This is a genomic window from Nonomuraea sp. B10E15, assembly GCF_039871615.1.
Taxonomy (GTDB): Bacteria; Actinomycetota; Actinomycetes; order Streptosporangiales; family Streptosporangiaceae; genus Nonomuraea.
Map to the genome: position 1 here is coordinate 57,672 of NZ_JBDPMB010000012.1, position 55,856 is coordinate 113,527.

The window sequence follows — 55,856 nt, forward strand, 5'->3', positions numbered from 1 at the left end:
ATGCGCTCCTGGATGCCCCGGTCGCACTGCCGCAGCGCGGAGACGAAATTGTGCACGAGGTCGTCGCGCTCCCACTGCTCCATGAGCAGGTAGCGCTGCCCCGGCTGGACGTAGTCGTTGGCGCGCGGGATGCGCTTGCGGGTGAGCCTCCCGCTGACCTCGGGGCCGACCTCGTCCGGATGCGGGTACTCGGCCTCGCGCAGGCCGCCGCGCAGCGACGGCTCGTAGTTGATGTGCGGGTCCTCGCCCCCGGTGTCGACGAAGTACGTCATCAGCCCGTCGCGCTGGTTGGTGCGGATGGCGGCGTTCCTGGCCTGGTTGACCGGCAACTGGAGGTAGTTGGGCCCGACGCGGTAGCGCTGGGTGTCACTGTAGGAGAACGTCCGGCCGATGAGCATCTTGTCGTCGGAGAAGTCGAGCCCGTCCACGAGCACGCCGGTGCCGAACGCGGCCTGCTCGTTCTCGGCGAACTGGTTGTCCACGTTCCTGTCGAGCACCAGCCGGCCGACCGGCAGGGCGGGGAACTCGTTCTCCGGCCACACCTTGGTGTCGTCCAGCGGGTCGAAGTCGAGCTCGGGATGCTCGTCGTCGCTCATCAGCTGGACCAGCAGCTCCCACTCCGGGTAGTCGCCGCGCTCGATGGCGTCGTGCAGGTCCTTGGTGGCATGCCCGAGGTCGTTCCCCTGGATGACCGAGGCGTCGGCCTCGGTCATGCTGCGCACGCCCTGCTTGGGCATCCAGTGGTACTTCACCAGGAACGACTCGCCCTGCCGGTTGACCCACTTGTAGGTGTTCACGCCGAACCCCTGCATGTGCCGGTAGCCGGCGGGGATGCCGCGCGGGCTGAACAGGTTGACCAGCATGTGCAGGCTCTCGGGCGTCTGCGACATGAAGTCGAAGATGCGGTTGGGATCCTGCCGGAACGTGACCGGGTCCGGCTTGAGCGAGTGGATCACGTCAGGGAACTTGATGGCGTCCCTGATGAAGAAGACCGCCAGGTTGTTGCCGACAAGATCCCAGTTGCCGTCCTCGGTGTAGAACTTGACCGCGAAACCGCGCGGGTCACGGGCGGTCTCCGCGGAGTCCCGGCCGCCGATCACGGTGGAGAAGCGCAGGGCGACGTCGGTGCGCTTGCCCGCCTCCTGGAAGAGCTTGGCCCTGGTGAACCGGCTGATCGGCTCGTCGCCGAGCTTGCCGTACGCCTCGAAGAAGCCATAGCTGGTCGTGCCCCTGGCGTGCACCACGCGCTCGGGAATGCGCTCCCGGTCGAAGTGGCTGATCTTCTCCAGGAACTGGTAGTTCTCCAGCGTCGCGGGGCCGCGCGGGCCGATCGTCCGCTGGTTCTGGTTGTCGTAGACCGGGTGTCCCTGCCGGTTGGTGAGCACCTCGCGCTCGTCGTTCGGCCCGGAACCCATGCCGGAAACATCAGTCATCATCGTTCCTTCCCCCGGACGAGTCCTCCCCGCCTGCCCCCAAGCCCGTAGCGGAAACAGGGAAAGGAATGGCCCCGATGACGCGGACGCCGGATCCGGCCCGGGGCTGCTCGCTAGGCCCGGTGGCCCTTGGGGGGACAGACCCGCAGCGCGGCCTCCAGCGCGGTGGCCTCCTCGGGCGTGAGCCGCTCCAGGAAGTGGACCAGAGTGGCGGCCTGGTTGCCGCTGGCGGCCAGCGCGTGCCGCATCAGCTCCGCGGTGTAGGCCTCCTTGGTGAAGATCGGCTCGTAGACGTAGGCCCGGCCGACCGGCTCGCGCTTGAGCAGGCCCTTGGTGTGCAGCTTGTCCATCACGGTCATGACCGTGGTGTAGGCGATCTCGCGCTCCCGGCGGAGGTCTTCGAGAACGTCACGAACGGAGGCGGGCCGGCGGTAGGACCACATCCTGTCCATGATCGTGGACTCGAGCTCTCCCAGCGGGCGCTTCATGGAGGCCATGCTACGGGCCGGCGTACGAGTCAACCGTTCGACAACCGGCGGCGAGGTGGCGTGATCACCTGCTCACACCGTCGGCGGGCCGCCGCAGCAGGTTCAGGTCGGCCCGCCGCGGCAGGCTCTCCCAGTCGCCCTGCGAGGTCACGGCGAACGCCCCCGCCGCGCACGCCGTGCTGAGCCGCTGCGCGGGCTCCGCCCCCGCCAGCCAGTCCGCCAGCCAGCCGGCCGCGAACGCGTCGCCGGCCCCCACGGAGTCGACCTCGGTCACGGCGTAGGGCTCCGCCCGCCGCTCGACGCCGTCGGACAGCTCCATCGCGCCCTCGGCCCCGAACTTGATCAGCACGTGCCGCGGGCCGAGCTTCGCCAGCGCCCCGGCCAGCTCGGTGGCGCCTTCGACGTCGGCGATCAGCCGGCCCTCGGCCTCGGTCGCGAACAGCACGTCCACGTCGCCGACCGTCTCGCGCAGCCACGCCCCCGCCTCGGCAGGCGTCCACAGCGCCCTGCGGTAGTTGACGTCGAGCGAGACGAGCACCCCCGCGGCCCGGGCTTCGGCGATCGCGTGGTGTACGGCCTCGCGGGCCGAGCCGGAGAGCGCGGGCGTGATCGCGGAGACGTGCAGCACGCGGGCCGACCGGATGAGCTCCGGGTCGAGGTCGGCGGCGCGCAGCCGCGAGCCCGCGCTGTCCTTGCGGTAGTAGCGCACGTCGATGAGGTCGGCCGTGCGCCTGCCCTTGATCATCAGTCCGGTCGGCGCGTCGGGGTCGGCGATGGCCCGCGCGTCCACGCCCTCGCCCTGCAGGGTCGAGCGGATCAGGTCGCCGAACTCGTCGGCCCCGACCCTGCCGATCCAGGTCGCGCGGTGGCCGAGCCGGGCGACGCCGATCGCGACGTTCGACTCGGCACCGCCCAGACCGAGGTCGAAGTCGCGGGCGAAGCGCATCGGCCCCGTGCGGCGGGCGGCGAACAGCGCCATCGTCTCGCCGAAGGTCACCAGCTCGGTCGTCGGCCCAGTCGTCGGCCCAGTTCTGCGTTCTGGCACGTGGGCCAACATACCGACAGAACCACCTTTGCAGCACATCGTCCTCACATGCGGGGCGGCCCGCCGGCCGTCAGGACGACGTCACGATCGGGAGGGGCCGTCCGCGACCGCGATCGCGTGCTTGTCGTCAGGGGCCAGGAACTCCAGCAGCCGCCGGCCCTCCTCCTCGGCCTCCTCGATGACGGAGATCGGCTCCCACTGGTGGAGGGTGAGCGTGGAGGTGCCCCTGGCGCGGTGCTGCCGTACCGTGTCACCATCGTGCTGACCTTCCGCGTGCTCGGCCCGCTCGCCGCACACCTCGACGGCGAGCCGGTCGCGCTGGGCAGGCCCCGCCAGCGTTCCGTGCTCGCCCGCCTGCTGGCCGCCGGTGGCCAGGTGGTGCCGGTCGACCGCCTCATCGACGACCTCTACGCCCACGAGGTGCCGCCCAAGGCGCTCGCGGCCGTGCAGTCGTACGTGTCGAATCTGCGCCGGGCCCTGGAGCCGGGCAGGTCGCCCCGGGCGCCCGCCGGCGTGCTCGTCACCCAGCCGCCCGGCTACGCGCTGCGCCTGGAGGCGGGGGCGGTGGACGCGTGGAGGTTCGAGAGCATCGTGAGCGACCCGGCGGCCGGCCACGAGCGGCTGGCCGAGGCGCTGGCGCTCTGGCACGGCCCCGCCTACCAGGAGTTCGCCGGCGCCCACTGGGCCGACGCCGAGGCGGGACGGCTGGAAGAGCTGCGGCTGTCCACGATCGAACGCCACGCCGACGCGGTCATCCGGCTGGGCCGGGCGGCGGGGGCCGTACCCGATCTCGAACGGCTGGCGGGGGAGCACCCGCTGCGCGAGGCGGTGTGGGCGCTGCTGGCCAGGGCGCTCTACCGGTGCGGCCGGCAAGGTGAGGCGCTCGGCGCGTTGCGCAGGGCCCGCGCCCACCTGGCCGAGGAGCTCGGCGTCGACCCGGGTCCCGAGCTGCGGCGGCTGGAGGAGGACATCCTCGCCCAGGCCGCGCACCTCAGCGAGGCCGCGCCGCCGCCCGCCCCCGCGGCGCGGCCCGCCGCGGTCGCGCAGCCGTACGTCGGCAGGCGCGCCGAACTCGCCGGCGTGACCGCGCTGGACGGCGGCGTCGTCCTGGTCAGCGGGGAGCCGGGCGCCGGAAAGACGGCGTTCATGGAGCAGGTGCGCGACGCGCTGGAGGGCAGGGGCTGGACCGTCGGGTGGGGCCGCTGCCCCGAGCACGAGGGCGCCCCCGCGGGCTGGGCCTGGGCCGAGCTCCTGCGCGAGCTCGCCGCCCGCTTCCCGCCCGGAGATCCTGAGGCGCTCGCGCCGCTGCTGTCCGACGCCCCGGTGCGCGGTGACGTCCCGGGGGCCAGGTTCCGGCTGCACCGGGCGGTCGGCGCGTTCGTCACGTCGATCGGGCGCCCACTGCTGCTCGTGCTCGACGACCTGCACCGGGCCGACGCCGAGACGCTGGCCATGCTCACCCACGTGATCGGCGCCGCCGCCGGGCTGCCGGTCCTGGTCGCGGGCGGCTACCGGCACACCGAGCCGAACGACCACCTCGCCGACGCGCTGGCCGCCATCGCCGCCCGCGAGCCGCACAGGGTGGAGCTCGACGGCCTGGCGGCGCCCGAGGTGGGCGAGCTGATCAGCCTGACCTGCGGCCGTCCGGCGGACGCCGCCACGGTCGCGCAGGTCGCCGAGCGCACCGGCGGCAACCCGTTCTTCGTCAGGGAGACCGCGCGCCTGCTCGACGCGGAGGGCGTGGCCGCGGTGCCCGCGGGCGTGCGTGACGTGCTGCGCCGCCGCGTGGCCAGGCTGCCCGCGCAGGCCCAGACGATCCTGCGGCAGAGCGCGGTCATCGGCCGCGAGAGCGACATCGACGTGCTGACCGCCGTCAGCGGCGCCGACGAGGAGTCCGTGCTGGCGGCCATCGAGTCGGGGCTGGTCACCGGGCTGCTGACCGAGCCGGAGGCGGGGCGGCTGAGGTTCGCGCACGTGCTCATCCGCGACACCCTCTACGACGACCTGTCCCGCATCCGCAGGGCCCGCCTGCACCTGCGCGTGGCCCGGGCCATCGAGGAGCACGACCCGGGCGACGTGGCCGCGCTCGCCCACCACTACGCCGCCTCGGCCGCCGACCCGGCCAGGGCCGCGCGCTACGCCGGGCTCGCCGCCGAGCAGGCCGAGCGCCGCTTCGCCCATCACGAGGCCGCCGCGCTCTGGCAGCAGGCGCTCGACGCGACCGGAGACCCGCGCCGGCGCCTGGAGCTCACCCTGTCCCTGGTGTCCGCCCTGGCCAACACCGGCCGGCTCGTCACGGCCCGCACCCACAGGGAACGCGCGCTCCGCGACGCGCTGCCGCTGGACGACCCCGACCTGCTGGCCCGGGTGATCGTCTCGTTCGAGGTGCCGACGTTCTGGAGCAGCCGCGAGTACGGCACCCTCGACACCACCCTGATCGAGGCGGTCGAGCGGGCGCTGACCCGGCTGCCGCCCGGCGACGGCACGACCCGCTGCCGGCTGCTCACCACGCTGGCGTTCGAGCTGGAGGGCGAGCCGACCGAACGCGGTTACCTCGCCTCCCAGGAGGCCGTCGCGATGGCCCGCCGCCTCGGCGACCCCGCCCTGCTCGTGCTCGCCCTCAACGGCCGCCTGCACCAGACCTTCCGGTACGGCGGCCACGCGGAACGCGCCCTGATCGGCGCCGAACTGCTGCGCCTGTCGGGCTCCGACGTGACCGTCGAGGTGCTCGGCCACCTCATCCTCATGCAGGCCGCCATCAACCGCGCCGAGCTCTCCGTCGCCGACCGGCACGCCGCGAGGGCCAGGCAGCTGGCCGACCTTCACGACATGCCGCTGCCCCTCGCCGTGACCGGCTTCTACGACGGCCTGCGCGCCGCGCTCGCCGGTGACTTCGACACCGCCGAATCCCGTTACCGTGCCGCCGCCGAGCTCGCGGGCCGGCTCGGCATGTGGCAGCACGAGACGGGGCTGCTGCTGCTCAGCAGGTACGCCATGTGCCTGATGCGCGGCGACCTCACGCCGATCCTGCCCGACCTGGAGCCGTTCGCGACGGTGGGGCCGTGGCGCGAACAGTGGCTGGAGCTGTACGCGCTCGCGCTCTGCCGCGCGGGCCGGGCCGGCGAGGCTCGCGCTCTGGTGCCCGCCGAGCCGCCTCCCGTGCGGCGCGACTACTTCTGGCACCTGCTGACCGCGGTCCGGGGGCTGCTCGGCGTCGCCCTCGGTGACCGGGGGCGGGCGCAGCGGGCGTACGACGCGTTGCTGCCGCTCTCGGCCGAGCCGGTGGGGAGCACCGGCTATCTGGCTGTCTGGCCCACCGCCCAGGTGCTCGGCGACCTGGCCGCCTTCCTGGGGCGCCCGGCGGAACCCCACTACAGGGAAGCGCTGGAGGTGGGTGAACGGGCGAACGTCAGGCTCTGGATCGACGCCGCCCGCGCACGGTTGACCTCGCCACCCTCCTGAGCAGTATGGGAGCTCTTGTGGTGAAACGCTAAGATCGGATCACCATCGGGGGGAGCGTCATGACTGAGGTGCGGCCGAAAACCCTGCTCGCCATGGGGCGGCAGGTGGCGGGAAGGCTCTTCACCGGGCAGGCGCGCGACCGGCTGACCGCCGTCGCCGACACCGACCCCGGCCTGGTCGCCGACGACTTCGCCGACCCGGCCGTGGCCGGCGCGCTGGCCGAGGCCGAGGTGCTCTGCACGAGCTGGTGGTGCCCGCCGATCACCGGCGACGTGCTGGCCAGGGCGCCGAGGCTGCGGGCGATCGTCCACGCGGCGGGCAGCGTGAAACACCACGTCACCGAGGCGTGCTGGGAGCGCGGCATCCTCGTCTCCTCCGCGGCGGCGGCCAACGCCGAACCCGTCGCCGAATACACGCTGGCCTCGATCCTGTTCGCCAACAAGCGCGTGCTGGACATCGCCAGGCTCTACCGCGAGCAGCGGACCTCCCTCGACCTGGAAGGCCTCTTCCCCGGGTTCGGCAACTACCGGCGCACGATCGGCATCGTCGGCGCCTCCTGGATCGGCCGGCGGGTCATCGAGCTGCTGCGGCCGTTCGACCTCGACGTGCTCGTCGCTGACCCGTACCTGACGGAGGACCTCGGCGTGCCCCACGTCGAGCTGGACGAGCTGTTCGAGCGGTGCGACGTGATCAGCCTGCACGCGCCCGCGATCCCCGAGACCAGGCACCTCGTCGACGCCGCCCGCCTCGCGCGGATGCGCGACGGCGCGACCCTGATCAACACCGCCCGCGGCGCGCTCGTCGACCACGACGCGCTCGTCGCCGAGCTGTCCAGCGGCCGGCTGTACGCGGTGATCGACGTGACCGAGCCCGAGGTGCCGCCCGCCGGCTCACCCCTCTACGACCTGCCCAACGTGCTGCTCACCCCGCACATCGCCGGCTCGCTCGGCGGCGAGCTGGGACGCATCGCCGACCTGGCGCTCGACGAGATCGCCAGGTACGCCCAGGGCCTGCCCTTCCGGTACGGGATCGAGGCGGACGCGCTGGCCACGAGTGCCTGACCGCGGGAAGGATAATCTGCTCCTCATGCACAGACGGGTGATCGACGGCCGTTTCGAGCTCGTCGAGCGGCTCGGCGGCGGGGGCATGGGCCTGGTGTGGCGGGCCTGGGACGTGGCCCTGCACCGCGAGGTCGCGCTCAAGGAGGTACGACCGCCCGACCCCGTCATGGACGAGCACGATCCCGCCGGCGCCCGCGAGCTGCGCGCCAGGGTGCTGCGCGAGGCCAGGGCGCTGGCCCGGCTCAACCACCCGCACGTGGCCGTCATCCACCACATCGTCGACCCGGGAGAGCACGACTACCCGTGGATCGTCATGGAGCTGGTCCCCGGCGGTTCCCTGCAGGACCGCATCCGGCACGGCCCCATGCCTCCCGACGCGGTGACCCGCCTCGGCCGCGAGGTGTTGTCCGCCTTACGCGCCGCGCACGCCGTCGGCATCCAGCACCGCGACGTCAAACCCGCCAACGTGCTGCTGCGCGAGGACGGCCGGTCGGTGCTCACCGACTTCGGCATCGCGGCGGTACGCGAGTCCACGACCCTGACGGCCACGGGCGCGTTCATCGGCTCGCCCGAGTACATGGCGCCCGAGCGCATCAACGGCGTCGAGGGCGAGCCGGCCGCCGACCTGTGGTCGCTCGGCATGATGATGTACGTGGCGGTGGAGGGGCGGCATCCGCTGCGCAGGAGCACGGCGCTGGCCACGCTGGCGGCCGTGCTCAACCAGGAGGTGCCGCCGCCCGAGCGCGCCGGGCCGCTCGCGCCGGTGCTCGCCGCCCTGCTCGTACGCGACCTGGAGGCCAGGCCGGACGCCGCGACCCTGGACCGCATGCTGGAGTCGGCCGGCGGAGCGCCACCCGGCTCCTACCCGCCGGCGTTCTCGGACCCGCCCGGCCCCGGCGCCGCCTCCGGCCCGCCGGCACCGCACGCCCCGATGCCCTCAGGACCGCAGCTGTCCGGGTCGCACTCGTCGGGGTCCTGGGCTGCACGTCCGATGGCGGGTGGTGCCGGCACCGCGCCGCCCGGACACCGCGGGGCGCCGCACCCGCCCCCGCGGGGTGGGACGCCGGTCGCGAAGGCCGGCGCCCGTCCGCGCAAGGGCGCCCGCACCGTGGCGATCACGGCGTCCACCGCTGTGGTCGTGGCGGCCGGGGTGCTGGTGTGGCAGTGGTTCCCGTCGCTGGGGACGGCCGGCCCCGGTGCTTCGCGCTCGCTCGCGAACGCTCCCGTGACCGAGCCCTCGGACCGGGGGCCGGCCGGCGGCGAGACGTCCGGTCCAGGACCGTCCGCCGGCGAGCCTTCCGGACGGGGGCCCAGCCGGGAGCCCTCCGGCGGCGACTCCTCCGGCCGCCGGCCCACAGCTTCCGGGTCCCCGAGCGCCGGCACGCCGGCCGCGAAGGAGAACCTGCTCACAACCGCCGGTGTCCGCGCCATGATCGCCAAGGTCAAGCCCGTCATCGGCGGGACCAAGGTGGTCAAGATGGTCGTATATCCGGAATATGCCTCCGTCGACGTGCCGGTGAAGGGCGACCCGGAGATCTACAGCAGCTTCTCCTACCGCGACGGCGAGGTCAGCCAGTCGCCCATGGGCGGCAAGGTGCGCGGCCCCACGGTGGACCTGTCCACGTACAACTGGGACGCCCTGCCCGCGCTGGTCAGGAAGGCGACCAAGGACCTGGGCGTGCCCAAGCCCACCTCGCGCTACGTGATCGTGGACCCCGACTACGGGTTCGACGGCATCCGGCAGGCGCTGCTCGTCTACGCGTCCGACGGGATCCGGTCCGGCTATCTGGTCGCCAACCGGAAGGGCAAGGTGCTCAGGATGTTCCCTGACGACTAGCCGAAGGCCGCGCGCTCGCGCCTGGCGTACCGGCCTCTGGTCAGGGCGACCAGCACCCGCAACGGCGCGCCGGCGCCCGCCAGCAGCCGCTCCGCCTCGTCCTCTGTGGCGTGGCGCAGCAGCCACGGAGCCGTGAACGTCAGCTGCCCGAACGACGCCCGCTTGGCGACCTGCCTCTCCGTCCAGGCGTAGGCCTCGTAGGGCACGAACCTGGAGATGATCGGGAAAAGGTCGGACTCCTCCTCCGCGATGTGCTCGTCCAGGAAGCCGAGCAGCTCGGCCAGGGCGCGCTTCAGCACGTGGCGCTCGCCGTGCAGCGCGGCCCGGCAGCGGTCGAGCACGGGGCCGAGCGCCTGGTGGTCGTCGGTGTACGGGCTGAGGTCCACGGCGTGGCCGGCCGTGCGCTCCACGATCGGCCACAACAGGTCGTCCTCGTTGGCATGGTGGTGGTGCACCTCGGCCAGGACCGAGGCCGCGTACGCGCGGGCGGCCCGGTTCCTGCCGCCGGTGAGCGGGGCGGTCCCGCCCAGCACGCCGATGAGCCGCCGCAGGTCCGCGAGCATGGCGCGGTGGATGACGTACATCGATGTGAGGTCGGGTTCGCGCTCCCCGTCCTCGCGGGGGGAGACGGCTGGGATTCGCACGGTTTCCATGCGGCCAGCATGGGCGGGAGCACTTTGCGTTCTCTGGTCGCCGGCTTGTCGCCCGAGTCAGCAGATGTCTCTGTAGCCGCTCTCCGGGATCAGGCGGCTCCACTCCTCCTCGCTCAGCGGGCCGTCGGCCCTGGCGCACACCTCCTGCGCCGTGAGCGCGGGATCGACCGGGGTCTCGCGAACGGTGCCGTCGAGCGCCACCCCGCGCAGCCGCCTGCCGTCCTGGCTGAACGCCGGCCCGGCGGCCCAGGATCCCAGCTCGCCGACCTCGCGCAGCGTGCGCACGTCCCAGAGCGACGTGCGGGCGGCGTCGATCGCGAGCAGGTCGCCCTGCGGCGAGAAGCGCAGCTCGTCCACCGGTGTCGTGCCGGTGCCGATGGTGCCGCGCGGCTCGCGCTCGTGCACGTCCCAGAGGAGCACCCGGCCGCCGTCCAGCCCGAACGCCAGGGTGCGGCCGTCGGGGGAGAAGGCGAGGGCGGTCGGCGTGGTCCGGGCGTTCCGCGCCGCCGCGAGGTCGAGCGGGGTGATCCCGCCGGTACGGAGATCGAGCAGATTGGCGCCCGCGGCCAGCGTCGAGCCGTCGGGGGAGAAGGCCAGCGCCGGGTCTCCCGCGCCCTCGTACACCTTGATCCGCCGCCCCTCGCGCACGTCCCACGTCTCCAGGGTGCTGCCGCGGGCGGTGGCCAGCGTGCCGCCGTCGGGGGAGAGCGCCACGGCGACAACGTCGCCGCCCGCGTCGATGGAGGTGACCTGCCTGGCGCCGGCCACCTCCCACACGGTCACGGGGTCGCCCGTGACGGCGAGCAGGCGCCCGCCCGCGTCGAAGGCCAGGTCGCCGGCGGCGGCGATCCGGCCGAGCGTCCTGCCCGCGACGGTGTCGGTGAGCTCGATCGCGTCGCCGACCTCCTTGGCGGCGAACCGGCCGTTGCCGCTGAAGGTGGCGGTGCGGCCCGCGTCGGAGGGGGCGGGGAGACCTGCGACGTCCAGCGAGACGACCGAGCCGGTGCCGCTCAGGTAGCGCAGGCTGCGCCCGTCCGGGGAGAACGCCAGGCCCTGCCCGGGAGCCTTGAGCGGGTAGGAGCCGGAGACCCGGCGCTCGGCCACGTTCCAGACCCGCACCTCGCCGGCGCCCGGCAAGGCCAGCAGGCGGCCGTCCGGGCTGAAGACGGGCGGGCCGTCCAGCGGGCCGTCCACCGTGCCCAGGGCCAGGGTGCCGGTCTCGGTCGGTGCCCGCTGCTCCTCCGCACGGAACATCTCCGCGCCGTTCTCAGGGCTGGGACTCCTGACCCCGTCCACACCGCCAGGCGTCGTGCCCTCATCGCCGGGCACCTTCACCTGCGAGAACCGCGCACTGTCCGCACCCGGCCGCCCGCCGCCGGGAAGGGCGCCGGTGGAGGGACGTCCGTCGCCCGCCGCCGGTGGTTTCTCGACCGAGGAGGGCCGGGCGGAGGGCCGGGTGGAGGGCGGGGAGGAAGGCAGGGCGGAGGGGTGCGAGGACGGCGGGATGGAGGGCGGAGTGGAGGACAGGGTGGAAGGCGGGGCGGAAGGCGGGGTGGAAGGCGCAGGGGACGCCGGGGCCGTGGCGGTGGTCAGCGGCCCGGAGGGCTGGGAGCGCGGTGTACGGGCGGCGGCGCGGCCGGCGGCGACGAGCGTGACCCCCTCGCGCCCCGCCACGGCCAGCGTGGTCCCGTCGGGGCTGAACGCGAGGGCGGGCGCCGCGGCGTCCGGGCCGGTGAGCGGCTGGACCTCGATCGTCCCCGTCCGGGCCTTCGGCGCCAGCTCCCAGATCTCGACCCGCCCGTCCAGCCGGGAGAACGCCGCCCTTGACCCGTCGCGGGCGAGCGCCACCGTGCGGTCGGCGACGTCGAACAACACCTGCGACCCCCGGTAGACCCGCGTCCTGCCGGCCCTGGCGATCGCGAACGTGGCGGCCGGGGACGGCGGCCGGCCGGTCGCCACGTCGAGCGGCCTCCCACCCGCCCCCTCGGCGTGGCGCCCGTCGTCGCTCAGCGCCACGATCCCCGCCGGCAGCCGGTACGAGGCGAGCCGCCGCCCCCGGGCCACGTCCCAGACGGTGACCGTGCCGGTGTCCCACCGGACCAGCTCGTCCCCGCGCAGCAGGTAGCGGGCGCGCAGGTCGGCGGCCGGGTCGGTGAACACGCCCAGCTCCGGCTGGACGAGCGAGGCCTGCAGCGCGGCCCGCGCCTCGAAGACGGGTGACAACCGCCAGGCGGCCACGCTGAGCCGCATCGCCGTGCGCGGGTCGCTCGACCGCATCGCCTCGGCCCTGGCGGCCACGGACCGCGCGTCGGCGTCGAGGAGCCGGTCGCGCAGGTCGTACTGGCCGTACACGGACACCACGGACATCGTCACCGCCGCGGCCAGCAGCGCGCCGAGCGTCACCACGGAGGGGGCGAGGAGCTTCCTGCGCTGCTTGGACAGGGCCACGCTGTCGTTGATGAAGTCGCGTTCGAGCTGGTTGAGCCGCAGGTGGCGGCGCTTGGTCGCGGCCCAGCCGAGCGCCGAGTCGAGGGCCTCGCCGCGCAGGAGCCGGCTTCGGCCCCGCTGGTGCTCCGACCACTGCCGGGCGGCCACCCGGATCCGGCGGTGCACGTGCATGCTCTCGCGCTCGTCCGCGGCCCAGCCGCGCAGCCTGGGCCAGGCGCGGTAGAGGGCGGCGCTGGCCGGGGCCACCCGGTCGTCGCTGAGGGCCACGAGCTTGCCCATGGACGTCTCGACCGGCGCCACGCGCACGCTCCGGCGTACCAGCAGGCCGGCGTCCATGAGCGGGCCGAGCACCTCGCCCTCGTCGTGCGGGTTGTCGCCGTCGAGCAGGCGCAGCAGCAGCCCGGGCACCTCCTCCTGCTGCCGGGGCGTGAGCGACTGGTAGACCTCCTCGGCCACCTCGCCGAGCGAGCGCGGGCGCGCGTGGCCTTCCGGGGGGCGAAGCACCTCTCCTGCCCCGATCAGCAGCTCGGCCGCCGCGGGCCGGTCGGCGGGATCCTTGGCCAGGGCCCGTCCGACCAGGCCGCGCAGGGGTTCGGGCAGGTCGCTCAGGTCGGGGTCGAAGGTGAGCAGCCGGTGCATGATGCCGCCCAGGCTCTCGCCGCGGAACGGATCGCGCCCGGTGGCCGCGTACACCACCACCGCCCCCCAGGCGAACACGTCGGCCGGCGCGCCCGCCTCCTCCCCGGTCAGGACCTCGGGAGCGAGGTAGGTGCACGTCTCGCCCACCGGCCGGCAGGAGGGCAGGCCGAGCTCGATCACCTTGAGACCTCCGGCGGCCAGGAGCACGCATTCCGGGTTGATCCCCTGGTGCGTCAGCTTCTCCTCGTGCAGCGCGTCGATCGCGGCCCCCAGCGAGCCGGCCAGCGCCAGCAGCTCGTCGCGTTCGTACGGCCCGTGCAGGGCGATCGCCTGCCGCAGGTCGGGCCCGTCGACGAACTCGCTCACCACGTAGGGGACTCCGCCGTCGACCCCCGCGTCGACCACCTCGGCCAGGTGGCGGCAGGTCACCCGCTCGAACCGGCGCCCCGCCTCGCCCCGCGACTCGGGCGCCGCCTCGCCGCGCGGCACCGTGACGGCGAACCTGCGCCCGTCGTCATCGTAGGCGTCGTAGACGACGCCGCGCCCGCCCGCGCCGAGCCTGGCGGCCAGCCAGTAGCCGCCAAGCCTCTCGGGGTCACCAGGCACCAGGCGCATCGTCACTGAGGCTTAGATGCACGACACCGTCCAATGGTTGTCCGAAATGACGCGACAGGTCCCCCGCGCGCCTCGGGGGACCCATGCGTCATGATCATTATGCCAGGGTTCCGGATCTTGCCTGCCACCCGGGGCGGAGCATCGCCATGATCACGCAGTCGTGCCATGCGCCGCCCCACAACAAGGAGTCACGTTTCACGCCCTCCTCCACGAAGCCGATCTTCTTGTAGACGTGTCGTGCGCGGTCGTTGAAAGCGTAGACCTCCAGCGCGATCCGGTGCAGTGGGGTCGTGCCGAAGGCGTGTCCGAGGACCAGCTCGATGGCCTCCGTGCCGTAGCCCCTGCCGAACGCCCGAGGGCCGATCAGCGCGATGCGCAGGTTGCACGACAGGTTGGCGCGGTCGAGGGCGTTGAGGACCACCTCGCCCGCGTAACCGTCGCCGGTCATGATCGCCAGGTCGAGCCGGTCGGCGTGCTGCGCCCGGCTCGCGCACCACCGGCGGGCGCCCTCGAAGTCGAACTCGCCGTGCGAGCCGGTCAGCCGCCGCACCTCCGGGTCGCGAACCAGCTCGTACAGGCCTTCCGCGTGCTCGGGACCGACCGGGCGCAGCGTCACGCGCGCGCCCTCCAGCACGGGTTTCTCGGCGAACATCTCCCTTGCCTATCGGTCGCGATCACCGGCGGGCAAACCCATTTCCCGCACCACCTTGTCGCGCACCTGCTCGGGGCTGAGCTCGCTGACGTCGCACACCGTGTCCGCCACCTCACGGAAATAGCCCTCGCGGCGGGCCCGCATGGCCGCCGGGTCGAAGTCGGGACGGTGGTCGCTCGAACGCATCCGCTCGGCCAGCACCTTGTCGGGGGCGTCGACCCAGGCCACGAACGCGGCCCGCAATGCCGCCCGGACCTCGGGGTCCTCGACCGTGCTCGCCGCCGCCGCGATCACCTTGGGCGGGCCGGCCAGTTCGCGCAGCACGTGTTCGGCCTCGTAGAGGTGCAGCGCGGCCGCGCCCTCGCGGGCGGCGATCTGCGCGGCGGTGCCGCCGTACCTCGACTTCAGAAACGGATCGCTGTCGCTGAACTCCCGCCCCAGCGCCTCGGCGATCAGCACGCCCGCCGTCGTCTTGCCCGATCCCATGAGCCCGATCACCACGACTGGTTTGTTTTTCGACATGTGGATAGAGGTCCTTCGTGTTAAGGAGGTAAATCAGATGACCATCGCCGGAAGCATCATCCTCATCATGCTCGGTGCGATCCTCACCTGGGCCGTCGAGTTCGACCTCGCCGGTCTCGACATCAACGTAGTGGGTCTGGTCCTCATGCTCGGAGGCCTGGTCGGACTCGGGTTCGGCATCTACCGGATCAGCGTCACCCGCCGGGCGGTCGGCCCCATCGACGAGCCGGTCCACCGTCACGAGATCTACGAGGAGCCCGAGGCCAGGAGGACGACCGTCTACGAGGAACGGCGTCACTACGACGAACCACCGCTGTAGGAGGTGAAGCGACATGCCAGCAGTCGAAGAACTGCCGTCGACCATCAGGCGCTCGCCGAAGAAGGCACAGAACACGTGGATCAAGGCGCACGACTCGGCAGTGCAGGAGTACGGCGAGGGGCGGCGCGCCCACATGACGGCGTTCGCGGCGCTGAAGCACTCCTTCGAGAAGGTCGGCGACCACTGGGAGCCGAAGTCGAAGAAGGGTCCTTCCGACAAGGGCGCCACGGACCGGTCCGGCAGGACGGCCGAGGGCGTCGACGCCAACGCCAGCAAGGAACACCTGCAGGGCGTGGCCGCCAAGCTGGGCGTGCGCGGCCGGTCGAAGATGACCAAGCAGGAGCTGGTGTCGGCGATCAAGAAGGCCAACAGGAAGGCCACGGCGAAGGCTCGCTGACCGGCGCGCAGTCCGGAGGCGGCCGGCTCGTCACGAGGCCGGCGGGAGAGGGAGGCGGCACCGCGCCACCCCCTCGACCGCCGGCCTTTCCATGCCCCGCCTAACACCCGGCCGCCCGGCCGCGCGAGCACCCGGCCGCGCGAGCAGCTCGGCCTGAGCGGGTCACAGCACCCGCTTGACGGCCTCCACGATCGCGCGGCGGTCGATGCCGGCGTCGGCGAGCTGCTCCTCCGGTTTGGCGGACCCCGGCAGCCCGGTCACGGCCAGCTTCACCACTCGCGGCCCGAGCTCGCTGACGGCGTCCAGCACCGCGTCGCCCAGCCCGCCTTCGAGCCGGTGGTCCTCCACCGTGATCAGGTTGCCCGTGGTGGTGGCCGCCTCCACCAGCACCGCCGAGTCGACCGGCTTGACCGAGTACAGATCGATCACTCCCACGGGGACTCCCGCCGTCTCCAGCTCGCCGGCCGCCGCCAGCGCCTCGTGCACGGTCACCCCGGCGGCCACGATCGTGGCCCGGTCGCCGCTCGACTGCCGCAGCACCCGTGACCCGCCGACGGGGAACCGCTCGCCCGGCGGATAGATCACGGGCGTGCTGCCGCGCGTGGTCCTCAGGTAGGACACGCCCTCGACGCCGGCCATCTCGGCGATCAGCGAGGCGGTCTGGTTGGCGTCGCACGGGTAGAGCACGGTGCTGCCGTACAGGGCCCGCATCATGGCCAGGTCCTCCAGCCCCATCTGCGAGGGGCCGTCCTCGCCGATCGACACCCCGGCGTGCGACCCGATCAGCCGGATCGACGCCCGGCTGACCCCGGCCATCCTGATGAAGTCGTGCGCCCTGGTCAGGAACGCGGCGAACGTGGCGGCGTACGGGATCCATCCGCGGATCTGCATCCCGACGGCGGCGGCGACGAGCTGCTGCTCGGCGATGTACATCTCGAAGAACCGCTCGGGGAAGCGCTGCGCGAAGGCCTCGGTCCTGGTGGAGTCGGCCACCTCGCCGTCCAGCGCCACGACGTCGCCGCGGGCCGCGCCGAGCGCCGCCAGCGCCTCCCCGTACGCCGTCCGCGTCGCGACCTGCTCGCCCACCTCGTACGCGGGCGGCTCCAGCGGGCCGGAGCCGAACCGGTACGGCTCGGCGGCCGCGTCCGGCCTGCGCACGGTGACGCGTACGTCCCGCGGCCCGCCCAGCTCGTCGACGGCCTTGTCGGCGTCCTTGAGCGGCTTGCCGTGGGCGCCCTCGCGGTTCTCGACCTCCAGCACGCCCTCGCCCTTGCGGGTCTTGGCCAGGATGGCGGTGGGGCGCCTGCGCGTCTTGCAGGCGTCCTGCAGAGCGAAGTCGATCTCCCCGGGGTCGTGCCCGTCGATCTCGATCGTGTGCCAGCCGAACGCCGAGAAGCGCCGCGCGTACGCGCCCGTGTCCCACCCGTGCCGGGTGGGTCCCCTCTGCCCGAGCCTGTTGACGTCGACGATCGCGGTCAGATTGGCCAGGCCCTCGCCGCCCGCGTGCTCGGCGGCCTCCCAGATGGACCCCTCGGCGAGCTCGCTGTCGCCGCAGAGCACCCACACCCGGTACGGCATGCGTTCCAGCCGCCCGGCCATCGCCACCCCGACGCCCACCGGCAGCCCCTGCCCGAGCGAGCCGGTGGCCACGTCCACCCAGGGCAGCCGAGGTGTCGGGTGCCCTTCCAGCCGGCTGCCGCGCCGCCTGAACGTCAGGAGCTCCTCGTCCCCGATGACACCGGCCGCCTTGTACAGCGAGTACAGCAGGGGAGAGGCGTGCCCCTTGGACAGGATCACGTGGTCGTTGGCCGGGTTGTCCGGCTGGTCGAAGTCGTAGCGGAGGTGTCTCGCGAACAGCACGGCCATCAGGTCGGCCGCGGACATGGATGACGTGGGATGTCCCGAGCCGGCCGCGGCGGCGGCGCGGACGGAGTCGACGCGCAGCTGTGCCGCCAGCTCCGCCAGGAACTGCAGATCGTGTTCGGCCATCATGACCTCCTGGAGAGTTTCGGCCCGCCCTACCCCCGCCGCCTCGCTCGACGCGGGCGGCCCCCGTCGTCTGTGGTGCTGTCGTGGACGGTCAGCGCCGCAGGCGCCGGCCGAGGGTGGCGAGGGCGCCGGCGGCCGTGCCCGCGGCCAGCGTGATCAGGACCGGCCGGCGGTGCCGGGAGAGCCAGACCTGGGGACTGCGCGCATGGGAGCGCTGGTCGAAGATGCCGTGGGCGCCGTAGTCCGTCGTCTCGTCGGCCGGGTCCCAGAGGTTGGACACGCCGCTGGGGGGTTTCTCGTCGGTCTGCTGCGAGCTCACTCCCGTCCGTGCCAGATAGCGGTCCACCAGGGCCGGGGCCACGCGCTGGGCCAGGAGGGTGGCCGCGGTGCTCATTCCCACCCAGTACTCCTTACGCTCCGGGTGCTCGGCGGCGTACACGATCGCCCGCGCCGCGACCTCGGGCTGGTAGATCGGGGGGACCGGCTGGGGGTGGCGGCGGAGTTTGGACAGCACCCACTCGAACTGGGGGGTGTTGACGGCGGGCAGCTGGACGAGCGTGACCTGGATGTCGCTCCCGTCCGCCAGCAGCTCCGTGCGGACCGATTCCGAGAAGCCCTTGATCGCGTGTTTGGCGCCGCAGTAGGCCGACTGCAGCGGGATGCCGCGCTGGGACAGCGCCGAGCCGGTCTGGACGACGGCGCCGGTGCCGCGCGGCCGCATCAGGTCGAGGGCCACCTTGGTGCCCCAGACGTAGCCGAGGTAGGTGACGGCCGTCGTACGGCTGAACTCCTCAGGGGAGATGTCCTGAAATTTCGCGAAGACGGAGGAGAAAGCGGTGTTGATCCACACCGAGATGGGGCCCATCTCCGCCTCGATCTTCTCAGCGGCCTTGCGTACCTCGTCATAGTCCGCCACGTCCGCCTCGTAGACCTGCCCGCTGCCTCCCTCGACCCCCACGTCCACCGCTGCCGCGCCCAGCCCGGCCGTGCCTCTGGCGATCAGGGCCACCCTGGCCCTCCGCCGCCCGAGCTCGCGGACGACCGCACGCCCGACCCCGCCACTCGCGCCCGTCACCACCACTACGCGCCCGCTCAACTGCGCCATGTCGGGATCAGCCCGCCTCTCCGTCGCTCCGCTGCTTCTGGCGGCGTACGGCCAGCGTGATGTCGATCACCGTGAGCACCGCCAGCACGGCTGCGATGCCCGTCATGACCGGGGCGCCCGCGATGAGCCCGAGCACCGCGACCGCGAACAGGAACACCAGCAGGAACGAGCCCACCCTGATGTGCACCACGTCGCGAGGGGTGGCGGGCACCATGGCGTGACCTCTGCTGGACTTCTCCTCGTGCCACTCTCCGTGTTCAGACATGCCGCTCACCTGCCCGTCCCGTTTGCGAGGTAACGTCCTGGGTAGCCGTGCCCGGTGCCCGAGCCTGACCAGAACGTGGACCCGCGACCCCGCGCCGGCGGTCCCGACCTGCGGCCCAGCGACCAGAACGAGCCGGGGATCGTACGACGGCGATGCGGCCGGGGATTCTCCTACGTGGCCCCGGACGGCGGGCCGGTGCGCGACCGCGCCACGGTGGAGCGGATCAAGGCGCTGGCGATCCCGCCGGCCTGGAAAGACGTGTGGATCTGCGCCTCGCCCGACGGGCACCTGCAGGCGGTCGGCACGGACGCGGCAGGGCGCAGGCAGTACCGCTACCACGACGTCTGGCGGGAGCAGCAGGACCGGGAGAAGTTCGACCGGGTGCTGGAGGTGGCCGAGCGGCTGCCCGCGTTCAGGAAGGCCGTGGACGACCAGCTCCAGGGCCGCGGCCTGACCCGGCGGCGGGTGCTGGCCGCCGCCGCCCGCCTGCTCGACATCGGCTTCTTCCGCATCGGCGGCGAGAGCTACGACACCTACGGGCTGGCCACGCTGAGGATGGAGCACGTCACCTGCGCCCGCGGCGTGGTCGTCTGCTCCTACCAGGCCAAGGGCGACGTCGCCCGCGAGGTCGAGCTGGCCGATCCCGGGGCGTGCCGGGTGCTCAGGTCGCTCAAGGCGCTCGGGGAGGACGGTGAGTTGCTGCGCTACCGGCACGCGGGCGGCTGGAGCGACATCAGGAGCGAGGACATCAACGACTACCTGCGCCAGATCATCGGGTACGAGGTCACGGCCAAGGACTTCCGCACCTGGCACGCCACGGTGCTGGCCGCCGTGGGGCTGGCGGTGTCCGGGCCGGCCGGCGCGGAGGGGCGGACGAAGAAGCAGAAGGCGATCGTGCGCGTCATGCGCGAGGTCGCCGAGTACCTGGGCAACACCCCCGCCGTGGCGCGCGCCTCGTACGTGGATCCGCGCGTGGTCGAGGCGTACGAGCGGGACAGGACCATCGCGGCGGTGCTGACCGAGCTCGGGGCGGACGCCGACTTCGGGCAGCTGGCCACGGCGGGCACGGTGGAACGGGCGGTCATAGACCTAATTCGTGCTGTTTGACCGGTTTATACCCGGGAATGCGGCGACAGGGAAGGAGACAGCGATGGAGGCTCCGCAGTACGTCGCGGCCCGCGTTCAGCAGGCGCTGGCCGAGGACGGGCGCACCAACGAGCTGGGCATCCGCGTGGACATCAGAGGCGACCAGCTGTTCCTGCGCGGTCAGGTGAGCGAGGCCGAGCAGCGCACGCGGCTCGGCCAGGTGGCGCACGAGACCGCGCCCGAGCTCCGCGTGCACAACGAGATCAACATCGTGGACGCCACCGAGCCAGGAGAGGATGAGCATCTTGACTGACCTGCGCATCGCCGCAGTGGGCGACATTCACCTGGGCGAGGACGGCAGGGGCCACTACCGGCGCAGGCTGGAGGGCATCGAGGAGCGCGCCGACGTGTTCATGCTCGCGGGCGACCTCACCAGGCACGGCACGCTGCAGGAGGGAAAGGTGGTGGCCGACGAGCTGCGCGACCTGCCGATTCCGGCCGTAGCCGTGCTCGGCAACCACGACTACCACTCCGACCTGCAGGACGAGATCGCAGATGAGCTCCGCGACGCCGGGGTGATCGTGCTCGACGACGACGGCGTCGTGCTCCAGTGCGGTGACACGAAGCTGGGGGTCGTCGGCGGGAAGGGCTTCGGCGGCGGGTTCGCCGGCAAGTGCGCCAGCGAGTTCGGCGAGCGCGAGATCAAGAACTTCGTCGCCCACACCCGCTCCATCGCCGAGGCGTGGAAGGTCGCGCTGAAGGAGATCGTGGCCGACGAGCGCGTGGTGCTGTCGCACTACTCGCCCGTCAAGGAGACGCTGGAGGGCGAGCCTCCGGAGATCTACCCCTTCCTCGGCAGCTATCTCCTGGCGGAGGCCGTCGACACGGCCGGCGCGGACCTGGTCCTCCACGGGCACGCGCACAAGGGCAGCCCGAAGGGCATGACGCCGGGCGGCATCCGGGTGCGCAACGTGGCCCTGCCGGTGCTCGGCCGGGCGTACGGCGTTTACTGCCTCGAATGCGAGAACGGGTTCTGACGCGCAGGGTGGACAGATGCGATGGAGCCATCGCGCTCGACAGGCCGAGTCCTCCGGTGGCCGAAATCCGGTGTCGCGGCGATGCCCCCACCTGTTAGAACGCTGGAATGACAGATCGCAGCATCGTCGTGGTCGGCGCCGGCATCGTCGGGGCGTCACTGGCGTACCACCTGGCCGGGCACGGACGACCCGTCACGTTGATCGATGCGGGCCTGCCTGGTTCGGGCGCCACCCGCGCTTCGTTCGCCTGGATCGGACGACCGGCCGTCAGCGACCTGCCCTCGGCGCCGCTGCGCTATCTCGCACTGGACGAGTACCGGCGGCTGGAGACGGAGCTTCCCGGACTGTCGATCCGCTGGTCGGGCTCGATCAGCTGGGACGGCTTCGACGAGAGCCCGGGGGCGCGCACCGACGACGTCGGAGCGCTGGAACCGCACCTGCTCCATCCGCCGGCCGAGGCCGTCCATAGTCCGGAAGATGCGGCGTTCGACCCGGTCGCGGCGACCGAACTCCTGGTCGCCGCCGCACGAAACCGAGGCGCGCGGTTGCTGACGGGCGTGCTGGCGACTGCCCTCGACCACCAGGCGGGCACGGTGAGCGGCGTCCGGACGACCGCCGGAACCGTTCCCGCTGAGACCGTCGTCCTGGCCGCCGGTACCGGCACGGTGGCCCTGTGCTCGGGGATCGGCATCGACCTGCCCGTCGAGCCGTCGCCCGCTGTCCTTGTCCGGTTGCGCGCGACGCCGGGCCTGGTCCGGACGATCGTCGCGACGCCGTCACTGGAGGTCCGGCAGCTCGACGACGGCACGGTCCTCGCCCCCGTGGCGTACGGCGGGGAGACGGACCAGGCCGCGCTGCTCGGGACCGCCCGGCGTGCCCGCGACCGGTTCGCTGCTTCCTTCACCGGCGCCGCCGACACGAAGATCGTCTCCGGCGAGATCGGCTGGCGCCCCATGCCTGCCGATGGCGAACCGGTCATCGGCCGCCCCGCCGGCACCCGGGGTCTGTACATCACCGTGATGCACTCGGCGATCACCCTGGCCGCCGCAGCCGGCCGCCTTGCCGCTTCCGAGATCCTCGCCGGCTTGCCGGCCCCCGAGCTCGCCGGTTGCCGGCCGGACCGGTTCCGCTGAGTTCCCCAGCGACGACCTGACCGTGCGATGCGTTCCTGCCCGAGGGCGCCGCGGCTTGGCGCAACGCTCTATTGACGGCCCTGTTCAACTTCTCTAGGCTGTCGGAAATCGATTTCCCCGTCCGCTCCCGAAGGGACTCCCTCCATGGAGGAAACCACCGGCGGGCCGGCCGTCGGACCGCCCGGCGGCCGGGGAGGCGACCCGACCAGGCGCGGCGTGCTCAAGGCCGCGGCAGCCGCGGCGGCGCTCCCCATACTGACCACCGCGTGCGGCGGGACCGGCGAGGGCACGCTGACCTTCGTCTACATGGGGGACGCCAACCAGCAGGCGCAGTTCCGTGCGCTGTTCACCGAGTTCAACAAGGTCAACCCGAACATCCGACTGGTCGCGCAGGCCATCCCCGCCGGCAACTGGGCCGTGTTCGCCAACACCGTGGCGACGCGGATCGCGGGCGGATACGTTCCCGACATCATCCAGGTCGCCACCGAGGGGCAGCGCATCTTCGCCTCGAAGGGACTGCTCGAACCGCTCGACCCCTACATCAAGGCGGACCAGAAGATCGTCGACGACTACTTCGCCGACATCGATCCCAACCTGATCGACTGGAACACCCGCTATGCCTCCCACGACGGCCGTACGTACTACATGCCCGGCGGGTACAACACCGTGGTCCTCTACGCCAACACCGAGGTGTTCGCCCGTGCCGGCGTCGAACTGCCCGAGGACGGCAAGTGGACCTGGGACGAGTTCCGGGCCGCCGGCGAGCGCGTCAAGGCCGCGACGGGCGCCTTCCTCGTCCCCACCGACCTGAGCTATTTCGGCGGCATCATGCCGTGGCTGGCCACGAACGGCGCCAGCACATTCGACGCCACCTGGCGGCGGCCGACGTTCGACAGCCCCGAGGCGATCGAGGCGGTGACCTTCGTCAAGGGCCTCATCGACGCGGGTCTCGCGCCCAAGCCGGGAGGTCAGTTCGACGCGGCGACCGCGCTGGCCCAGGGCAAGCTGGCGACGCTCAACGGCGGCCGGTGGCCCGTCATCGACCTGCGCCGGCTCGGCATCGTCGGCAAGACACTGGTGGTCTCGTTTCCGACCAGGCGGACCGACGGCTCCCCGGTGGGCTGGGACGGCTGGCCCATCACTCGAGATTCGAAGAACAAGCAGGAGGCGTGGACCTTCATCAAGTTCCTGATCTCCAAGCAGGCGGCCACGTTCTTCGCGTCGATCGGCGGCACCATCGTCCCCGCACGCAGGTCCGTCGCCGAGGGCCCCGCGTTCACCGGCAACGCCTCCGAGCGCAGCGAGCGTCTGGCGGAGGCGATCTCGTACGCGACGCCGATCCCCTCCCCCGACCGCGGCCCGGAGGCGCAGAAGATCATCGAGGAGGCGTGGCTGAAGGTGTTGAGCGGCAACGGAGAGCCGGCTGCGACGCTCGCCGAGGCCAACCGGCAGTTGGGCGGGCTGCTGTGACCGCGCCGACTCTCGCCTCCGGCCGGATCTCCTCCGGCGGAGCGCGGCGGGCCGCCCGGCCACGACGGTCACTCGCCGGATACGTCTTCATCAGCCCGGCCCTGCTGCTCTTCCTGATCTTCGTGGCCGGCCCGCTGGTCTTCGCGTTCGCCCTCAGCCTGTACTCCTGGGACCTGCTGACCCCCGCACGGTTCGTGGGATTCGCGAACTTCGCCAACCTGTTCGCGGACCCGCTGCTGATCAAGGCGCTCGGCACGACCTTCGCCTTCGCCTTCGCGTCCGTGGTCACGCACATTGTCGGCGGCCTGCTGCTGGCCGTGGCGGTGAACCGGATGAAGAACCGGGTGCTGTCCTACTTCGTGCGAACCGCGATCTTCTTTCCGTTCGTCATCTCCTGGGCGGCGGTTTCGCTGCTCTGGAAGTACGTCCTGGACCCGAACTTCGGGCTGGTGACCCACTATCTCGGGGTGCTCGGCATCACCGCGCCGTCGTGGTTCGCCGACCCCGCCTGGTCACTGCCGGCGATCATCGGCATCGACTTCTGGCACACCATCGGGTTCACCTTCATCATCATGCTGGCCGGACTCCAGGCCGTGCCGGAGCGGCTGGTGGAGGCGGCCCGGGTGGACGGGGCGAGCAGCTGGCACGTGTTCTGGCACATCACCGTGCCGATGATGTCGCCGACGCTGTTCTTCGCCACGGTGATCACGTTCATCGGCGCATTCCAGATCTTCGACCCGATGCAGATCATCACGCAGGGCGGACCGGACAACTCGACGATGAGCATCGTCATGTACCTCTACCAGACCGGGTTCGAGAGCTTCAGCGTCGGTTATGCCTCGACGGTCGCCGTGGTGGTCTTCATCGTGATCATGAGCGTCACGGCTTTCCAGTTCTGGATGTCGAAACGATGGGTGCACGAGCAGTGACAGCGACGACATCGACGACGGTGGGCACGCCACGGCGGAGGCGGTGGCGGACCGGCTCCGTGGTGATCGACGCGGCGCTGCTGGTCGTGGGGATCGTCATGGTGGCACCGCTGGTCTGGCTGGTCAGCAGCAGCCTGACCGCGGCCGGCCAGGCGTTCACCCTGCCGCCCAAGTGGATTCCGAGCCCTTTCACGCTCGACAACTTCGCCGAGGTGCCGGAGCTGCTGCCGTTCGGCCGGATGGCGATGAACTCGCTGGTGGTCGCCGTGACGGCCACCGCCGGGTCACTGTTCACCAGCGTGCTCGCGGCCTACGCGTTCTCCCGGCTGGAGTTCCGCGGCAGCCGCGTGATGTTCATCGCCATGCTCAGCGCGCTGATGGTCCCGCCGCAGCTCACGATCATCCCGGTGTTCCTGATGATGCGGAACCTGGGGCTGGTGGACACCCTGCCCGCGCTCTGGCTGCCCGCCCTGATCAACGTGTTCGCGATCTTCTTCCTGCGGCAGTACTTCAACACGATCCCGAGGGAACTGGACGACGCGGCGAAGATCGACGGAGCCGGTCACCTGTGGATCCTGTTCCGCATGCTGGTGCCGCTGTCGGGCCCGGCCCTGTCGGCGCTGGCCATCCTCGCGTTCGAGGCGTCGTGGAACAACTACTTCGCCCCGCTCATCCTGGTCTACAGCCCGGACAACATGACGCTCCCGCTGGGCCTGGTCACGCTGCAGAGCAGCTTCGGCACCAGCCCCACCGTGGTGGTCTTCGCGGCCATCACCATGGTGGTGCTGCCGGTGCTGATCCTCTTCCTGGCGTTCCAGCGCAGCTTCGCGGCCAGCATCGCGATCTCCGGGATCCGCGGATGAGCGGTGCGTCCCTGCCCCGGCTGTTCCGGGCCGCCTGGCCGTCCTTACCGGCGCTGCTCGCGGGCAGCGTCGCGGTCTGCGCCGGAGCGGCGGCCACCGCGCTGACCGGCCCCGGCCTGACACCGATCTCCGTGGCCGCCGCCGCCGTACTCATCGGCGCGCCCCTGGCCGCCCTCGTCCACCTCGCCGTGCGGATGTGGCACGGCGAGGAGCCCACCGTACGCGACTGGCTCGGCTGCCTGCGCTCCGCGCCCGCGCGCGGCGTCGCGGTGACGGCCGTTCCGGCGGGGATCGCCGCGCTGACGCTGGTCAGCCTGGAGGTCTGGGCGCAGTCCCGGCAGGCGTGGGTGCTGGTGCCGCTCGCGCTCGGCGGCGCCCTGACCGTGGTGACCGGGCTGGGCGCCTGCGTCGCACTCCCGCTGGCGCTGCACCGGCCGGAGCTGCGCGGCGCGCCTCTGTGGGCGGGTGCACTGCACCTGGTGGCCCGCAACCCGGTGAGGGTGCTGGCCGTACCGGCGGTGGCGGTGCTGGCGGCGCAGGCGGCCACCGGCCTGACCGCCTCGCTGCTGCTGCTCTTCCCTGCCCCCCTCGCCCTGGTGATGGTCGCGGCCGCCTTCACCTCGACCACGTCCGCACAACCGACCATGGGGAGGACCACCCGATGACCCCGCGCAACGCCGCCCGGCCGGATGCCGCCGCACCGCGACGCATCGAGCACGCCGACGGTCGCCACATCGCCATGCCGCTGGGCGGCATCGGGACGGGCAACGTCGCGCTCTGCGCCGACGGGGCGCTGCGCCAGTGGCAGCTCCACAACATCGGCAACCACAAAGGCGACCTGCCAGGGTCGTTCTTCGCGCTGCGCGCCACGCGGATCGAGCCGCCGCTGGACGAGGTGCGCGTACTCGCCGCTCCGCCAGTGGACGGGCCGGGCACGCCATTGGTCACGGACGACCACGTGCCCGGCTGGCAGCGGGACCTGCTGGCCCGCGAGCGCGGCGTGGAGGGGACGACCTTTGAGTCGACCTACCCGTTCGCGCGGATCGACTACCGCGACGCCTCGCTGCCGGTGCGGGTCTCCTTGGAGGCGTTCACCCCGCTGGTGCCGCTGGATGTGGCGCGTAGCTCGCTGCCCGCGGCCCTGTTCACCTTCACCCTGACCAACATCGACGACCTGCCGATCCACGGCCAGCTCGGCGCGACCCTGCAGAACGCCGTCGGCCACGACGGGGTCAGCCCCATCACCGGCACGGCCGGCCCCGGCTACGGCGGCAACACCAACCGGGTGCGCCGACACGGCGGGTGGACCGCCGTGGTGATGGAGAACGCCGGGCTGCCCGCCGCCCACCCGGGGGCCGGGCAGATGGTGCTCTGCGCCGACTCCGCCGCCGCGGGCGCGCTGCCGCAGTGGAGCGAGCCGGAGGAGTTCTTCGCGTACCTGCGGGGACGCGCGCCCGCGGTGGACGCCGCCCGGAGCCGGCACGTGCCATACCTGGCGGACACCATGGTCAGCGGACCCAACCCGGCGGAGGGTCCGAGCCCGGCCGGGCGCACCTGGAACGCGGGCCTGGCGGTGCCGTTCCGGCTGGCTCCGGGCGAGCGCGTCCAGATCCGGTACGTCATGACCTGGTGGTTCCCCAACCGCTACGTCAACTTCACCCAGTTCGGGCCGCAGCACACCGAATGGGGACCGACCCGGTTCTGGCTGGGCAACGCCTACGCCACCGCGTTCCCCGACGCGGTGGCGGTGGCGGAGCACCTCGGCGCGAACTGGGCGGACCTGGAGGCCGACTCGCGGGCCTGGACCGACACGCTGACCAGCGGCTCGCTGACCGCGGACACCGCCGAGCGGATGGCCGCGCAGGCCGCGATCATCCGCAGCCCGAGCTGCTTCCAGACCGCCGACGGCGCGTTCTTCGGGTTCGAGGGCGTGCAGGGGGCGTCGACCGTGATGTGGGCGGGCGACGCCGGCGGATCGTGCCCGCTCAACTGCACCCACGTGTGGAACTACGAGCAGGCGCTGGCCCGGCTGTTCCCCTCGCTGGAGCGGAGCATGCGGGAGACCGAGTTCGACGTGATGCAGGCCCCGGAAGGCTACATCCCGCACCGGGTGATCTCCCCGACGTACCTGCCCCAGCTCTGGGACGTCATCATCGGCGGCCCGGAGGAGCCCGCGCTGGACGGCATGCTCGGCACGGTCCTGAAGACCTACCGCGAGGTACGGCAGGGCGCGGGCGAGGACTGGCTCCGGCGGTACTGGCCGAACGTGCGCAGGCTGCTCGACCACATCCGCGCGAAGTGGGACCCGGACGGCACCGGTGTGCTGCGCGGCATCCAGCCGAGCACCCACGACATCGACCTGTGCGGCGTGAACAGCTTCATGGGCACCCTGTGGCTGGCGGCGCTGCGGGCGGCCGAGGAGATGGCGCGGCTGACCGGCGAGCCGGACTTCGCGACCGAGCTGCGAGGGCTGTTCGAGCGGGGCAGCGCCGCGTACGACGAGTTGCTGTGGAACGGCGAGTACTACACGCAGGTCCTGGAGCCGGGCGAGTCGCGGGAGTTCCAGTGGGAGTCGGGCTGCCTGGCCGACCAGGTGATAGGCCAGTGGTGGGCGCACCAGCTCGACCTGGGCTACCTGCTGCCGCGCGAGCACGTGCTCTCCGCGCTGCGCGCGGTGGTCCGGCACAATCTCCGCACCGGGTTCAAGGACTTCGACCACGTCTTCCGGGTGTTCGCCGACGAGGACGACACCGGCCTGCTGATGTGCACCTGGCCGGAGGGGGGACGGCCCGCGGTGCCGACCCGCTACGCCGACGAGGTGTGGACCGGGATCGAGTACCAGGTCGCCGCGCACTGCCTGTACGAAGGGCTGCAGGAGGAGGGCGACGCGATCCTCTCCGGCCTGTGGGCGCGCTACGACGGCAGCCGCCGCAACCCGTACAACAAGATCGAGTGCGGCGACCACTACGTGCGCGCGCTGGCCGGCTGGAGCGTCCTCGACGTGATCACCGGGCAGAGCTGGGACGCCACCACCGGCACGCTGCGCGTGGCGCTGCCGCCGGACGGGGGGTCGTGGCCGGTGGTGACCGGCACGGGCTGGGGCACGCTCCGCCGCAGCGGCGTGGCGGTGACGTTGGAGTGCGCGTCGGGCCGGTTCGACCTGAACCGCCTCGCCCTGGTCGGCCCGGACGGTGAAAGCGCCGGCGGGCACGCGCAGCCCGTCGTCGTGGCGCGTGGTGAGGAGCTGACCGTAGAAGTCTGAAAGCGGGACTGCTGTGGTTCCTGGCGATCGCGTACGGCGATGCCCAGCTGGCCCACATCCCCGAGCAGACCATCGGGGACGGCGTCATCCCCGACCCGCGACGGGACGCCGAGCACCGCCTGACCTGGTCCATCTGGCGGCGACGACACCAACACCGCGCTTCTCCGCAGAACGCACAGGGAAACGTATGCGTACTCCGGTTGTTTGTTGCGTTATTCCGGCAAGAAGGAGAACCGCTGGACCGTTCTCGGGGAATCGGCCCAGCGGTCGGGTCGGGCGAGGAGCCATTCGGGTGGCGCCCCTAGACATTGAAGATGCTGACCCCGCCGGGCCCGACCAGGAAGCCGAGCACGATGAGCACGATCCCCCAGAGGAGGTCGCGGCGGGCGAGGATCACGTAGATCCCGGAGATGACGAGAATTACCGCGATGATCCAGAGCAAAGTAGCCATGACTCCGCCTCTGCCCTGAGGGGTGGCCGCTTAACATGTTTTTCCGCTCGGAGGCGAGAACGAGAAACATCGGGCCGCGCCTTTATCGCCGCATCATTCAAGAGGCCGACTTCATCAATTTCGCGTAGGCGAGCTGCAGCCAGTCGGAGATCGCCACCGCGGTCATCGTCGCCCCCACGAGCCGGGTGACCTTGGGCGCCAGCACCAGCCCGGCGGCGTACGCGGTGGCCACCCACTGCGACAGGCAGAACGGGCAGGCGAGCAGCTCGCCCACCGGGCCGCGGGGCTTCTCCTGCACCTCGGCGGGCCCGCCGCCGCCCTTGTAGCGGGTGAACGGCGCCCGGAGCGGGCTGGTGACGGGGTCCTTCGCCAGCCGCCGTGACACCTTGTGCGTGCAGGCCGCCATCAGCCAGGATTTCGGTCATACGCTCCTCGTTCTGCCCCCAGGCCCAGGGCGTACTCGCGCGAGAGCCCTTATAACACAACGCCTAGTGGGGGATCGTGTGGGTAGCCCGAAACCATGAGCAGCCACGGTCACGCGGTCACGGACGCGATCCTCGACACCCTCAAGCGCGCCAGCTCCGGGTTGAAGGACGCCGGAGTGAAATTCGCGCTGGCCGGAGGCTGCGCCGCCTACGCCAGAGGGGCCGCGCCGTCGCTGCACGACGTGGACTTCGTGGTCACCGAGCACGACGTGCCCGCCGCCCTGGAGGCGCTGCGCGGGCTGGGCTTCCAGACGGCCAAGCCGCCGGAGGACTGGCTGGTCAAGGCGTACGACGAGGGCCGCCTGGTGGATCTGATCTTCCGGGTGTCGGACCTGGCGATCACCGACGAGCTGCTCGACAGGGCCGAGCCGCTGAAGGCGTCGGCCGTGATCGTTCCCGTGCTGGAGGCCACCGACCTGGTGATCTCGTGGCTGCTGCCGCTGTCGGAGCACGCCTGCGACTACGGTGCGCTGCTGTCGCAGGTGCGCGCGCTGCGCGAGCAGGTCGACTGGCCGCGGGTCGCGGCCGTGATAGAGGACTCGCCGTACGCGATGACGTTCCTCACCTTGCTGGAGCGGCTGGGCGTGCTGGAAGGGCCGGTCGTGCCGTCGGGCGACCCCAAGTGGCCCTGACGGTCTCCTGTGACGCGCTCAGCCGCGCCGGGTGGCGGCGGTGACGCGCTTGAGGATGCGGTCCCACTCCGTGCCGAAGGGGTTGTCCTGCACGAGGTAGGTCCACGTCGCCGTGGGCCGCCGCAGATCCGGCTCGGGCGCCTCGAACGACTCCAGCGAGCGCCGCTCCACCTCGGCCAGCAGCGATTTGTACTCGGCCACGGCCTCCCTATGGAACTCGTCGACCGGGCTCATCCGGCCGAGCGCCCGCAGGTGGATGCCCTCGCGCAGGTCGGTCAGGAACGCCAGGTGCTCGGTCCAGCAGCGGTCGATCGCGTGCAGGACGATCTGGCGGGCCGTCTCGTCGCGGGCGTCCTCGGGCAGCGACTCCCAGCGCTCGGAGTCGGCCTTCGCCAGCGCCGTGGAGGCGGCGTCGCCGTGCAGGACCTTGTCGCGCCACTCCAGGATGAGCTCGCGCTGGTGCTCGAGCAGGCGGGTGTAGCGCCACGTGTTGCGGTGGATCTCCAGGTTGACGCCCTCGGCGACGCGCTGGGCGTGGCCGACGAGGTAGGCCCCGCGCCGGTGGCGGACGATGCCGTCGGGGTCGGCCGCGGGCGGCCGCTCGTCGGGGACGAACTGGGTGATCAGATCGTCCTGCATGCTGACGAAGAAGACCGAGCCGCCCGGGTCGCCCTGGCGGCCCGCCCGGCCGCGCAGCTGGTCGTCGAGCCGGCTGCTGGCGTGGCGGCCTGACCCGATCACGTAGAGGCCGCCCAGCTCGGCCACACCGTCGCCGAGGCGGATGTCGGTGCCGCGGCCGGCCATCTGGGTGGAGACCGTGACGGCGTCGCGCTCGCCGGCCTTGGCGATGATCGCGGCCTCTTCCGCGTCGTTCTTGGCGTTGAGCACCACCGGCTCCAGGCCACGCCGCTGGAGGAGCTTGGCCAGGTTTTCCGACTCGGCCACGTCGAGCGTGCCGATGAGGATGGGCCGGCCGGTGGCGTGCACCTCCTGGATCTCCTCGACCAGGGCGGCGTCCTTGTCGGGCACGGTCGGGTAGATGCGGTCGGGCTCGTCGGTCCTGACACACGGCCGGTTGGGCGGGATCACCGCGACCTTGAGGCCGTAGAACTCGCCGAGCTGCTCGCTGACGGCCACGGCCGTGCCCGTCATGCCGCAGATCTGTGGATAGCGGCGGATGAGGCCCTGCACGGTGATCGAGTCGAGGATCTCGCCCTTCTCGCTCGGCGGCAGCGCCTCCTTGGCCTCCACGGCCGCCTGCAGGCCGTCGGGCCAGCGCTGGAGCAACGCCACCCGGCCGCGCGAGGGGTTGATGAGCTGCACCTTGCCGTCGCGCACGATGTAGTCGACGTCGCGCGCGAGCAGGGCGTGGGCGTGCAGGGCCAGGTTGAGCTCGATGAGGGTGCCGGGCTCGTGCTCGTCGTAGAGCTCGACGCCCAGCAGGTTTTCCACGCTGTCGGCGCCCTTGGGCGTCAGGTAGACGTTGCGCGCCTGCTCGTCGATCTCGTAGTGGTAGCCGCGGACGAGCTGCCTGACCAGCGCCGCCATCTCCGGCACCGCGTTGCCGGGGTCGGCCGCGCCGGCCATGACCAGCGGCACGCGGGCCTCGTCGACGAGCACGGAGTCGGCCTCGTCGACCAGCGCCACCTCGGGCGCGGGCACGATCAGCTCGGCGGCGTCGGTGCGCAGCCGGTCGCGCAGGACGTCGAACCCGATCTCGCTGACCGGGCCATAGGTGACGTCCTTCGCGTACGCCTCGCGCCGCTCCTCAGGCGTGGAGTTCTGGCCGATCCAGCCCACGCTGACGCCGAGCGCGGCGTAGAACGGCCCCATCCACTCGGCGTCGCGCCGGGCGAGATAGTCGTTGACGGAGATCACGTGGACGCGCTTGCCCTGCAACGCGTAGCCGGCCGCGGCCATGGCGCCGGAAAGCGTCTTGCCCTCACCGGTCGCCATCTCCGCGACCTTGCCGTCGAGCAGGGCCAGCGTGCCCAGCAGTTGCACGTCGTAAGGGCGCAGCCCCAGCTCGCGGTCCGCGGCCTCGCGCACGATGGCACAGAACCCGGCCAGATCGTCCATCTCCGGCTTGGGCAGCTCGTCGAGCTCACCGATCTTGGCGGCTCGCGCTCCGGCGGCCCTGACGGTCTTCTGGTAGGGGGCCAGAGGCACTCCGCCCGGGCGATCCAGCAGGTTCCTCAGCATTCCCGAGATTGACGCCACAGTTCCTCCAACGCACGCTTCGCCGAGACCGTTCCCTCGGCCAAGGGGTGGGAGCGGAGCGACGATACGGCAAGCGCCGCCGTACCGGACCTTAACTCATCCGGCGGCCTGTACCGTCACAACGCACCCGCCCGAGTCACCCCTCTTCGGCCCGGAGCGCGAGCACTGTCACCGCGGCCAGCAGCAGAGCGCAGCCGGTCCAGGCGAGTGGCGTGAGCCGCTCCCCGAACAGCGCCACGCCGAGCAGCGCCGCGCCCACGGCCTCGCCGAGCGAGATGACGGCGACCGTGGTGGCCCGCAGCGCGGTCAGCGCCACGAAGTACAGCCCGTACGCGAGCGCCGTCGGCACCGCGCCGAGATAGATCAGCAGTGCCATGGACGGCCAGCTGATGTCCGGCACCACGCCTTCCGCCAGCGCGAACGGAGCCAGGCACACCGCGGCCACGGCGAACCCGCCGATGGCCGTGCTCCGCGGGTCGCGGTCGTTGTGCCGCCGTGACAACAACGTCACCCCGGCGTACCCGGTGGCCGAGGCCAGCGCGAAGGCGACCCCGGCGACGGGGGAGCCCGCCGAGGGAGCCGCGGCGTGGTACGCGGGCTCCACCGTGAGCAGGACGAGGCCGGCCAGCGCGGCGGCCAGCGCGAGGAGCGCTCCGCGGCCGAGCCGCTCGCGCAGGAAGATCCGGCTGCCCACGGCCGTGAGGACGGGCGTCGCGCCCATCGTCACCACGGTCGCGACGGCCACGCCGGAGTGGGCGATCGCGGCGAAGTAGGCGGTCTGGTAGACGGCCATGCCGGCCCCGACCGGCAGGACCCGCCAGTCGAGGTGGTCGGCCAGGACGAAGCGGCGGACGATCACGAGGAGGAAGGCGGCGCCGAGAAGGTGACGCCACAGGGACACGCCGACGGGGCCGAGCTGGCCGGCCTGGAAGAGCAGGGAGCCGGCGGCGCCGCCGGTGCCCCAGGCGGTCGCGGCCATGGTCACGTAGAAGGCGCCCCGCCGCGCGGAGACATGGGTCATGACAGATTGCTCCGGATGGAGTGGTTGGGATGGGCCCGGCGTGCGGGCAGCAACCACTCACGGATCTGTCAGACCCGTGAAATGCAGGAAAGCCGCCCGCTAGCGGGCGGGCGGGGGAGAGCAGATGAGCATGCGTCGCGGCATGGGGCTCACCTTACCGTCAGCGACGGTCACCCGGATCGCGGGGACTCACGGCTTGCGGGCGACGCCGCCCAGGAGCAGTTCCTCCCACGGCGCGAGCGGGCCGGGGACGCGCTCGTCGGGGTGCCACTCGGGGAAGTGCACGACTCCCGGCTCCACCAGCACGAGGCCGTCGAAGAACGCGGTGATGGCGGCGCGGTCGCGGAAGAAGCCGGCGCCCATGGTGGCCTGCAACATCACCTCGAGCGCCTTGGCCTTGGGGCTGGGGAAGGCGAGCATGTTGGCGGCGGCGAGGTAGCTGCCCGGCGGCAGCGCCGACATGTATCTCCTGACCAGGGCGTGGGGGTCCTCCTGGTCGGGGAGGAGGTGCAGCAGCCCGATCGCCATGATCGCCGTCGGCTGGGACAGGTCGATGAGGCCGCGCAGCACCGGGTGGCCGAGCACGGCGTCGAGGTCGCGGGCGTCCGCGGTGATGGCGCCCGCGTGGGGGTTGGCGCCCAGCAGGGCCCGCGCGTGCGGCTCCACCGTGGGGTCGACGTCGACGTAGACGACCTTGCACGCGCGGTCGGCGAACTGGGCGACCTCGTGGGTGTTCTCGATCGTGGGCAGCCCGGCGCCCAGGTCGACGATCTGCCTGATGCCGGCCTCGCGGACCAGGAAGTCGACCACCCTGCCGACGAAGGCGCGGTGGCACCAGAGGAGGTCGACCACCTCGGGCACCGTGTCCTTCAGCTTGCGTGCCACCGAGCGGTCGGCGGCGAAGTTCTCCGTGCCGCCGAGCAGCGCGTCGTGCACGCGCGCCACGTTCGGCCGCTGGGGATCCACACCGGGCGGAGCCCACGCCGGCTCGTCCGTCTCACTCATCCGGCCCCCTTCACTCTCCGTGACGCGGATCGTATCCGCACCTGGAGCCCGGATGCCCGGCGTGCCGGCCGGTTGTCAGAAGAGTCAGCCCACCCTGTCCGACGTCGGGCGGGGCGTCTCGCGCTGGGCGTGCCTGGGGACGTGGGCGGACGCGCCACCTGCCAACATGGCCTTCAGCCTGGGCGCGAGCGGCCGCTCGACGAACCTGTACACCAGGTACGCGGCGCCGAGCATGACCACGATCAGCCCGCACAGCAGCACGTACTTGTTGACCGAGTCGCCCAGCCTGGTGAAGAGCACGAAGCCGACGTGCGCGTGCAGCAGGTAGAGCGGGTACGTCAGCGCGCCGGCCGTCACCAGCCACGGCCTGCCCAGTCCTCGGGTGGCGCGCAGCGCGATGAGCGTCATGACGAGGAAGAGCAGCACGACCACGGTGATGATCGCGGCGTGCGAGTACGTCACGGAGTAGCGTTCACCGACGGCGTCGGCGTACCCGATGGCCCGGTAGACGGCGTTGCCCAGGCAGATCGGCAGCAGCAGGGCGATCTGCACGTTCAGCCCGAACTTGTAGAGCATGAACAGCGCCATGCCGGCGATGAAGTAGTGGGAGAACTCCGACTGCACGACCAGGTCGGCGATCCCCGGCAGCAGCCCCGCCTGCACGAGGAACGTCAGCCCCAGCCAGGCCCAGAGCCCCACCATGACGCGGGTCCGCGTCATGCCGATGAAGGTGAAGGCCAGGATGAGGAAGTAGAACCGCATCTCGGCCCAGAGCGTCCAGTAGACGACGTCCACGTTCGCGATGTTCGGCACCGACTGGAACATCGTCAGGTTCGCCAGAACCTGAGGCAGGCTCACCTCGAACACGCCCTGTCCCAGCGTCACGGTCACCACGCTGGTGACGGCGATGCCCACCCAGTACGCGGGATAGAGCCGCACGAAGCGCGAGACCACGAACGCGCGCGGGCTCCTGCCCCATGCGCTCATCAACACGACGAAGCCGCTGACCAGGAAGAACAGGTCCACGCCCAGGTAGCCGTACTTGGACCAGGCGCTCTCCGCGGCGAAGACGACCGGGCTGTGGTCGCCGGCCCAGCCGGAGAACGTGTAGTGGAACAGCACGACGCAGAGCGCCGCCAGTAGCCGGAGGCCGTCGATCTCGTATAGACGGTCTGAGCTAGTTGGCATTCTTATCACCCTTCTTGTCCAAGAAGAGGGTGGCGTAGACCGCTTGCTGACCGATGAATGATCGCTTGCTGTTAACCGCTTTGTTACCGGTTTACGGAGCTCTGTTCGGGTAGCGGATGGGGGCCCGAGAAGGACGGAAGAGGAGAGGACGAGTTCCTATGGAGCTCTGGGACTACCGACCTGACGTCTACGACCGTGGCAGGAGCCTGGATCTGGCGGGCTTCCGCGTCCAGGCGACCGACGGGAAGATCGGGACCGTCGACGAGGCGACGTACGAGGTCGGCGAGAGCTACATCATCGTCGACACCGGCCCCTGGATCTTCGGCAAGAAGGTCATGCTCCCGGCGCAGGTCGTCACGAGTATCGACCCGCAGGAGCGCGACGTGCACGTCGCGCGCACCAAGGCCGAGATCAAGGACGCGCCCGAGTTCGACGAGGCCACGTTCAAGGAGCCCGAATACCGGACCCGGCTGGGTGACTACTACGGCCGCTTCCCCCGGTGACTCCGTGTCGTGACGGGAGGGCCGCGTCCGAACCCGGGGCGCGGCCCTTCGCCGTACCTGACACAAGATGGCAGGTACGGCTGGAACGCTCGACCCCATGACGACGAAAGCGAAACTCCTGGCGGTCACCATCGACTGCGCGGAGCCCAGGAAGCTGGCCGCGTTCTACCACGAGGTCACGGGGCTGGACATCCAGTACTCCGAGGACGAGTACGCGGCCGTGGGCGACGGCACCACGAACATCTACTTCGGCAGGAACCCCGATCGCGAGCCGGCCGCGTGGCCTGGCCCGGCCAAGCAGTTCCACCTGGACTTCCGGGTGCCGGACGTGGAGAAGGCGGTCGGCGAGTACATCGCGCTGGGCGCGACCAGGCCAGAGTTCCAGCCCGGTGTCACCGAGGAGGGCACGGGCTGGGTCGTCCTGCAGGACCCGGAGGGCCACCTTTTCTGCGTCTGCCCCGAGCGCTCCTAGCGCGGGCCGGTGCGGCCTGACCGGCCCCAAGAATGAGCCACAAGTTCGTGCTGTTCAGGATGGGTCCAGGTGGATTTATCAGCCTAAAGGTGGATTCTAGAAGCTCGCTGGGCTCATAAGCTGGAGCAATGCCTCTGAAAGGACGCCTGCCCCTGCGCGGGCCGCGATGACCTGGGTCGGCCTGCTGATCGCTCTGGCCGGCGCGCTGGGCTACGCGCTCGGCGCCGCGCTGCAGCAGTACGAAGCCGTCGCCGAGGGCGCCTCGCTCCGGCTGGTGCGGCGCCCCCGCTGGTGGATCGGCGGCATCATCGGCTTCACCGGCGCGTGCCTGCACGCGGTGGCGCTCAGCTTCGCCCCGCTGGTCGCCGTCCAGCCGATCAGCGTCGCGACCCTGGTGTTCGCGGTGCCGCTGGCGGCGTTCCTGTACGGCCGCCGTCCGTACCGCGCGGAGATCTTCGGATCGATCGCCGTGGCCGTGGGCCTGCTCTGGCTCATGATGCTGGTGCCCGAGCACAACGTGCCGCCGCACCTGGGCGACGGCGCGGCCATCGGGTTCATCGCCGTGATCGGGGTGGTCACCCTGGTCACGCAGCTGATGGCGCGCCGGGTGCACGGCGCGGCCAGGGCCGCGCTGCTCTCGGTGGGCGCGGGGGCCGTCACCGCGAGCGTGTCCACGTTCGTCCGCGTGGTCGGCGGCGGCCTCCAGGGCGACCTGGGGCGGCTGGTCCACTGGTTCACCCTCGCCGTGCCCCTGCTGCTGGTTTGCGCGGTCGTGCTGCTCCAGCGCTCGTACGCGGTCGGCTACTTCGGCATCGCCTACGCGGGCGTGCAGGTCGTCGACCCCATCACCTCCGTGCTCGCGGGCGCCATCCTGCTCGGCGAGCCGCTGCCCACGTCCCCCGCCACGGCGATCCCCGCCCTGCTGGCCGGCGCGCTGACCATCGGCGGCACGATCACGCTCGGACGCCTGGCCCCCGACCACCGCCCGGCACCGGCGGGCACCCCGGCGGGCACCCCGGCGGGCACCTTGGCGGGCAGCGCTGAGGACGGCGCAGGGGCGTCCCTCCCCGTGTCGGCGACGTCGGACGTGAACTGAGGCGCGGCCCTCTCGCGGCCGTCCCTGCGGGCGGCCACCCGCATTGGTCAAACGGTTGAATTGACATGGCCTGCAGGGTTACGGTGCATCGGCGATGACCTTTGTGGTCTGTCACATTGCATTGCCCCGGAACGAGCGGAGTGCACGAGCATGCCGAGAAGAGCGATGGGTGTCCTGATCGCGTCCGTCCTGGTGGTCACGGCGGCCGGAGCGCCGGCGTCGGCGGAGCCCGGCTTACCCGCCGGCAAGACCGTTGTCCACGTGGCCAAGGACGGCGAAGAAGGCGCCACCGGTACGAAGTCCGATCCGTTCGCGACGGTCGAGCAGGCCCGCGACGCGCTGGCGGGACGGACGAGCGCGCGGCGGCCCGGCGTCGTCTACATCAGGGAGGGCGTCTACCAGACGTCCAAGACCGTCCAGCTCAGCGGCGCTGAGCACTCCTACGTCACCTATGCCGCATATCCGGGCGAGCAGGTCGAGTTCGCCGGAGTCACCACCCTCGCCCCCGGCGACTTCCGCAAGCTGAGCGACGTGCCGGACGAGGCCAGGTGGTCGTCGAAGGCGCGCGTCCCCGACACGGCGGCCGGCCACGTCTACGTCTACGACCTGGGCGCGAAGGGCATCCCCGCCGGGGTGATCATGAAGAACGGGTTCAACTGGAAACCCCAGCCGTTCGCCCCCGAGCTGATCACCGACGACGCGACCCAGACCCTGGCCCAATATCCGAACGGCGACGAGAAGCTCGACAGCGCCGCCATCACCGTCAAGGAGGCGCCGAAGGGCGCCAGGGACTACTTCTCGGACAAGACCGAGGACGGCACCACCATGCCGTACGAGGACATGCTCAAGCTGCCGGGCCCCGTCTACACCCCCGTCGACGCCACGCTCAAGGAGCGCTCCGCCACGTGGGCGCCGCCGCAGGGCCAGGAGGCCGACAACACCGTTCACGAGACCGACGGCTGGCTCTCCGGCTATTTCGGCAACAACTACGCCAACGACCGCGTCCGCATCGCCTCCGTGGACCCCGGTGCGGCGGAACTGCGCACGACATATCCCACGATGTACGCCGCCACCGACAAGTGGACGTCGTTCGTCGCCCAGAACGTGCTCAGCGAGCTCGACACCGAGGGTGAGTACTACATCGACCGCTGGAACGACGCCGGCACCCTCTACTACTACCCGCCGGGCGGGACCGTCGAGGGCAAGGAGATCAGCCTGACCTCCTTCGACGCGCCCTTCTTCCAGCTGGAGAACGTGCGCGGGGTGACGCTCAAGGGCCTGAAGCTGAACGGCACCACCGGCACCGCCGTACGGCTGCTCGACGCGGAGTCGTGCACCGTCGACGGCCTGGAGATCCTCAACGCCAGCATGGACGCGGTCGCGATCGGAGAGGCCAACGACGCCATCACGGCCATCGCCGAATACCGCACCAGCCGAGGCGGCCACCGCAACAAGGTGATCAACAGCCGGCTGCACGACCTCGGCGGCGGCGGGGTGTTCACGGCCGGCGGCGACCGCGACTCGCTGGAGCGCGGCGACCACGTCGTGGAGCACAACGAGATCTACGACTTCTCCAAGCTCGCCACCTACACCCCCGCCGGCTACATGTACGGCGTCGGCAACACCTTCCGCTACAACCACGTCCACGACGCGCCCCACATGGCGATCCAGATCATGGGCAACGACATGGAGATCAGCCACAACAGGTTCGAGCGGCTGGTGACGCACGCCTCGGACCAGGGCGTGATCTACGCGGGCCGCGACTACACGTACCTGAACAACCTGGTGGCGTACAACCTGTTCAAGGACATCGGCGCGGACGGCAACCAGGCCGTCTACATGGACGACGGAATGTCGGGGATGGTCGTGCGCCACAACGTCTTCGACAACGTCCAGCACGGCCTGTTCTTCCAGGCCGGCCACAGCAACGTCGCCTCGGACAACGTGTTCAAGGACGTGACCTACCTCGGGCACGACAAGCTCTACCACGAGGACGACCTGCCGGTGCCGAACTCGAAGGTCGTGGTCGAGCGCTTCAACGACATGCTGAAGCCCGGCGACGGCACCGGCTTCACCAACACCAGGGAGAACATCGAGAGGTGGTACCGCCACTACGGCAAGCAGTATCCGAACATCCGTGACTGGTACGTCCCGTCGAAGGCGAACGGCGAGCTCTGCACCTCTATCGACGCCACCGAGTGCACCGAGGCGTACGTGTGGACCGACCCCGACTCCCTGTACGTGCCCGCGCACAACGTGCTGACCCGGTCGGTCAGCATCGCGACGGGCGACTTCGCCTACACCGACGACGCCGGCGGGCTGAGCGTCAAGACCTTCAACCCGGACTTCGACTCGTACAACGTCAAGAAGGACAGCGCCGCCGCGTTGGCCTTCGATCCCGCCACGGGGAAGTTCGACGCCAGGTCCACGCCGCTCAACTCGGCCGAGGGCTTCGGCCCGAAGTGGGTGCGCGAGTGGAACAGGAATTTCACCCTGGACGGCATCGGGCCCCGGTGAGGAGCCCGGCAGCCGGCTCGTGACGGGCTCATGACGGGCCTGGCGGCGGCGCCCGCCTCAGCCGTCAGACGGGACGCTCGGTGCTTTCCTTCGGCCGGTCGCCGCGGGGCGGGCGCCAGCCGAGCACGTCGTGCATGGAGCGCAACATCAAGTCAGGGCTGAGCCGGGCGGCCGTGGACATCCCGAGGTCGCGCAGCCGTACGGCCAGCGGATGGCGGAGCCTGGTCATCCGGTTGATGGTCATGGACTGGCGGACGACCCGCCACGTGCGGTCGAGGCGGGCGGCGGTGTAGGCGGGGAGCACCTCCTCGACCGCGGGGGAGCCGCCCGCCAGGCGGGCCAGCACGACGGCGTCCTCGATCGCCTGGCAGGCCCCCTGGCCGAGGTTGGGCGCCATGGGATGGGCGGCGTCGCCGACGAACGCCACCCTGCCGGTGTGCAGGGCGGGCAGCGGCGTGCCGAACGAGAAGATGTCGTTACGGATGATGTTCGCGGGGTCGGCCGCGCGCAGCAGCGAGGGGATCGGCTCATGCCAGTCGCCGAACCTGCGCAGCAGTTCCTCCCGCTCGTCCGCGTGGACGGCTCCGGCGGGGGACACGTCGGTCGCGTACACGTACACGGTGTCCTCGGCGTGCCCGGCCTTCCCGATGTCCCCGGCCTCTCCCGCCAGCAGGTGGACCCCTATCAGGAGCCCTTTGCCCCAGGTCTCCGTGCTCTGGATGGGCAGGTCTGACCTGGGTATGAGGGCGCGCCAGGCCGTCACGCCGGAGTAGGCCGGGCCTGGATGGCCGGGGAAGAGTGCCCCGCGGGTCGCCGAGTGGATGCCGTCGGCGGCGACGACCAGGTCGGCCTCCAGGTCGCCCTCTCCGGTGCGGACGACTCCGCGGGCGGCGTCCACGTCCGAGACGGTGACGCCGAGCCGCAGGCGGGCCCCGCCCAGGGCGTCGGCGAGCACGTCCATCAGCGCGGCCCGCAACAGGACCACCATCGAGTCCCCGTAACGCGCGAGCGCGTCGTCCTCCGTGGTGTGCACGAGCCACCGCCCATCGGGGCGGCGGATGCCCACCTGCCCCTCGAACCTGCCGAGTTCGCGGATGCGATCCCCCAGGTCGAGCGTGTCGAGCGCCTTCAACGCGTTGGGCGCCATCGCCAGCCCCGACCCCACGGGGGCGAGGTGGGCGGCCCGTTCGAGCACGGTCACGTCCCACCCCTCGCGGCGGAGCGCCACCCCGGCGGTCAGCCCGCCGACACCTCCGCCGATCACCACGGCCTTCGGCATGTCCCTGCCTCCTTCGCACTACGTCTGTAGTTTCTCATACTACGCGTGTAGTCGGGTGGTTGTAGGATCGGGTCCCGTGAAACGCTCAGAGCTGGTCGCGGACACGGCCATCACGCTGCTGGCCGAGCGCGGCATGCGCGGCCTCACCCATCGGGCCGTCGACGAGGCGGCCGGGCTGCCGCCGGGGTCGACGTCCAACCTCGCCCGCACGCGCGCCGCCCTGCTGGAGCTGACCCTGTCCCGGCTCACCGAGCTGGAGATACGCGCGCTGGGCCCGGCTTACACGACCGCCAGGAACGGCACCCTGGGCGCCCAGGCAGACATGGCGGACACCGTGGCCGAAGGGCTGCACATCCAGATCAGAGACCGCAGGCGCGCGCTGGCCCGCTACGAGCTGGCCCTGGAGGCGACGCGGCGGCCGGAGTTGCGCGAGATCTACGACGCGGCGGGCAGCCGCTTCCGCGATCCGGCGGTGGCGCTGCTGGCCGCCCAGGGCTCCCGCGATCCGGTCCGGCACGCCCGCCAGCTCGTGGCCTTCAGCGAAGGGCTCATGTTCGACGCGATCGTGGGGGCGGGGGGCACGCCCACCTTCGAAGAGCTCCGGCAGGCCGTCGAGGACTTCCTGGCCGGCATGCTCGGCCGGCCGTCCAGGGGTCCGTGAGGGTCACCGGGCCATGGACGGTCTAGGGGCCCGTGAGGGTCACGGGCCCTGGACAGCCTAGGGGCCCGTGAGGGTCACGAGGCCGTAGCCGCCGGACAGGACGGCCGTCAGGACGGGATGGGCCTGCTCGTCGACGTCGAGCCGGGCGCCGACGGCCGCCAGCGCCGCGCGTACGGCCTCGGCGTCCGGATGGCCGCCCGCCAGCGACACCAGCTCGACCGCGGGCAGCCCCTGCCCGGCCGGATGCGGGGTGCCGCCCCACTCGATGAGGAACGGCACCAGGCCGTCGTGCCCGGCCCTCTCCGGCGGCGTGAGCCGCCAGCTGAGCAGGTCACCGGAAGGGGTGCGCCGCGACATGTCCCGCGGGTCTCCGGGGTCGTGGCCGCGGGCCCGCGCCCTGGCTGTGACCGCGTCGATGTCCTCGACCGCCACCGCCCAGCCGACCAGCGCCGCCGCTTCCAGCTCGTCGATGCCGAACGGCCGTGGCACGGCCGGGGCCTCCTGCTCGGGATCGGGCCCGATGATCTCCAGATAGCTCGTGCCGCCCAGGCCGAGCAGCCGGTTGTGCGTCCCGAACCCCGGGTGCCGCCCGCCGGCCGCGGGGCGTACGCCGAGCAGCCGTTCCAGCTCGGCGGCGGTGGACTCCAGGTCCGGGGTGGCGTAGACGAGGTGATCGAGGCTCATGGGTGCAATTGTGCGTGACGGCAGGTCACCGGCAGGTCAGGCGCCGCCGTCCCGCGGCGTGCCCAGGCGGGCCCGGTGCTGCGGCCACTCGTCGTCGAGGATGCCGAAACAGACCGTGTCGCGCCAGGTGCCGTCGGGCCTCCTGCGGTGGCGGCGCAGCGTGCCCTCGTGCACGCCGCCGATGCGCCTGATGGCGTTCTGTGACCGGATGTTGAGCACGTCGGTCTTGAGCAGGACCCGGTTGTGGCCGAGCGCGAAGGCGTGGTCGATGAGCAGGAGCTTGCACGCGGTGTTCACGGCCGTACGCCAGACCGCGCGGCCGTACCACGTCCAGCCGATCTCGACGCTCTCGTCGAAGCCGGGCACGTCGCAGTAGGTGGTCCAGCCCACCGCGCGTCCGCTCTCCTTGTGCACGACCGCCAGCGGGACGTGCCGGTCGTCGTCGATGAGGTGGCGGGCCACCTTCGCGAGCTCGGCCTCGGTGCGTGGCGTGCCGGCGGGCAGCCAGCGCCAGACCTCCTCGTCCCCTCCGCCGGCGGCGAACAGGTCGGGCACGTGCCCCATGGCCAGCGGCTCCAGCCGGACGACGGCGTTCTCGAGCACCACGGGCTCGGGCAGCTTGGAGGTCATGGCGGCAACCCTACGGAGGGCCGGGCGGTCGCGGTGATGGCCACCTGTGCCTTTTTACGGGGAACCACTGTCGACACTCATACCGGCCGGTCGGTAGGCTCACGGCATGGACTTCGCTTACGACACCGTCACCGAGGACCTGCGCGAGCGACTGCTGCGCTTCATGGACGAATGCGTCTATCCCGCCGAGCCCGCTTTCGAGGAGCAGGCGGCGACCAGCGGCTGGAGCGCGCCGCCGCTGATGGCCGACCTCAAGGACGAGGCCAGGAAGCGCGGCCTGTGGAATCTGTTCCTGCCCGGCGAGCACGGCGCCGGGCTGACGAACCTCCAGTACGCGCCCCTGGCGGAGATCATGGGCCGGAGTCCCACGCTCGCCCCGACGGCCACCAACTGCGCCGCGCCCGACACCGGCAACATGGAAGTGTTGTCCATGTTCGGCAGCGAATGGCAGCGCAAGGAGTGGCTGCGGCCGCTGCTCGACGGCGAGATCCGCTCGGCGTTCGCCATGACGGAGCCCGACGTGGCCTCCTCCGACGCCACGAACATCGCCACCTCGATCGTCCGCGACGGCGACGAGTACGTCATCAACGGCCGCAAGTGGTTCATCTCGGGGGCGATGAACCCCGACTGCAAGATCTTCATCGTCATGGGCAAGACGAACCCCGACGCGCCCAAACACCGCCGGCAGAGCATGATCCTCGTGCCCCGCGACACCCCCGGAGTGCACATCAAGCGGGGCATGCACGTGTTCGGCTACACCGACGCCGACCACGGCGGCCACGCCGAGATCGTGTTCGAGGACGTCCGCGTCCCGGCGGAGCACCTGATCGGCGAGGAGGGCGGCGGCTTCGCCATCGCCCAGGCCCGGCTCGGCCCCGGGCGCATCCACCACTGCATGCGCCTGATCGGCATGGCCGAGCGCGCCGTCGAGCTGATGTGCGGGCGGGCGCTGGCCAGGAGCACGTTCGGCAAGCCCGTCGCCCAGCAGGGCGTCGTCCAGGACTGGATCGCCGAGTCGCGCATCAGAATCGAGCAGCTGCGCCTGCTCGTGCTCAAGACGGCCTGGCTCATGGACACGGTGGGCAACCAGGGGGCCCACACCGAGATCCAGGCCATCAAGATCTCCACCCCGATCACCGTGGAGTGGATCCTGGACAAGGCCGTCCAGGTGCACGGCGCGGGCGGCGTCTCCCAGGACTTCCCGCTGGCCGCGCTCTGGGCGCACGCGCGCTCGCTGCGCCTGGCGGACGGCCCCGACGAGGTGCACAAGAGGTCACTGGCCTACCGCGAGCTGAAGAGGTGGATGTGAACGAGGCGGAGATCAGGGAGCGCGTGGCCGCGTTTCTCGGCGGGCATGACCCGAGCGGCGACCGGCTGGAGTTCCTGCGGGCCAGGTACGACGCCGGGCTGGCCTGGGTGTGGTTCCCCGAAGGGCACGGCGGGCTGGGGGCGCCTCGGGAGTTGCAGCAGGTCGTGGAGCGGGAGCTGGCGCACACCCCGCAGATCGACGGCGGCATCCAGGGCATCGGCCTCGGGATGGCGGCGCCGACGATCCTGGCGTTCGGCACGGACGAGCAGAAGCGGCGTTTCCTGCGGCCGCTGTGGACGGGGGAGGAGATCTGGTGCCAGCTCTTCAGCGAGCCCGGCGCCGGGTCCGACCTGGCCACGCTGGCGACCCGGGCGGTCAGGGACGGCGGCGAGTGGGTGATCGACGGCCAGAAGGTGTGGACGTCCGGCGCCCACCACTCCCGGTGGGCCATCCTCGTCACCCGTACCGACCCTGACGTGCCGAAGCACCGCGGCATGACGTACTTCATCTGCGACATGCACGCGCCGGGCGTCGAGGTGCGGCCGCTGCGGCAGATCACCGGCGAGGCCGAGTTCAACGAGGTGTTCCTGACCGGCGTCCGGCTCCCCGACGAGCTGCGGCTCGGCGCGGTCGGCGACGGCTGGCGGGTCGCGCAGACCACGCTGATGAACGAGCGCGTCGCCATCGGCGGCGGGCCCGCGCGGCGCGGCGGCGGCATGATGGCCCCGGTGCTCGACGCCTGGCGCGAGCACCCCGAGCTGCGCAGCCACGACCTGCACCAGCGGTTGTTGTCGCTCTGGGTGGAGGCCGAGGTGACCCGGCTGTCGGGAGCGCGGTTGCGCGAGCAACTCGCCGCCGGGCAGCCGGGGCCCGAGGGCTCGGGCATGAAGTTGTCGTTCGCCCGGCTCAACCAGGCGCTGACCGGGTTCGACGTCGAGTTCCGGCGCGATCTCGGCTACGACGACTGGACGTTCCGGCGTTCCGAGAACGTCGACTTCTACGGCCGCGGCCCCGGCTACCGCTATCTGCGGGCCAAGGGCAACTCGATCGAGGGCGGCACCTCCGAGATCCTGCGCAACATCATCTCGGAACGGGTGCTCGGCCTGCCCTCCGAACCCCGCATCGACAAGGACGTTCCCTGGAAGGACCTGCCGCGATGAGCCGCGACCGGATGACGCTGCTGTACACGGACGTCGAGGAGGAGTTGCGGGCCGCCGTGCGGGGAGTGCTCGCCGACCGGTGCCCGCCCGCCGCGGTGCTCAAGCGCGCCGAGTCCGAGCCCGACGACCTGGACCTGTGGAAGACGCTGGCGGGGGAGATCGGGGTGGCCGGGCTGCTCATCCCCGAGGAGCTGGGGGGCGCGGGCGCGTCGGCCAGCGAGGCGGCCGTCGTGCTGGAGGAGCTGGGCAGGGGAGTGGCGCCGGTGCCGTTCCTCACCAGTGCGGTGCTGGCCACGCGGGCGCTGCTCCCGACCCGTGACGCCCTGCTCGGCGAGCTGGCCGAGGGCAGGCGGACGGCCGCGCTGGCGGTGTCGTTCGCCGCGTCCCCCTACCGGCCGGAGCGGGGTGCGTCGCTGAGCGTGGACGGCGCGGGCCGGTTGTCCGGCAGCGTCACCGGCGTGGCGGGGGCGGACGTGGCGGACGTGCTGCTGGCACCCGTGGACGGCGGCCTGTACGCGGTGGAGACGGGCGCGGCGGAGGGAGGTCCGGTCACGGGAGGCGCGGTCGAGGTCGTGCCCTCGCTCGACCTGACGAGGCCGGTCGCCACGGTGACGTTCGACCGGGTGAGCGCCCGCCGGGTGGGGGCGTGCGACCTGACCGGGGTGCTGCGGTTCGGGGCGGGGCTACTGGCGTCGGAGCAGCTCGGCGTGGCCGAGTGGTGCCTGGACACGACGCTCGCCTACGTCAAGGAGCGCCACCAGTTCGCCCGGCCGGTCGGCTCCTTCCAGGCGATCAAGCACCGGCTCGCGGACCTGTGGCTGGACGTGGTCAGGGCCAGAGCCGCCGCGAGGAGCGCCGCCGCCGACACCTCGGCCGTCACCGTGGCCGTGGCCCAGTCGTGGAACTCCGGCGTGGCGGTGCACGCGGCGGAGGAGGCCGTGCAGCTGCACGGCGGGATCGGCATGACCTGGGAACACCCCCTCCACCTGTTCCTCAAGCGCGCCAAGGCGAGCGAGATCGCGCTCGGGACGCCGGGCGACCACCGGGAGGCGCTGGCCTCACTGGTCGACGTTCCCGGCCCGGAGTGAGGTGAGCAGCAGGTCGGCGAAGTGCCTGCCCACCTGGGCGCCGGTCAGCGGGCCGTCCGCGTGGAACCAGGTGCCCAGGTGGTGCACGGAGCCGAAGAAGTAGTCGACGACCAGCTCGGCGGGGACGCGGTCGCTGAAGACGCCCGTGCGCTGCCCCTCCGCGACGAGGTCGCGGAACCGCTCGTGGTAGCGGCGGCGCTCGGCGCGTACGGTCTTGCGCGTCTCGGGGGCGAGCAGGTGCATCGACCGGAAAAAGATCTTGGAGTCGTCGAGGTTGGCGGTCGTGGTCTCGACGACGTCGGCCGCGGCCCGGCGCAGGCGCTGCTCCAGCGTGCCGGGGCCGTCGGCGATCTGCGCCAGCCGGTCCGTCTGCATGCGGAGCACCCGGCCGTAGATTTCGTGCAGCAGGTCGTCCTTGGAGTCGAAGTAGTGGTACATCGCACCTTTGGTGACGCCGGCCGCCACCACGATCTCCTGCACGGAGGTGCCCTCGAAGCCTCGATCGGCGAACAGCCTGGTCGCCTCGGCGAGGATCCGCTGCCTGACCGGTTCTTCTCTCACATGGTCCCCCTTGGTCACCCGCCCTAGCATACCGACTGGTCGGTTGAGCTCATTGGGTGGTCTTGCAGGTACTAATTCCGTCACCTTAGGCTCGCCTTGGTTGGGAGCGGGTATCTCTTGACCGGCGAGGGATCTTCGGCGTGGCAGATCCTGCAAGACACCTACTCATTCGGGGAGTTTGCCGTGCCAGGTGGCTCTATCTACGTGAAGCAGGACGAAAAGTACACAGGCTCATCCCCGCAATGGTGGTACGAGAAGTTCTGGCGCGAGGACGCCCAGAACCGGCGCAGGTCCCGGTACATCAAGGCCGGGGTGGGGCTCGTGATCGGCGTCGCGCTGGCGCTCAGGTTCGACCTCACCGCCCTGTCACCGCTGTTCGGCCTGTTCTTCGCCGGCCTCGTGGCCGGGGGAGACTGGTTTCTCCACTGGCGCTCCTTCCACGCCACGGCGGTCTGGCGCGGAGCGCGGCGCGGAGAGGCGATCACCGGCAGGCACCTGCGCAGAGCGCTCCGCCGCCAGGGCTACAACGTTCTCGACGGTCGTGCCATCCGCGGGAAGGCCTCCATCGACCACCTGGTGATCGGCCCGGGAGGCGTCTGGGTCGTCGACAACGAGTCGTGGAGTCCCGACACCGAGATCGCCTGCTACGCGGGGCGGCTCTTCTTCGGCGAGAAATACGGCTCCAAGACGGCCAAGCCGCTGGTGGAGGCCGCCGAGGCGTTCGCCGAGCTGCTCAACCGCGAGACGGGCATCGCGGTGACCATCACGCCCCTGCTCGCCGTCCACTGCGGGCTGCTGCCCAAGGGCGGCTTGGTGCACGCGGAAGGGCTCACGCTGCTCAAACCCCGCCTGGCCGGCAAGCTGATCAGGGCGGCCGAGGGCGGCGTGCTCACCGGCGAGCAGATCGAGGTGCTCACCCGCACGGCGGCCAGGGAGCTCCAGCGCGTCTGAAGGTCAGGCCAGCGTCTCGACGAACGCGGCGAGCTGGGCGACGTTGCGGCACTCGTGCATCGGCACGACCTGCCCGTAGTCGCTCGCGAGCGAGTCGCCCGTGTCCCACTGCCGGCGCGGCTCCGGGTTGAGCCAGTAGGCGTGGCGCGCGCGGGACACGAGGGACGCCAGCACGTCCAGGGCCGGCGGCTGGTAGTTGGAGCGGGCGTCGCCGAGGATCAGCAGCGAGGTCTTCGGGCCGATCGCGTCGCCGTACCGCTCGGCGAAGCGCTCCAGCGCGTGCCCGTAGTTGGTGCGGCCGAAACGCACCATGTCGGCCTCGTCCGCCAGCCTGGCCATGGCCTCGACGACGTCGGCGCCGGGGGCGAAGAAGCGGGTGATCTCGTCCACCGTGTCCACGAAGCCGAACGCCCGCACCCTGGCGAACTGCTCCCTGAGCGCGTACGTGAGCAGCAGCGTGAAGTGCGCGAACGACGAGACCGAGTCGCTGGTGTCGCAGAGGATGACCAGCTCGGGCCGGTGCGGGCGCGGGGGTTTGAGGTGGACGGCCAGCGGCACGCCGCCGCTCTGCAGCGAGGCCCGCATCGTCCTGCGGAAGTCGAGCCGGCCGCGCCTGCCCTTCCTGTGCTTGATCGTCAGGCGCGCGGCCAGGCGCCGGGCCAGCGGATGCACCTCCCGGCGCAGCCTGGCCAGGTCGGCCCTCGTGATGCGCAGGAAGTCGATCTGGTCGAGCGGCGGGCGTACGGCGGAGCGGGCGATGCGCTCGATGCCGGAGTCCTCGGCGATCCGGCGGCGCACGTCGGTGGCCACCGCCTCCTCGAAGCGCCGCAGGCCGGCGCCGACCCGCTGGCGCAGGGTCTTCTCGGCCAGGCCGCCGCGCTCGCCGTCCCGCAGCCCGGCGCGGAGGATGCCGGCCATCAGCGTCTCGGGCGACAGGGCGCGCATGACGCTGTAGGAGAACCAGTTCTGGCGCCCAGGACCGGACTCCTGGCGGCCGAACCGGCCGACCATGGCCTGGGCGAACGCGCGCACCTCCGGGTCGGAGCCGCCGGTCAGCAGCCCGGCCAGGTGCTCGCGCAGCTCGGCGACCGTGGCCGTGTCCGGGTCCGCCGCGCCTGCGGGCCGCGCGGCTCCCAGCCCGGTCGTCGACGCCGGGAACCACAGGTCGAACAGCACGTCGAACCCCGGCCGGTAGGCGGGCTTCTTGACCAGCGTGGCCGCGTACGCGGCGCGCAGCGACTCGCGGTCGCCCAGCTCGATCGCCCGCAGGGCGTTGGCGGCGTCCAGCCCTTCCGCCACCGAGACCGGCACCCCTGCCTCGCGCAGCGCGTGCACGAAACCCACGTGCCGGTCGACCAGCGACTCGCGGTCAGGCATCCGGCAGCCCCAGCTCCTTGATCGCCCTGGTCTGGTCGGAGGCGTGCTTGAGCACCACGCCCAGCGTGCCGGCGACGGTCGCCTCGTCCAGCTCCGCCCGCCCGAGGGCCAGCAGCGTGTTGGCCCAGTCGACGGTCTCGGCCACCGACGGCGCCTTCTTCAGCTCCAGCGCCCTGAGCGTGGCGACCGTCCTGGCCAGCTGCTCCGCGAGTCCGGCCCGCAGCCCGGGGACCTGGGCGAGCACGATGTCCCGCTCCCGCTCGGGGGTGGGGTATTCGATGTGCAGGTAGAGGCAGCGCCGCTTGAGCGCCTCCGACAGCTCGCGGGTCGCGTTGGAGGTCAGCACCACGTACGGCCGCCGTGTCGCGGCGATGGTGCCCAGCTCGGGGATCGTCACCTGGAAGTCGGACAGCAGCTCCAGCAGCAGCCCCTCGACCTCGACGTCCGCCTTGTCGGTCTCGTCGATGAGCAGCACGGTGGGCTCCGCGGACCTGATCGCCTTGAGCAGGGGCCGCTCCAGCAGGAACTCCTCGGTGAAGATGTCGTCGTCGGCGCTGGTCGCCTGGATCCTGAGCAGTTGCTTCTTGTAGTTCCATTCGTAGAGCGCCCTGGCCTCGTCGAGGCCTTCGTAGCACTGGAGCCTGATCAGCCGGGCGCCGGTGGCCTGCGCCACCGCCTTGGCCAGCTGCGTCTTGCCCACCCCTGCAGGCCCTTCGACCAGCAGCGGCTTGCCCAGCGCCGCAGCCAGGAACACCGACGTGGAGATGGCGTCGTCGGAGAGGTAGTCCACGGCGGCGAGCCGCTCCGTCACGTCGGCGGGCGAGTCGAACATCGATGCTCCTGTCTCGAGGCCGAACTTTATTCTAGCGGCTCGGGTCCGGCTGATACCGATTCGACCAGGATGCGGATCACCGGTATATTCCTCTCTGCCAGCGCCGCTAGCTCAGTTGGTCAGAGCAGCTGACTCTTAATCAGCGGGTCCGGGGTTCGAGTCCCTGGCGGCGCACCAGTTCTGATCAGGCCCGGCTTCCGTTATGACAGCCGGGCCTGATCTTTGATGGGGCCGTGATGAGGCCAGGGTGAGCGCGTCAGCGAACAGCAGCCTGATGACGCTTCCGTCGGCCTACGGTCTGGCTCTGCTTCCGGACAGAGCCACTACGGCGACGGGGGCGATTGCTCCCAGGCGGTCGGCGTCCGGCCTCGCGAATGAGGCGGGCTACGGCTTCGGCGGTGTCACGGGCGACCTGTGGGACGACGGTTACGTAGGTATCGGCCGTCAGCACGATGCTGGAATGACCAAGCTGGTCCTGGATGACCTTGAGGTCCGCGCCTGCCTGAAGCGCGAGACTGGCCGCCCCACGTCGAAGGTCGTGCAGGCGAATGGGTGGAAGCCCGCTCTCCTGGATCATGGCGCCGAAGGTCCGGGTCAGGCCGTCGGGGGTCATCGGCCGGCCGCGTTGGGTGGTGAAGACGTAGCCACCGCCGTCTTAGTCGAGGAGGGCGAGGTCGGCCTGCTGGAGGTCGCGGTGACGGCGTAGCGCGGTGACGGTGGTGCGATCGAGGGCGATGGTGCGGCGGCTGGTGGGCGTCTTGGGCGGACATTGGGCCAGCCCGCCGCCGTCCAACCGTTGTGTCTGGCTGTTGATCGTGATGAGTGCCGCGTCGAGGTCGAGATCGCACCAGCGTAGTCCGGCGGCCTCTCCGCGGCGCAGGCCGCGCAGAGTGATGAGGTGATAGACGGCATACAGCCGGTGGCCGCTGATCGCGGTGAGGAACGTAGCGGTCTGGGCGGCGGTCCAGATTGCCACCCGGGGACGGGTCCCGCTGCGTTGCCATTCGGCGATCTGGTCGCTGGTCCACACGACTGCGTGAGGGCGGCGTAGCCGGGGGAGTTCGATATAGCGGGACGGATTGTCAGGCAGAAGGTTCTCTCGAACGGCGGCGTTGAGCGCGGCTCGCAGGGTGGCGTGCAGGCGGGCGAGCAAGGTCGCCGAGGCTGGCCGGCGGGTAATGGTGCCGTGTCGCATGATCGTGGTGAACATGTGCTGCATGTCGCGGATGGACAGGTCGCGGAGCGGGATGCCGCCCAGGTGTGGGATGAGGTAGCTGTCGATGTGCGCGGTGTAGTTTCGCAGCGTGGCGGGCTGGAGGGAGACCCTGGAGGCGATCCAGATGCGCAGCCATTGCGCGATGGTCAGCAGGCTGGCTTGAGGATCGGAGCCGGACGTCTGTAGCTGGGCGAGTGCTCTGACAGCGGCGCGGCGGCTGGTGAAGCCGCCCTTACGGAGGCGGCGGCGGGCACCGTCGAGACTGGCGGGAATGTCGAGGGTGAGGTACCAGCTGCCGTGGCCGCGGGTGGTCAGCTTGGGGCAGTGGGCTCCGAGCTGACGTCCGGTTTGTGGATTCCGGCAGCCGCAGCGCTTGTGGACGTGACCGGCGACGGGCATGGCGACTCTCCGATCAAGATGGGGTAATGGTGAGTGGATCGTGGGGATGTTTGCGATGATGAAGGGGGCCGGGTCGAGCGAGGGAGGTGAAGTGGGTGTCCTATAGTCCGAAGCTAGCGGCGGCGTTGTCGGGTGCCACGCTTCGTCAGCTCGCGCACTGGCGTAAGGCCAGTTCTGGGCGTGGCGCGGTGCTGGTGCCGGAGGTCTCTCCGGTGCGTCCGGTGCTGTATTCGTTTCGGGATCTGGTGGCGTTGCGTACGTGTGTGAAGCTGCGCAATGACGCGTCCTTGCAGAAGATTCGCCGGGCGTTGGACACGCTCCGTGACGACCTGCAGGAGCGTGAGCATCTGTCGGCTTACCAGTTGGTGACCGATGGTTCGACGATCTACTTGGTCGAGCAGGGTCAGGCCACCGATCTGGTGCATCGCAAGGCCAACCTTGTCATCCATGACATGGTCGAGGTGTTGCGGCCGTTCTACCGCGATGGACGGCACATTCCGGACCTGCTACGTCCCCGGGAGCACGTCACGGTTGACCCGGCGGTCCGCGGTGGGATGCCGGTGATCGACGGGACCCGCGTGCCGTACGACGAGATTGCGGCGTTGCTGCGGGATGGCGTTCCGGCTGAGCGGATCGTGGAGTACTACCCGAGCGTGTCGGCCACGGCGGCGTTGGACGCCGCCGACTTCGCCGACTACGTCGACAGTTACGAGCCTCCCAGGGAGCAGCGTGCGGCTGCTGCTGGATGAGAACGTCCCCCGTCCGCTGCACCTGGTCCTGACGAGTTTCGTACTGAACCACGACATCGTCCACTTGCTGGATCTTCCTGGCTGGTCGGGCACGCGCGATGAGACCTTGTATCCGCGAGCCGCGGCCGAGGGGTTCCACGTGGTTCTCACCAACGACGGCCGCCAGATGCAGCGACCGCGGGAAGTGGCCGCTATCGCCGCCTCTGGTCTGCACCGGATCGAATATCCGCACAAGCACCCTGGGCTGGTCGGGATGGGCGCCGCGATCGCGACGGTCGCCGCTGGATTGCCGAGCGTGCTGGCGTTGCTGGAAGAATCCAGCGGACCACGCTTGATCACTTTGCGAGGCGTCGATCCCACGGTGGCGAGTCGGCTGCGGTTGATCGATCCTGCGCTGAATCCGCCCAAATTCTGGCCTACGTCTCCGTCTGGGCGGACCCGGCCAGGTGCCAATGCCGAAAATATGTGAAGGGCAACGGCGAAGCGGTCGAACTCACTCGGGCATCACGCCGCGGCGAGTCCCGTCCTGACCTTGCCTGCGACCGACGCGCCTAGCGTTTTCGCCTGTCTGCTGGTTTGCGCCAGTACGGCAGCGCCACGCACCTGATCCTGCGGCCGTCCCATGAGGACGTGGGACGGCCGGGGGAACGGATGGTTGTTGAGATGCCGGCGCTGGCCCGCGCTGCTCGGGCCCCACTGCGTGCCGCACCGACGCAATCTCTCAATCACAGGAAAGATGGCGCTGACGGTCATACCCTGAAATCTGATGCCGGGCGGAAAGGCCAACGAGCCGTGATCATCAATCAGGCGGGGAAGAGCAGCCTGCAGGTTTCGGAAATCCTGTTCTCCCCGCTGCTCACCCTTGACGAGCTTGGACCTATGGGGCACATAGCCATCACCTACTCGGTGAAAGAGAACGGCTGCTCGCACAGCCCTTCCTGCCGGCAGCGGGGAAAACACGCGGCGGAACCCACAACCACGAGCCTGAAGGAGTTTCGGGGACATCGCCATCACGAGCGGATGTGCCGAACATGCGGCGGCGCGGACCTGCCTGCGTTGAAACCGGAGGAGATCGCAAGCGTCGAGGAACTGGCGCTGTTGCTGCCCCCACGGTTGGAGGCGGCGCAGCGGAGGGCTGAGGCCGAACGCGTTGTGGCGGCTCGGGTGCGTGCTGCTGATGCACTCGATGAGCGGGCACGGGCGATCCTCGATGGGTGGGAGTGGAGGCTCGCTGAGGAGCGGCAGGGGGCTGAAGGAGGATCCGCCGACGTCCTGAGCGCAGTGACTCGTTGCTGCGAGGACGGGATGTGCACGGCAGAGCCGATGTGTCGTTCGATCCGCGCACGCTGAAGGTCGATTTCCGGTGCCGGGCCAATCCGATGCACGGCCGACTGGCCTGGAAGGATGACGAGACCCACGAGATATGGAAGCACTGGGATGAGGCCAAATACGACACTCTTGCCCTCATCGCTTCGTTGATCGCTGAGGATGACCCCTGCTGGAGCGAGGTCTACGGCACCCGGGCAGATGACTGGCGAGCGGTGACCGCCGCGCTGCGGGTTTTCGATGAGGCGAACCCACAGCCCATGGACCTCGGCCCCAACGTTCGGTGTGGTTTGTGCAGTCGGCGGATGACGCTCCACGAGAGGGCAAGCCGTGCGGACGTGCCCTCGGTGTACGAGTGCGGGCACCGGCACACGGATGGCCGTTTCCACCGCGAGAAGAAGGCTGATGTCCACCGTGTGGTCGACCGCGTTTTGCTCGACGCGCTCAACGGACGCTTCTCCTGGGTGACCGCGCCCGAACTGGCGCCGGCTCCCGCTGCCCTGGTTGCCTACGCCGACTATCTCACGGCGAAGATCGCGACTTACGATGCGCACATCGGCGCGGCGAAGGCAGACGCGGCTCTTTCGCGGCAGCACACCGACCGGGTGGCGCGGTTGGAGCAGGTCGGGATGATGCAGGAGCACGGAGTGTTCGCGGTGGCCGGCCTGGATGCACTTGTCCGGGAGCCCTGGCGCGGCAGGTCGGTGCGCGACGATGGCGTGTTTACGGATCTCGGACGTGCGCTGCTGGTTGATCGGGTTGTGTGCCATCGCGACGGCATCGAGGTCTTCACTCGTCTCGATGAGGGCACCGCTCTTTATCGGAGACTGTACGCGGAGGATCTCCGGGAAGAAATCCGCGTGGCTCGTGCCCAGTTGCAAATGCTGGAGGACGAACTTACGGAGTTGGAGGAGACGCCAGCAGGCCCTCCAGACTCACCGTCATCGTGACATGACTCCGATCAGCGACTGGAGTGGAGTTGTCCCGGATGGCCGGACAGCCCGTGGGCCGTGAGGTCGGCGGCGAGACGAGAGCCGACCGAGAGGAGGTCGGCTGCTGCCTGGTCGAGGACGTGGATGAGCGCGGTCATCGCGGCTGGGTTGATCCCGGCGAATGTGCCGCGTATGGCTGTGATCATGGCGGCTGAGGACGCGCTGGCGGGGACGGCTGGTGTGGGGCCGCTGTGCCGTACGGCCAGGGTGGCGAGCTGGTGGAGCGCGTCCGCCAGGGCGGACTGGAGGAGACGACGGTGCTTGTTGAGGCTGTCGGCGAAGCCTGGGGCGGCCGCCACCGCCCCAGGCGCAGGCGCTCGTCTGGCGGGCAGCGGAGTCGAG

53 protein-coding genes, 1 tRNA gene and 1 pseudogene (1 of these 55 only partly in view) are annotated in these 55,856 nt (G+C 71.1%); 30 read left to right on the forward strand and 25 right to left on the reverse strand.

Translation table 11 applies throughout. The features are described 5' to 3' along the window. The 4 genes from ABGB14_RS29245 to ABGB14_RS29260 all read right to left on the reverse strand — a co-directional run. Nucleotides 1–1,433, reverse strand: partial view of a catalase gene (locus ABGB14_RS29245; protein ID WP_347647038.1) — the 5' portion only. The gene continues 229 nt to the left of window position 1, outside the view; the window shows 1,433 of its 1,662 coding nt (coding positions 1–1,433); its start codon is at nt 1,431–1,433; its stop codon lies off the left edge, out of view. Between the two features lie 113 nt (nt 1,434–1,546). Continuing rightward, nucleotides 1,547–1,921, reverse strand: a complete 375-nt coding sequence (locus tag ABGB14_RS29250) for a BlaI/MecI/CopY family transcriptional regulator (RefSeq protein ID WP_347647039.1) — start codon at nt 1,919–1,921, stop codon at nt 1,547–1,549. Nucleotides 1,922–1,985: 64 nt separating this feature from the next. Next, nucleotides 1,986–2,966: a sugar kinase gene (locus tag ABGB14_RS29255; protein WP_347647040.1), complete on the reverse strand. Its 981-nt coding sequence runs from the start codon at nt 2,964–2,966 to the stop codon at nt 1,986–1,988. A gap of 81 nt (nt 2,967–3,047) precedes the next feature. Beyond that, the gene (locus ABGB14_RS29260) at nt 3,048–3,383 is read right to left on the reverse strand and encodes a hypothetical protein (protein ID WP_347647041.1); all 336 of its coding nucleotides are present in this window, start codon (nt 3,381–3,383) and stop codon (nt 3,048–3,050) included. Here ABGB14_RS29260 and ABGB14_RS29265 point away from each other — a divergent pair. From ABGB14_RS29265 to ABGB14_RS29275, 3 genes are read left to right on the forward strand one after another with little or no spacing between them, the layout of a single operon-like run. After that, nucleotides 3,345–6,428 (forward strand): BTAD domain-containing putative transcriptional regulator, encoded by a 3,084-nt coding sequence (locus ABGB14_RS29265; RefSeq protein ID WP_347647042.1) that lies wholly within the window; start codon nt 3,345–3,347, stop codon nt 6,426–6,428. The two genes, ABGB14_RS29260 and ABGB14_RS29265, sit on opposite strands and share 39 nt — an antisense overlap. A gap of 59 nt (nt 6,429–6,487) precedes the next feature. Then, nucleotides 6,488–7,489 (forward strand): hydroxyacid dehydrogenase, encoded by a 1,002-nt coding sequence (locus ABGB14_RS29270; protein ID WP_347647043.1) that lies wholly within the window; start codon nt 6,488–6,490, stop codon nt 7,487–7,489. 25 nt (nt 7,490–7,514) lie between these two features. Then, complete coding sequence (locus ABGB14_RS29275; RefSeq protein ID WP_347647044.1) at nt 7,515–9,326, forward strand: protein kinase; 1,812 nt, start codon at nt 7,515–7,517, stop codon at nt 9,324–9,326. Here the strand turns inward: ABGB14_RS29275 and ABGB14_RS29280 are convergent. The 4 genes from ABGB14_RS29280 to ABGB14_RS29295 all read right to left on the reverse strand — a co-directional run bounded on the left by ABGB14_RS29280 (nt 9,323) and on the right by ABGB14_RS29295 (nt 14,855). Beyond that, complete coding sequence (locus tag ABGB14_RS29280; protein ID WP_347647045.1) at nt 9,323–9,979, reverse strand: hemerythrin domain-containing protein; 657 nt, start codon at nt 9,977–9,979, stop codon at nt 9,323–9,325. The genes ABGB14_RS29275 and ABGB14_RS29280 overlap by 4 nt on opposite strands. A gap of 57 nt (nt 9,980–10,036) precedes the next feature. Further along, on the reverse strand, nt 10,037–13,672 hold the full coding sequence (locus ABGB14_RS29285) for a serine/threonine-protein kinase (RefSeq protein ID WP_347647046.1): 3,636 nt from the start codon (nt 13,670–13,672) through the stop codon (nt 10,037–10,039). Between the two features lie 106 nt (nt 13,673–13,778). After that, complete coding sequence (locus tag ABGB14_RS29290; RefSeq protein WP_347647047.1) at nt 13,779–14,333, reverse strand: GNAT family protein; 555 nt, start codon at nt 14,331–14,333, stop codon at nt 13,779–13,781. A 9-nt stretch (nt 14,334–14,342) separates the two neighbouring features. Then, on the reverse strand, nt 14,343–14,855 hold the full coding sequence (locus tag ABGB14_RS29295) for a shikimate kinase (protein WP_347647048.1): 513 nt from the start codon (nt 14,853–14,855) through the stop codon (nt 14,343–14,345). Between the two features lie 37 nt (nt 14,856–14,892). Here ABGB14_RS29295 and ABGB14_RS29300 point away from each other — a divergent pair, with 37 nt between their 5' ends. Then, nucleotides 14,893–15,174 (forward strand): hypothetical protein, encoded by a 282-nt coding sequence (locus ABGB14_RS29300; RefSeq protein WP_347647049.1) that lies wholly within the window; start codon nt 14,893–14,895, stop codon nt 15,172–15,174. Between the two features lie 13 nt (nt 15,175–15,187). Next, on the forward strand, nt 15,188–15,571 hold the full coding sequence (locus ABGB14_RS29305; protein WP_347647050.1) for a ChaB family protein: 384 nt from the start codon (nt 15,188–15,190) through the stop codon (nt 15,569–15,571). A 162-nt stretch (nt 15,572–15,733) separates the two neighbouring features. Here the strand turns inward: ABGB14_RS29305 and ABGB14_RS29310 are convergent, their stop codons facing one another. From ABGB14_RS29310 to ABGB14_RS29320, 3 genes are all read right to left on the reverse strand, one after another. Continuing rightward, nucleotides 15,734–17,560: a transketolase gene (locus ABGB14_RS29310; RefSeq protein ID WP_347647051.1), complete on the reverse strand. Its 1,827-nt coding sequence runs from the start codon at nt 17,558–17,560 to the stop codon at nt 15,734–15,736. A 91-nt stretch (nt 17,561–17,651) separates the two neighbouring features. Continuing rightward, entirely contained in the window at nt 17,652–18,665 is a 1,014-nt protein-coding gene (locus tag ABGB14_RS29315) for an SDR family oxidoreductase (protein ID WP_347647052.1), read from the reverse strand. Nucleotides 18,666–18,672: 7 nt separating this feature from the next. Then, nucleotides 18,673–18,930, reverse strand: coding sequence for a hypothetical protein (locus tag ABGB14_RS29320; RefSeq protein ID WP_347647053.1), 258 nt, complete (start codon nt 18,928–18,930; stop codon nt 18,673–18,675). A 54-nt stretch (nt 18,931–18,984) separates the two neighbouring features. Here ABGB14_RS29320 and ABGB14_RS29325 point away from each other — a divergent pair, with 54 nt between their 5' ends. The 9 genes from ABGB14_RS29325 (at nt 18,985) to ABGB14_RS29365 (ending at nt 28,710) form a co-directional block, all read left to right on the forward strand. Next, nucleotides 18,985–20,037 (forward strand): DNA topoisomerase IB, encoded by a 1,053-nt coding sequence (locus ABGB14_RS29325; protein ID WP_347647054.1) that lies wholly within the window; start codon nt 18,985–18,987, stop codon nt 20,035–20,037. A gap of 43 nt (nt 20,038–20,080) precedes the next feature. Continuing rightward, nucleotides 20,081–20,329, forward strand: coding sequence for a BON domain-containing protein (locus tag ABGB14_RS29330; protein ID WP_347647055.1), 249 nt, complete (start codon nt 20,081–20,083; stop codon nt 20,327–20,329). Next, the gene (locus ABGB14_RS29335) at nt 20,313–21,053 is read left to right on the forward strand and encodes a metallophosphoesterase (RefSeq protein WP_347647056.1); all 741 of its coding nucleotides are present in this window, start codon (nt 20,313–20,315) and stop codon (nt 21,051–21,053) included. Before ABGB14_RS29330 ends, ABGB14_RS29335 begins: the two co-directional genes overlap by 17 nt. Before the next feature lie 107 nt (nt 21,054–21,160). Beyond that, complete coding sequence (locus ABGB14_RS29340) at nt 21,161–22,186, forward strand: FAD-binding oxidoreductase (protein ID WP_347647057.1); 1,026 nt, start codon at nt 21,161–21,163, stop codon at nt 22,184–22,186. Nucleotides 22,187–22,330: 144 nt separating this feature from the next. Then, complete coding sequence (locus tag ABGB14_RS29345) at nt 22,331–23,656, forward strand: sugar ABC transporter substrate-binding protein (protein ID WP_347647058.1); 1,326 nt, start codon at nt 22,331–22,333, stop codon at nt 23,654–23,656. Further along, nucleotides 23,653–24,585: a sugar ABC transporter permease gene (locus ABGB14_RS29350; protein ID WP_347647059.1), complete on the forward strand. Its 933-nt coding sequence runs from the start codon at nt 23,653–23,655 to the stop codon at nt 24,583–24,585. Before ABGB14_RS29345 ends, ABGB14_RS29350 begins: the two co-directional genes overlap by 4 nt. Then, complete coding sequence (locus ABGB14_RS29355; protein WP_347647060.1) at nt 24,582–25,448, forward strand: carbohydrate ABC transporter permease; 867 nt, start codon at nt 24,582–24,584, stop codon at nt 25,446–25,448. Before ABGB14_RS29350 ends, ABGB14_RS29355 begins: the two co-directional genes overlap by 4 nt. Continuing rightward, complete coding sequence (locus ABGB14_RS29360; RefSeq protein ID WP_347647061.1) at nt 25,445–26,113, forward strand: hypothetical protein; 669 nt, start codon at nt 25,445–25,447, stop codon at nt 26,111–26,113. Before ABGB14_RS29355 ends, ABGB14_RS29360 begins: the two co-directional genes overlap by 4 nt. Then, nucleotides 26,110–28,710: a GH116 family glycosyl-hydrolase gene (locus ABGB14_RS29365; RefSeq protein WP_347647062.1), complete on the forward strand. Its 2,601-nt coding sequence runs from the start codon at nt 26,110–26,112 to the stop codon at nt 28,708–28,710. The genes ABGB14_RS29360 and ABGB14_RS29365 overlap by 4 nt, the downstream gene beginning before the upstream one ends. A 301-nt stretch (nt 28,711–29,011) precedes the next feature. Here the strand turns inward: ABGB14_RS29365 and ABGB14_RS29370 are convergent, their stop codons facing one another. Together ABGB14_RS29370 and ABGB14_RS29375 are read right to left on the reverse strand one after the other, a co-directional pair. Next, nucleotides 29,012–29,161 (reverse strand): GPGG-motif small membrane protein, encoded by a 150-nt coding sequence (locus tag ABGB14_RS29370; protein WP_165959640.1) that lies wholly within the window; start codon nt 29,159–29,161, stop codon nt 29,012–29,014. 97 nt (nt 29,162–29,258) lie between these two features. Then, nucleotides 29,259–29,570, reverse strand: a pseudogene (locus tag ABGB14_RS29375) (DUF1360 domain-containing protein); the annotation flags it as partial. A gap of 111 nt (nt 29,571–29,681) precedes the next feature. Here ABGB14_RS29375 and ABGB14_RS29380 point away from each other — a divergent pair. After that, nucleotides 29,682–30,278 carry a nucleotidyltransferase gene (locus ABGB14_RS29380; protein WP_347647063.1) on the forward strand — a complete coding sequence of 199 codons (597 nt, stop codon included), beginning with the start codon at nt 29,682–29,684 and terminating at the stop codon, nt 30,276–30,278. Between the two features lie 18 nt (nt 30,279–30,296). Here ABGB14_RS29380 and secA2 read toward each other — a convergent pair whose 3' ends face one another. The 4 genes from secA2 to ABGB14_RS29400 all read right to left on the reverse strand — a co-directional run bounded on the left by secA2 (nt 30,297) and on the right by ABGB14_RS29400 (nt 35,712). Continuing rightward, on the reverse strand, nt 30,297–32,480 hold the full coding sequence (gene secA2, locus ABGB14_RS29385) for an accessory Sec system translocase SecA2 (protein WP_347647064.1): 2,184 nt from the start codon (nt 32,478–32,480) through the stop codon (nt 30,297–30,299). A 154-nt stretch (nt 32,481–32,634) separates the two neighbouring features. Next, nucleotides 32,635–33,519, reverse strand: coding sequence for a DMT family transporter (locus ABGB14_RS29390; protein ID WP_347647065.1), 885 nt, complete (start codon nt 33,517–33,519; stop codon nt 32,635–32,637). A 189-nt stretch (nt 33,520–33,708) separates the two neighbouring features. Beyond that, nucleotides 33,709–34,524, reverse strand: a complete 816-nt coding sequence (locus ABGB14_RS29395) for an SAM-dependent methyltransferase (protein ID WP_347647066.1) — start codon at nt 34,522–34,524, stop codon at nt 33,709–33,711. 84 nt (nt 34,525–34,608) lie between these two features. Then, nucleotides 34,609–35,712, reverse strand: a complete 1,104-nt coding sequence (locus ABGB14_RS29400) for an acyltransferase (protein ID WP_347647067.1) — start codon at nt 35,710–35,712, stop codon at nt 34,609–34,611. A 158-nt stretch (nt 35,713–35,870) separates the two neighbouring features. Between ABGB14_RS29400 and ABGB14_RS29405 the strand changes: the two genes are divergently transcribed. From ABGB14_RS29405 to ABGB14_RS29420, 4 genes are all read left to right on the forward strand, one after another. Then, entirely contained in the window at nt 35,871–36,215 is a 345-nt protein-coding gene (locus tag ABGB14_RS29405; protein ID WP_347647068.1) for a PRC-barrel domain containing protein, read from the forward strand. Nucleotides 36,216–36,312: 97 nt separating this feature from the next. Then, nucleotides 36,313–36,687 (forward strand): VOC family protein, encoded by a 375-nt coding sequence (locus ABGB14_RS29410; protein WP_347647069.1) that lies wholly within the window; start codon nt 36,313–36,315, stop codon nt 36,685–36,687. A gap of 166 nt (nt 36,688–36,853) precedes the next feature. Further along, nucleotides 36,854–37,783 carry a DMT family transporter gene (locus ABGB14_RS29415; RefSeq protein ID WP_347647070.1) on the forward strand — a complete coding sequence of 310 codons (930 nt, stop codon included), beginning with the start codon at nt 36,854–36,856 and terminating at the stop codon, nt 37,781–37,783. 150 nt (nt 37,784–37,933) lie between these two features. Next, nucleotides 37,934–40,300: a right-handed parallel beta-helix repeat-containing protein gene (locus ABGB14_RS29420; RefSeq protein WP_347647071.1), complete on the forward strand. Its 2,367-nt coding sequence runs from the start codon at nt 37,934–37,936 to the stop codon at nt 40,298–40,300. Nucleotides 40,301–40,364: 64 nt separating this feature from the next. On the opposite strand, the gene ABGB14_RS29425 is transcribed toward ABGB14_RS29420, so the two are convergent. Next, nucleotides 40,365–41,579 (reverse strand): FAD-dependent monooxygenase, encoded by a 1,215-nt coding sequence (locus ABGB14_RS29425; protein WP_347647072.1) that lies wholly within the window; start codon nt 41,577–41,579, stop codon nt 40,365–40,367. 76 nt (nt 41,580–41,655) lie between these two features. On the opposite strand from ABGB14_RS29425, the gene ABGB14_RS29430 reads away from it, so the two are divergent. Beyond that, on the forward strand, nt 41,656–42,240 hold the full coding sequence (locus ABGB14_RS29430) for a TetR family transcriptional regulator C-terminal domain-containing protein (protein ID WP_347647073.1): 585 nt from the start codon (nt 41,656–41,658) through the stop codon (nt 42,238–42,240). 57 nt (nt 42,241–42,297) lie between these two features. Here the strand turns inward: ABGB14_RS29430 and ABGB14_RS29435 are convergent, their stop codons facing one another. Both ABGB14_RS29435 and ABGB14_RS29440 read right to left on the reverse strand, forming a co-directional pair. Then, complete coding sequence (locus ABGB14_RS29435; protein ID WP_347647074.1) at nt 42,298–42,924, reverse strand: VOC family protein; 627 nt, start codon at nt 42,922–42,924, stop codon at nt 42,298–42,300. A gap of 36 nt (nt 42,925–42,960) precedes the next feature. Beyond that, nucleotides 42,961–43,554, reverse strand: coding sequence for a GNAT family protein (locus tag ABGB14_RS29440; protein ID WP_347647075.1), 594 nt, complete (start codon nt 43,552–43,554; stop codon nt 42,961–42,963). A gap of 106 nt (nt 43,555–43,660) precedes the next feature. On the opposite strand from ABGB14_RS29440, the gene ABGB14_RS29445 reads away from it, so the two are divergent. Genes ABGB14_RS29445 through ABGB14_RS29455 form a run of 3 tightly spaced genes read left to right on the forward strand, consistent with a single transcriptional unit; the run spans nt 43,661 to nt 47,111 of the window. Then, nucleotides 43,661–44,863 (forward strand): acyl-CoA dehydrogenase family protein, encoded by a 1,203-nt coding sequence (locus ABGB14_RS29445; protein ID WP_347647076.1) that lies wholly within the window; start codon nt 43,661–43,663, stop codon nt 44,861–44,863. Then, nucleotides 44,860–46,023: an acyl-CoA dehydrogenase family protein gene (locus tag ABGB14_RS29450; RefSeq protein ID WP_347647077.1), complete on the forward strand. Its 1,164-nt coding sequence runs from the start codon at nt 44,860–44,862 to the stop codon at nt 46,021–46,023. The genes ABGB14_RS29445 and ABGB14_RS29450 overlap by 4 nt, the downstream gene beginning before the upstream one ends. Continuing rightward, nucleotides 46,020–47,111 carry an acyl-CoA dehydrogenase family protein gene (locus ABGB14_RS29455; RefSeq protein ID WP_347647078.1) on the forward strand — a complete coding sequence of 364 codons (1,092 nt, stop codon included), beginning with the start codon at nt 46,020–46,022 and terminating at the stop codon, nt 47,109–47,111. The genes ABGB14_RS29450 and ABGB14_RS29455 overlap by 4 nt, the downstream gene beginning before the upstream one ends. On the opposite strand, the gene ABGB14_RS29460 is transcribed toward ABGB14_RS29455, so the two are convergent. After that, complete coding sequence (locus ABGB14_RS29460) at nt 47,082–47,690, reverse strand: TetR/AcrR family transcriptional regulator (protein WP_347647079.1); 609 nt, start codon at nt 47,688–47,690, stop codon at nt 47,082–47,084. The two genes, ABGB14_RS29455 and ABGB14_RS29460, sit on opposite strands and share 30 nt — an antisense overlap. A 186-nt stretch (nt 47,691–47,876) precedes the next feature. On the opposite strand from ABGB14_RS29460, the gene ABGB14_RS29465 reads away from it, so the two are divergent. Further along, nucleotides 47,877–48,623 carry a nuclease-related domain-containing protein gene (locus tag ABGB14_RS29465; RefSeq protein ID WP_347647080.1) on the forward strand — a complete coding sequence of 249 codons (747 nt, stop codon included), beginning with the start codon at nt 47,877–47,879 and terminating at the stop codon, nt 48,621–48,623. A gap of 3 nt (nt 48,624–48,626) precedes the next feature. Here the strand turns inward: ABGB14_RS29465 and ABGB14_RS29470 are convergent, their stop codons facing one another. Next, nucleotides 48,627–50,000 carry a VWA domain-containing protein gene (locus ABGB14_RS29470; protein WP_347647081.1) on the reverse strand — a complete coding sequence of 458 codons (1,374 nt, stop codon included), beginning with the start codon at nt 49,998–50,000 and terminating at the stop codon, nt 48,627–48,629. Next, a complete protein-coding gene (locus ABGB14_RS29475; protein WP_347647082.1) occupies nt 49,993–50,832 on the reverse strand; it encodes a MoxR family ATPase in 840 nt (279 codons plus the stop codon). The genes ABGB14_RS29470 and ABGB14_RS29475 overlap by 8 nt, the downstream gene beginning before the upstream one ends. A gap of 100 nt (nt 50,833–50,932) precedes the next feature. Here ABGB14_RS29475 and ABGB14_RS29480 point away from each other — a divergent pair. Together ABGB14_RS29480 and ABGB14_RS29485 are read left to right on the forward strand one after the other, a co-directional pair. After that, nucleotides 50,933–51,009: transfer RNA gene (locus ABGB14_RS29480), tRNA-Lys, on the forward strand. A 283-nt stretch (nt 51,010–51,292) separates the two neighbouring features. Then, nucleotides 51,293–51,538, forward strand: coding sequence for a hypothetical protein (locus ABGB14_RS29485; protein ID WP_347647083.1), 246 nt, complete (start codon nt 51,293–51,295; stop codon nt 51,536–51,538). On the opposite strand, the gene ABGB14_RS29490 is transcribed toward ABGB14_RS29485, so the two are convergent. After that, the gene (locus ABGB14_RS29490) at nt 51,488–52,447 is read right to left on the reverse strand and encodes a hypothetical protein (protein ID WP_347647084.1); all 960 of its coding nucleotides are present in this window, start codon (nt 52,445–52,447) and stop codon (nt 51,488–51,490) included. The two genes, ABGB14_RS29485 and ABGB14_RS29490, sit on opposite strands and share 51 nt — an antisense overlap. A 95-nt stretch (nt 52,448–52,542) precedes the next feature. Here ABGB14_RS29490 and ABGB14_RS29495 point away from each other — a divergent pair, with 95 nt between their 5' ends. The 4 genes from ABGB14_RS29495 (at nt 52,543) to ABGB14_RS29510 (ending at nt 55,472) form a co-directional block, all read left to right on the forward strand. Beyond that, complete coding sequence (locus ABGB14_RS29495; protein ID WP_347647085.1) at nt 52,543–53,196, forward strand: DUF433 domain-containing protein; 654 nt, start codon at nt 52,543–52,545, stop codon at nt 53,194–53,196. Continuing rightward, on the forward strand, nt 53,177–53,665 hold the full coding sequence (locus ABGB14_RS29500; protein WP_347647086.1) for a hypothetical protein: 489 nt from the start codon (nt 53,177–53,179) through the stop codon (nt 53,663–53,665). Before ABGB14_RS29495 ends, ABGB14_RS29500 begins: the two co-directional genes overlap by 20 nt. Nucleotides 53,666–53,988: 323 nt before the next feature. Beyond that, nucleotides 53,989–54,546 carry a hypothetical protein gene (locus tag ABGB14_RS29505; RefSeq protein WP_347647087.1) on the forward strand — a complete coding sequence of 186 codons (558 nt, stop codon included), beginning with the start codon at nt 53,989–53,991 and terminating at the stop codon, nt 54,544–54,546. Next, the gene (locus ABGB14_RS29510) at nt 54,504–55,472 is read left to right on the forward strand and encodes a hypothetical protein (protein ID WP_347647088.1); all 969 of its coding nucleotides are present in this window, start codon (nt 54,504–54,506) and stop codon (nt 55,470–55,472) included. Before ABGB14_RS29505 ends, ABGB14_RS29510 begins: the two co-directional genes overlap by 43 nt. An 11-nt stretch (nt 55,473–55,483) precedes the next feature. Here ABGB14_RS29510 and ABGB14_RS29515 read toward each other — a convergent pair whose 3' ends face one another. Continuing rightward, the gene (locus tag ABGB14_RS29515; protein ID WP_347647089.1) at nt 55,484–55,813 is read right to left on the reverse strand and encodes a hypothetical protein; all 330 of its coding nucleotides are present in this window, start codon (nt 55,811–55,813) and stop codon (nt 55,484–55,486) included. Nucleotides 55,814–55,856 lie beyond the last annotated feature (43 nt).

Bases quoted from the DNA above. Each gene is read 5' to 3' on its own strand.
- ABGB14_RS29250 (WP_347647039.1), bottom strand. From the start codon at position 1,921: ATGAAGCGCCCGCTGGGAGAGCTCGAGTCCACGATCATGGACAGGATG.
- ABGB14_RS29270 (WP_347647043.1), top strand. From the start codon at position 6,488: ATGACTGAGGTGCGGCCGAAAACCCTGCTCGCCATGGGGCGGCAGGTG.
- ABGB14_RS29275 (WP_347647044.1), top strand. From the start codon at position 7,515: ATGCACAGACGGGTGATCGACGGCCGTTTCGAGCTCGTCGAGCGGCTC.
- ABGB14_RS29280 (WP_347647045.1), bottom strand. From the start codon at position 9,979: ATGGAAACCGTGCGAATCCCAGCCGTCTCCCCCCGCGAGGACGGGGAG.
- ABGB14_RS29290 (WP_347647047.1), bottom strand. From the start codon at position 14,333: ATGTTCGCCGAGAAACCCGTGCTGGAGGGCGCGCGCGTGACGCTGCGC.
- ABGB14_RS29295 (WP_347647048.1), bottom strand. From the start codon at position 14,855: ATGTCGAAAAACAAACCAGTCGTGGTGATCGGGCTCATGGGATCGGGC.
- ABGB14_RS29300 (WP_347647049.1), top strand. From the start codon at position 14,893: ATGACCATCGCCGGAAGCATCATCCTCATCATGCTCGGTGCGATCCTC.
- ABGB14_RS29305 (WP_347647050.1), top strand. From the start codon at position 15,188: ATGCCAGCAGTCGAAGAACTGCCGTCGACCATCAGGCGCTCGCCGAAG.
- ABGB14_RS29310 (WP_347647051.1), bottom strand. From the start codon at position 17,560: ATGGCCGAACACGATCTGCAGTTCCTGGCGGAGCTGGCGGCACAGCTG.
- ABGB14_RS29315 (WP_347647052.1), bottom strand. From the start codon at position 18,665: ATGGCGCAGTTGAGCGGGCGCGTAGTGGTGGTGACGGGCGCGAGTGGC.
- ABGB14_RS29320 (WP_347647053.1), bottom strand. From the start codon at position 18,930: ATGTCTGAACACGGAGAGTGGCACGAGGAGAAGTCCAGCAGAGGTCAC.
- ABGB14_RS29330 (WP_347647055.1), top strand. From the start codon at position 20,081: ATGGAGGCTCCGCAGTACGTCGCGGCCCGCGTTCAGCAGGCGCTGGCC.
- ABGB14_RS29335 (WP_347647056.1), top strand. From the start codon at position 20,313: ATGAGCATCTTGACTGACCTGCGCATCGCCGCAGTGGGCGACATTCAC.
- ABGB14_RS29340 (WP_347647057.1), top strand. From the start codon at position 21,161: ATGACAGATCGCAGCATCGTCGTGGTCGGCGCCGGCATCGTCGGGGCG.
- ABGB14_RS29345 (WP_347647058.1), top strand. From the start codon at position 22,331: ATGGAGGAAACCACCGGCGGGCCGGCCGTCGGACCGCCCGGCGGCCGG.
- ABGB14_RS29360 (WP_347647061.1), top strand. From the start codon at position 25,445: ATGAGCGGTGCGTCCCTGCCCCGGCTGTTCCGGGCCGCCTGGCCGTCC.
- ABGB14_RS29365 (WP_347647062.1), top strand. From the start codon at position 26,110: ATGACCCCGCGCAACGCCGCCCGGCCGGATGCCGCCGCACCGCGACGC.
- ABGB14_RS29370 (WP_165959640.1), bottom strand. From the start codon at position 29,161: ATGGCTACTTTGCTCTGGATCATCGCGGTAATTCTCGTCATCTCCGGG.
- ABGB14_RS29380 (WP_347647063.1), top strand. From the start codon at position 29,682: ATGAGCAGCCACGGTCACGCGGTCACGGACGCGATCCTCGACACCCTC.
- secA2 (WP_347647064.1), bottom strand. From the start codon at position 32,480: ATGCTGAGGAACCTGCTGGATCGCCCGGGCGGAGTGCCTCTGGCCCCC.
- ABGB14_RS29390 (WP_347647065.1), bottom strand. From the start codon at position 33,519: ATGACCCATGTCTCCGCGCGGCGGGGCGCCTTCTACGTGACCATGGCC.
- ABGB14_RS29395 (WP_347647066.1), bottom strand. From the start codon at position 34,524: ATGAGTGAGACGGACGAGCCGGCGTGGGCTCCGCCCGGTGTGGATCCC.
- ABGB14_RS29400 (WP_347647067.1), bottom strand. From the start codon at position 35,712: ATGCCAACTAGCTCAGACCGTCTATACGAGATCGACGGCCTCCGGCTA.
- ABGB14_RS29405 (WP_347647068.1), top strand. From the start codon at position 35,871: ATGGAGCTCTGGGACTACCGACCTGACGTCTACGACCGTGGCAGGAGC.
- ABGB14_RS29410 (WP_347647069.1), top strand. From the start codon at position 36,313: ATGACGACGAAAGCGAAACTCCTGGCGGTCACCATCGACTGCGCGGAG.
- ABGB14_RS29415 (WP_347647070.1), top strand. From the start codon at position 36,854: ATGACCTGGGTCGGCCTGCTGATCGCTCTGGCCGGCGCGCTGGGCTAC.
- ABGB14_RS29420 (WP_347647071.1), top strand. From the start codon at position 37,934: ATGCCGAGAAGAGCGATGGGTGTCCTGATCGCGTCCGTCCTGGTGGTC.
- ABGB14_RS29425 (WP_347647072.1), bottom strand. From the start codon at position 41,579: ATGCCGAAGGCCGTGGTGATCGGCGGAGGTGTCGGCGGGCTGACCGCC.
- ABGB14_RS29435 (WP_347647074.1), bottom strand. From the start codon at position 42,924: ATGAGCCTCGATCACCTCGTCTACGCCACCCCGGACCTGGAGTCCACC.
- ABGB14_RS29440 (WP_347647075.1), bottom strand. From the start codon at position 43,554: ATGACCTCCAAGCTGCCCGAGCCCGTGGTGCTCGAGAACGCCGTCGTC.
- ABGB14_RS29445 (WP_347647076.1), top strand. From the start codon at position 43,661: ATGGACTTCGCTTACGACACCGTCACCGAGGACCTGCGCGAGCGACTG.
- ABGB14_RS29455 (WP_347647078.1), top strand. From the start codon at position 46,020: ATGAGCCGCGACCGGATGACGCTGCTGTACACGGACGTCGAGGAGGAG.
- ABGB14_RS29470 (WP_347647081.1), bottom strand. From the start codon at position 50,000: ATGCCTGACCGCGAGTCGCTGGTCGACCGGCACGTGGGTTTCGTGCAC.
- ABGB14_RS29475 (WP_347647082.1), bottom strand. From the start codon at position 50,832: ATGTTCGACTCGCCCGCCGACGTGACGGAGCGGCTCGCCGCCGTGGAC.
- ABGB14_RS29485 (WP_347647083.1), top strand. From the start codon at position 51,293: ATGACCAAGCTGGTCCTGGATGACCTTGAGGTCCGCGCCTGCCTGAAG.
- ABGB14_RS29490 (WP_347647084.1), bottom strand. From the start codon at position 52,447: ATGCCCGTCGCCGGTCACGTCCACAAGCGCTGCGGCTGCCGGAATCCA.